The organism is Curvibacter delicatus NBRC 14919 (assembly GCF_001592265.1).
GTDB lineage: Bacteria > Pseudomonadota > Gammaproteobacteria > Burkholderiales > Burkholderiaceae_C > Hylemonella > Hylemonella delicata.
Genome location: NZ_BCWP01000010.1, coordinates 1 through 55,619, shown reverse-complemented (window position 1 = coordinate 55,619; position 55,619 = coordinate 1). Strand labels below are relative to the sequence as shown.

Genomic DNA, 55,619 nt, shown 5'->3' with positions numbered 1-55,619 from the left:
CGGTCACGTACATCTTGCCGGCTTCCACCTTGGTGGTCTTGGCGTTGCAGATCCACTTGATGTGGCGCTCGCGCATGACCGATTCCAGCAGCCCCTTGGAGTCGCCCACGCCACCCAGACCGAGGTGGCCCACATAGGGCTCGGCGGTGACGAAGGTCATCGGCACCCGGTCGCGGATCTTGCGGCGGCGCAGGTCGGTGTCCATGATCATGGCGAACTCGTAGGCCGGGCCGTAGCAGGAGGCGCCTTGCACCGCCCCCACCACCACCGGGCCAGGGTCCTTGACGAACTCCTGCCAGCGCTGCTCCGCCTCCACCGCATGCTCCACATGGCAGATCGACTGCGTGTGGCCTTTGGGCCCCAGGCCTTCCACCTCGTCGAAAGCCAGCTTCGGCCCGGTGGCGATGATGAGGAAGTCGTAGTCGATGCTGCGGCCGTCCTCGAGTTCGATCTGGTTCTTCTCCGGGTGCACGCGCTTCGCGCCGACACCGATGAAGTCGATCTTCTTTTTCGCCAGCGCGGGCGCGATGTCCAGCTCGATGTCGTCGCGCGTGCGCCAGTTCACCGCCACCCAGGGGTTGGACGGCACGAAATGGAATTTCGGGTTGTTGGAAATGACGGTGACCTTGTCACCGGCGCGCGCTTGTTCGCGCATTTCATAAGCCATCGGCATACCGCCGAGGCCTGCACCAAGAATCACGATGTGGGCCATGAAGTTGTCTCCTGTAATGTGTATGACGAACAACCTGCATCGGGTCGTTCACCTTGTAGGACTTCAGGCTGGTTTATATGCCCCCGGGGGTACGTTCGGATTGATATAAATCAAGTCATGGCGGGTCTCAGCGTCGCAAGGCGGCAAAGGCTTCGAACTCCCAACTGCGCATGGCCAGCAGCAAGGTATAGCCCTCGCGCTCCTTTTCTGCAAGTTTCTGGTCGGTGCGATCTGTCATCAAAGCCCTGTAGGGCCTCGGGCAGAATCGCAAGCAGCCTGAACCAAGAACAACAGAGGAGGAGTACGCCTTGCGCGACTTTGACGACACCTGGCCGCCCGAGCACCCTGCCGCGGCCTCTGACGCCCACCCCAACCAGTTTGCCCTGCTGCGCCAGCGCCGTTTCGCGCCGTTTTTCTGGACGCAGTTCTGCGGCGCCGCCAACGACAACCTGTTCAAGTTCGCTTTCACCGTCATGGTGACCTACCAGCTCAGCATCGGCTGGCTGCCGCCCGCCATGGCCGGGCTGGTGATTGGCGCACTGTTCATCCTGCCCTTCGTGCTGTTTTCCGCCACCAGTGGTCAGCTGACCGACAAGTTCGAGAAGACGGCCATGATCCGTTTCGTCAAGAACATGGAGATCGCCATCATGCTCGTGGCAGCTTGGGGCTTCATCATGGCCAACGTGCCGGCGCTGCTGCTGTGCACCTTCATGATGGGCCTGCACTCCACGCTGTTCGGCCCGGTGAAGTTCGCCTACCTGCCGCAGGTGCTGCACGAACGCGAGTTGACGGGGGGTAACGGCATGGTGGAGATGGGTACCTTCGTCGCCATCCTGCTCGGCAACGTGGTGGGTGGCCTCATCGTCGCCATGCCGGAAGTGGGCCACCAGAACGTGGCGCTGGCCTGCGTCGTTCTGGCGGTGCTCGGGCGTGTGGTGGCCGCGCGCATTCCGTTCGTGCCGGCCACCGACCCGGGTTTGAAAATCAACTGGAACCCCTTCAGCGAAACCTGGCGCAATCTCAAGCTGGCCCACGGCAACATCGTGGTGTTCCGCTCGCTCTTGGGCATCAGCTGGATGTGGTTCTTTGGCGCCGTCTTCCTGAGCCAGTTCCCCAGCTTCGCCAAGGAGGTGCTACACGGCGACGCGCACGTGGCCTCGGCCCTGCTGGTGGTGTTCTCCATCGGCATCGGCATCGGCTCGCTCATGTGCGAGCTGCTCAGTCGCCGCCATGTGGAAATTGGCCTGGTGCCGCTGGGCGCCATCGGCATGACGGTGTTCGCCGTCGACCTCTACTTTGCTTCCCGTGGCCTGCCCGCAAGCGAGGTGATGGGCCTGGCCGCCTTCCTGGCCCAGCCGGCGCACTGGCGCGTCATGGCCGATCTGCTGCTGCTCAGCCTGTTTGCCGGCCTCTACAGCGTGCCCATGTACGCGCTGATCCAGCTGCGCAGCCCGGCCACGCACCGCGCGCGCATCATTGCCGCCAACAACATCCTCAACGCGCTGTTCATGATCGCCAGCTCGCTCATCGCGGGCGCGCTCTTGGCCATGGACGTCACCATTCCACAGATCTTTTTCCTGGGGGGCCTGGCGAACGCGGTGGTGGCGCTCTACATCTTCCTGCTGGTGCCGGAGTACCTGCTGCGCTTCGTGGCCTGGGTGCTGAGCCACTTCGTCTACCGCTTCAAGGTGCGGGGTGACGAGCACATTCCTTCAGAAGGCCCGGCCATCCTGGCCTGCAACCACGTGAGTTTTGTCGACGCCGTGCTGCTGCAGGCTGCCAGCCCGCGCCCCATCCGCTTTCTCATGGACCACCGCATCTTCAAGGTACCGGTGCTGGGCTGGCTGTTCAAACTGGCCAAGGCCATCCCCATCGCCCCGCGCGCCGAAGACCCGGCCGCCTACGAGGCGGCCTTTGCCGCTGCCGTCAAGGTGCTGAAAGAGGGCGACCTGCTTGGCATCTTCCCCGAAGGCGGTATCACCCAAGACGGCACGTTGCAAGAGTTCAAGGGCGGCATCATGAAGATCCTGGAGCAGCAACCCGTGCCGGTGGTGCCTATGGCGCTGACCAACCTGTGGGGCTCCTACTTCAGCCGCATCGAGCTGGTAGGCGGCAAGCCGACGGCGATGGCCAAGCCGTTTCGACGGGGGATATTTAATGTGGTGGGGTTGAATGTGGGTGAAGCGATCACAGCGGATGAAATGCAGTTGGAGAGGTTGCAGAATCAGGTGGTTCAGTTGTCTTTCAACAGGTAGCCGACAATTCCTACTAAGACTATTTGGAGAAACGCATGGCCATTCCTGACTACCAGACATGCATGCTTCCTTTTCTGAAAGCGCTGACGGATGGAAAAGAACATACCTTGGGACAGTTAGAGGAAGATCTCGCCGCCCGCTTCCAGCTTTCGCCTACGGAGTTGGCCGAGTTACTTCCAAGTGGACAACAGCGTGTGTTTCGAAATCGAATTGGTTGGGCAAGAACGTACCTTAAGAAAGCGGCTTTGATTGAGGCACCCAAGCGAGGTGTTTTTAAGATAACCGAGCGTGGAATCAGTGTCCTAAAGACTAATCCGGAGAGGATCGACGGAAAGTATCTTGAACAGTTCCCTGAGTTCATTGAATTTCGGGAGTTGTCGCGTTCTGGAGTCGGTCGAGACGATTCGGCTACTTCAGTGCCGGGCGATACGACGCCTGAAGAGTCAATCGAGGTGGCATATCAAGGCTTAAGAGAGCAGTTGGCGCAAGAGTTATTGGCCAGAATTCTTGCGTGCTCTCCAGCGTTTTTTGAGCAACTCGTTGTCGAGCTTCTTGTAAAAATGGGATACGGCGGGTCTCGACGTGATGCTGGTGAGCGAATCGGTCAAAGTGGTGATGGTGGAATAGATGGAATCATCAAAGAAGACCGCCTGGGCCTCGACACTATCTATCTTCAAGCCAAGCGCTGGCAGGGCTCAGTCGGTAGGCCTGAAATACAAAAATTTGTTGGTGCACTTCAAGGTCAGCGTGCGAGAAAAGGTGTGTTTATTACAACCTCAACGTATACGGCTGACGCTGTTGATTACGCATCGAGGATTGACACCAAGGTGGTCTTGATTGATGGTGGCCGGCTTGCCAACTTAATGATCGATTTTGATGTTGGTGTGACGCCTTCTGCAACATACGTTGTGAAACGCGTAGATAGCGATTACTTTGAAGACAGCTGAGGCTGCCCTAGTATGGGATCAGGCCGCAATGGAAGCAGGTCTCGCATCCTACTGTTAGAGGAATGGCTTGACACTAAAGCGCAGACAGGCAACCTGGCAAGTGCAAATTTGGTCACATCGATGACGGGGGCACCCATGAAAAAACTCCCTCTTAACAAAGCCTTCACCTTGCTGGAGCCCGGCCCGGTGGTGCTCGTCACCACGCATGACGGCCTGCAGAGCAACATCATGACGATCTCCTGGACCATGGTGGTGGACTTCACGCCGGTGTTTGCCATCACCACCGGGCCGTGGAACCATTCCTTTGCTGCCATGCGCAAGACCAAGGAGTGTGTGATTGCCATCCCCACGGTGGACCTGCTGGACAAGGTGGTGGGCGTGGGCACCTGTTCGGGCACCGACACCGACAAGTTCGCCAAGTTCAAGCTCACGCCGCTGCCGGCCAGCCAGGTCAAGGCGCCGCTGATCAAGGAGTGCCTGGCCAACATCGAGTGCCGGGTGATCGACTACAACAAGAAGCACAGCATCGTCATTTTGCAAGGCGTGGCCGCCTGGGTGGACGCTGCGCGCAAGGAGCGGCGCATGCTGCACGCCGTGGGCGATGGCACCTTCATTGCCGACGGCCGCAAGCTGGACCGCCGCCAGGCGATGCGCGCCAAGCTGCCGGCGGGCGTGTAACTCCTCAGACGGTGGTCGGCGCACCGGTGACCGGTCGTAACGCGGCTGGCAAAGGCCGGGGCCGGCGGTAAGATGAATCTGAATCAAAACAACCAGGAGCCATCTCACCATGAGCACAGCCCCCCAACACTGGCGTTTCTTCCGTGCCGGCGGTTTCGACCAGGTGCGGCTCGATACCGCTGAAGAACTCCTTGCCATTGACCAGCTCGACCAGAAGCTCTGGGTGGCGCTGTCATGCCCGGTCAAGGGCATCGAGTTCGATGCCCGCACGCTGGCGCTGGTGGACAGCGATGGTGACGGCCAGATCCGCGCGCCGGAACTGCTCGCCGCCGTGCAGTGGGCCGGGGAGCGCCTGAAGAATGTGGAGGTGCTGGCGCAGCAACTGCCCGGCGTGCCGCTGGAAGCGATTCGTGACGATGACGCCGAAGGGCTGGCGATTGCGCAGGCAGCGCGCGAGCTGTTGGCCGACATCGGCGGCAACCACGGGCTGGTGACGGTGGAGGCCGCACGTGCCGCGCAGGCACGTTATGCCGAACGCGCAACCCAGGCCTGGGAGGCCGCCGGTGCGCAGGCCCGCCCGCTGGGCGACGCCACCGAGGCCGCGCATGCGGCGCTGCTGGCGGTGACCGAGAAAGTGGAAGACTGGTTTGTGCGTTGCCGGCTGGCGGCGTTCGACACACGCGCCGGTGCGGCGCTCAATGCTGCGGATGAAGCCCTGGTGTCTTTGGGCAGCAGCACGCTCACCGCCGATGCCCAGGACATTGCCGCCCTGCCGCTGGCACGGGTGGAAGCCGGCGCGCAACTCTCACTCACCAGCGGCCTGAACCCGGCCTGGGCCGAACGCATCAACACCTTGCGCGATGCAGCGGTGACGCCCTTGCTGGGCCAGCGCGACACGTTGAGCGAAGCCGATTGGCTGGCCCTGAAGGACAAGCTGGCGCCCTATGCAACTTGGCTGACCGCCAGGCCCGACCCGGCAGCCGAGGGTGACGGCGTGCGCCAGCTGGAAAAGCTGGCCCACTACGTGCGCGACCTGATGCCGCTGGCCAACAATTTCGTCGCCTTCCGCGACTTCTATACGCGGCAGGGCAAGGCCACCTTCCAGGTCGGCACGCTGTACCTGGACGGCCGTTCCGCCGAGCTGTGCGTGGCCGTCAACGATGCCGGCCGTCATGCGGCGCTGGCCACGCTGTCGCGCATCTGCCTGGTTTATGTGGACTGCGTGCGCGGCGGCGAGAAGCTGAGCATTGCGGCGGCCTTCACCGCCGGCGACTCGGACCAGCTGATGGCGGGGCGCAACGGCGTGTTCTACGACCGCCAGGGCCGCGACTGGGACGCCACCATCAGCAAGATCGTCGATCACCCGATCAGCCTGCGTCAGGCGTTCTGGGCGCCTTACAAGCGGCTGGCGCGTTTCGTGGCCGAGCAACTGCAGAAGATGGCGGCCAACAAGGCGCGTGCGTCTGAAGACAAGATGACAGCGGCCGTGGTCGATGGCGGCAAGAAGGCGGTAGCCGGTGCCACGCCGGCCGCGGCACCGCCGCCCTTCGACGTTGGCAAGTTCGCCGGCATCTTTGCCGCCATCGGGCTGGCGGTGGGCGCGTTGGGCACGGCGCTGGCCTCGGTGCTGGCCGGGTTGTTTGCCCTCAAGTGGTGGCAGCTTCCGTTCGCGCTGGCCGGGCTGTTGCTGATCGTGTCCGGCCCGGCGGTGCTGCTGGCCTGGTTCAAGCTGCGCAGCCGCAACTTGGGGCCCATTCTGGACGCCAACGGCTGGGCCATCAATGCGCGCGCGCGCATCAACATTCCTTTCGGTACCTCGCTGACGCAAGTGGCACAGCTGCCGCCCAACGCCGAACGTGCGCTGACCGACCCCTACGCCGAGAAGAAAGCGCCCTGGGGCTGGTACGGCGCCATCCTGGCGGTGCTGCTGCTGGCCGTGTTCGCCTGGTACCTGCGCGCGCAGCTGCAGTAAGAGCGGTGTGAACGGCCTGCCGCAAGGCGGGCCGGTTGCGGTGCCGGGCTGACGGCTAGGCCATCCAGTCCGCCATCGGCTTGGGCCGCTGCAGCAGGTAACCCTGCAGGCAATCGCACCGGTTGGCGATCAGAAAGTCGGCTTGTGCTCGGGTCTCGACGCCTTCGGCAACCACCCGCAGGTTCAGGTGTCTGGCCATCGACAGAATCGACTTCACGATGGCGGTGTCACTCGGGTCGTCGGGCGTATCCTGCACAAAGCTCTTGTCGATTTTCAGCTCGTACAGCGGCAGTTTCTTCAGGTAGGCCAGGCTGGAATAACCGGTGCCGAAATCGTCGATGGAAAAACGGATGCCCATGTCGACCAGCTCGATCATGCGTCGTTTGGTCTCCTCCCAGTTCTGGATGAACAGCCCTTCCGTGACTTCGAACACCAGCCGATCAACCGGGGCGCCGGTCTCGTGCAGGATGGCGCGCACGCGGTTGACGAAGTCCTCCTGATGGAACTGGCGTGGGCTGACGTTGACGGACAGCGTGCCCTTGCGCCCGGTGGTGTCCATGTGGACCAGCATGTGGCAGGCCTGCCGGACGACCCAGTCACCCAGGGGAATGATGAGGCCGGACTCCTCGGCAATGGCAATGAATTCGAACGGTGAAATGCTGCCGAGGCTGGGATGGTTCCAGCGCAAGAGAAGTTCGCCGCCGATCTCGGTGAAGTTGTTGTCGAACTGCGACTGGACGTGCAGTTCCATCTGTCCGGCGGCAAGTGCCTGCTTGAGGTCCTGCTCCATCGCCAGCCGTGCCTCGACCTCGCCTTGCATCGTGGCCTGGAAAAATGAGATCCGGTTGCGCCCGGCGGCCTTGGCGCGGTACATGGCGGTATCGGCTTCGCGCAGAAGGTCATCGATGCCTTCATTGCTCTTGGGGAAGATCGTGATGCCGATGCTGCCGGTGCAGGCATAACGCCTGCCGTCGATATCGTGAGGGGCTTCCAGTGCCGCATGCACCTTTCTGGCAATCGACATGACGGCCAGGGAACTGGTTTCCTCGTCCGGTCCGAGGTCATTGACCAGCATCACAAACTCGTCGCCGCCCAGCCGGGCGATGGTGTCGTCGGTGCGCATGATCTCGTTCAGGTGTGAGGCGATCCGGATCAGGAGCTGGTCGCCGACGGCATGGCCCCGTGCATCGTTGATCTGCTTGAAATTGTCCAGGTCGACAAACAGCAAGGCGCCCTTTTTGCCGGTGCGCTGGGCGGACGCCAGCGCCTGTTTCATGCGGTCATGCAGCATGAGCCGGTTCGGCAGGCCGGTCAGCGCGTCCAGATAGGCCAGCCGGTAGGTGTGCTCCTCATGCTGTTTGCGCTCGGTGATGTCGCGTTCCACCGCCACCCAATGGGTGTACCAGCCGTTATCGTTTGCAACGGGAACGATGTCGATCTCGAGCCAGTATTCCTCGCCCGACTTGGTGTAGTTGACCAGCTCTTCCCGAACGGGCTGCCAGTTTTTCAGGGCTGCACCGATTCGCTCGCAGGCGTCGCGCGCCGTGTTCGGGCCTTGCAGGAAGCGGGGGCTGCGGCCGATCGCCTCTTCCCGGCTGTAGCCGGTCCGGCGTGTGAAGGCATCGTTCACATAGACGATACGGGGGCCGGGTTCACGGGTCGGCTCGGCTTCGGTGACGATCACGACGTCATTGAGGCGCGACAGGCAGGCCTCGAGCAGTCGCAGTGTCTCGTCCCGTGCCTTCAGATCGATTTCTGCATGCTTGCGTTCGGTGATGTCGCGTGCGATGGCGATGAAGCGTTCGCCATCGGCCGGCCGGCTGTCTTTTCGGGCGATGGAAAGCTCAAACCATTTGTCGCCATCGGGGTGCGGCGCCAGGTACTGCTTTCCGATCGAGAAGCCCTGCGCCCCCGCTTCCTGCACCGCCTCCATCCAGATGGTTGCGGCCTCGGCCGGCAACATGTCGGACAGCTTGCGCCCGAGAAACGATGTTGGGCGTGCAGACAGAAGGTCGGCGCGTGAAGACCGGTAGTGGTGAATGCGCCCATCCCGTCCCAGTTCCACCAGCAGGTCGGGAATGGCGTTCAGCGTGCTTTCCAGATCATCGCGGATGCCGCGCAGCTCCCAGGTTTTCTCGCGTGCTAGCGCAATGGCACGGGCCTTGCCGGTCGTCAGCATCCAGGTGACCCAGCCAAACAGCAGGCTCAAGAGCACGCCCACCAAAGCCACTTGTGTGTGCGCGACGTTGTCGAACCGCCGCTCGAACCCGGGCAAGGTGGCCACCTCGATCTGCCAGCGGTGGCCGCCCACATCCAGGGCGTTTCGGCTTCTGAGCTGGGTGCTGGCCTCGCCGCCGTCCTGCTGACCGCTGCGAAAGAGGAGCGTCTCGGGAGTACCTGCCGCACTCTCGAAGATGCTCAGGCCGATATCGGTTCCCAGCTCAATGTTGAGCCCGGCGATCAGGTCGGGAATCCGGAAGGGGGCATCGACCCAGGCCAGCAGGGCTTTGCGGCGGTCCTCCGGCGTGTCGAGCCGTGCGCCATTGGCATAGATGGGCAAATACATCACGACGGCTGCCGGCGCGTCCGGTTTGCCGACATCCTGCCTGAGCTGGAGCTTGCGCGACAGCACCACCTTGCCGCTGTCCCGCGATGTGTGCAGCGCCTCCTGCGCCTGCGGAATCGTCAAGATATCAAAGCCCACGACATTGCGGTTGTCGTTCGACAGCGGTTCAATCAGGGCAATCGGGGCGTAGACGTCGCGTTCGCCATCAGGTCGCAGGCGATATTCGGGGAAGCCGCGTGCGCGCGTGTTGGCGATGTGCCGTTCCTTCTGCGTCCCGGGCACATGCAAGACGAGAGCGACACCCTGGAGTCCCGGCTCTGAAACGGACAGCTGCAAGGCTTGGGCATAGGTAAAGAACTCGTGCCGGTCGATCTGCGCCGAGCCGGCGAAGTAGCCTTTGATGCCGCGCAGCACCAGTTCATAGTTGGCCAGTCTGTCCTTGATGCCGCGGTTGATCCGCTCGACTTCCAGTTCAAAGCTGTGCTGGCGTTTTGCGCTGGTTTCGTTCTTCGCATCATGCCAATACCAGAAGGTGATGGTCAGCATGAGAAGCGACACGAGCAAAGACCAGCCCAAGCTGGTGCCTGCTGTGCTCATGTGGATGTCCCCGTTCCGGCGGTGATTGGGAGAGGTCTTCATGCGGTCATCCGGTTTGACGTGACACCTTAGGTTCTAACGTGCATAACCCAGTCTGTCGTGAATTCAGGATTGCGACAAGTCAGGTAAAGCCCGCTGTCTTTTGTCGGCGACACCGTGTTGGCTTAGGGGCCAATACCCATGATCGAATCGTGGGCACGCAGATCGATCACATCCAGCTGCGGATGCCCATGATGTTTCAAACGCGGTCATCAGGGATATGGCGTGCAGCAAGATCCCTGCCAGTTCTTGGCATCACGCAGCAGAGGGGGCGGTGTACGAAGCCTGCCGCGCCACGCGGCGCTTACACGCCGCGCGCCCGGTCCGCGTGGAACTGCTGCACGAAGGTGCCGAAAGTCCCGGCATCCAGCGCTGCGCGCACCTCGCGCATCAGGTTCAGGTAGTAGTGCAGGTTGTGCACCGTGGTCAGCATGGGGCCGAGCATTTCGCCGCAACGGTCGAGGTGGTGCAGGTAGGCGCGGCTGAAGCCCTCGCGCCCGCCCTGCGCATAGGGCACACCCGAGCGGCCGGCGCAGGCGTAGCAGGTGCAGGTCTCGTCCAGCGGGCGCGCGTCGCTCTTGTGGCGTGCGTTGCGGATCTTCAGGTCGCCGAAGCGCGTGAACAGGTGGCCGTTGCGCGCGTTGCGTGTGGGCATGACGCAGTCGAACATGTCGAAGCCCTGCTGCACGCCGTACACCAGGTCTTCCGGCGTGCCCACGCCCATCAGGTAGTGCGGCTTGTGCGCCGGCAGGCGCGGGCCGCAGTGGCGCATCAGGCGTTGCATGTCTTCTTTCGGCTCGCCCACGCTGACGCCGCCCACCGCAATGCCGGGGAAGTTGAGTTCTTCCAGCCCGGCCAGCGATTCGTCGCGCAGGTTTTCGTACATGCCACCCTGCACGATGCCGAACAGGGCGTTGGGGTTTTCCAGTCGCGCAAATTCGTCCTGGCAACGCTTGGCCCAGCGCAGCGAGAGCTCCATGGACACGCGCGCCTCGCGCTCGGTGGTGAGCTGGCCTTTGGTCTTGGGGTCGAGCGAGACATAAGGCGTGCACTCGTCGAACTGCATCACGATGTCGGAGTTCAGCACGGTCTGGATCTGCATCGACCCTTCGGGCGTGAGGAAGAGCTTGTCACCGTTGACGGGCGAGGAGAACTTCACGCCTTCCTCGCTGATCTTGCGCATCTCGCCGAGGCTCCAGACCTGGAAGCCGCCCGAGTCGGTGAGGATGGGTTTGTTCCAGTTTTCGAACTGGTGCAGGCCGCCGAAGGACTTCATCACGTCCAGACCCGGGCGCATCCAGAGGTGGAAGGTGTTGCCCAGGATGATCTGCGCGCCCATGTCCTCCAGGCTCTGCGGCATCACGCCCTTGACGGTGCCATAGGTGCCCACCGGCATGAAGACGGGTGTTTCCACCACGCCGTGGTTGAGCGTCAGGCGGCCGCGACGGGCATGGCCGTCGGTTTTGGAGATGTCGAATTTGAGCATGGGCTCGATTTTCGCAAACTCGCCGGGGGCTGGCGGGGTTATTGCGCCAGTCGACGATACCCGTGCGTCGTTTCGTCGAGAATGCAGCGGTCTGTTTTTTATCGTCAAGTCTAGGAGTCCCCCATGAAATCCCGCGCCGCCGTGGCCTTTGCAGCCGGTCAACCCCTGCAGATCGTCGAGATCGACGTCGCTCCGCCGAAGAAGGGCGAGGTCTTGGTGAAGATCACCCACACTGGCGTCTGCCACACCGACGCCTTCACGCTCAGCGGTGACGACCCTGAGGGTATCTTCCCCGCCGTGCTGGGCCACGAAGGCGCGGGTGTGGTGGTAGAAGTGGGTGAGGGCGTCACCAGCGTCAAACCCGGTGACCACGTCATTCCGCTCTACACCGCCGAATGCGGCGAGTGCCTGTTCTGCAAGAGCGGCAAGACCAACCTCTGCGTGGCCGTGCGCGCCACCCAGGGCAAGGGCCTGATGCCCGACGGCACCACCCGCTTCAGCTACAACGGCCAGCCGATCTACCACTACATGGGCTGTTCCACCTTCAGCGAATACACCGTGGTGGCCGAAGTCTCGCTGGCCAAGATCAACCCCGCGGCCAACCCTGAGCAGGTCTGCCTGCTGGGCTGCGGCGTCACCACCGGCCTGGGCGCCGTGAAAAACACTGCCAAGGTGCAGCCCGGCGACAGCGTGGCCGTGTTCGGTCTGGGTGGCATCGGCCTGGCCGTGATCCAGGGTGCCAAGCTGGCGCAGGCGGGCCGCATCATCGCCATTGACACCAACCCTTCCAAGTTCGACCTGGCGCGCACTTTTGGCGCCACCGACTGCATCAACCCCAAGGACTACGACAAGCCGATCCAGCAAGTCATCGTGGAGATGACCACCTGGGGCGTGGACCATTCCTTTGAGTGCATCGGCAATGTGAACGTCATGCGCGCCGCGCTGGAGTGCGCGCACCGCGGCTGGGGCCAGAGTGTCATCATTGGCGTGGCCGGTGCAGGGCAGGAGATCAGCACCCGGCCCTTCCAGCTCGTCACCGGCCGGCGCTGGCTGGGCACGGCGTTTGGTGGCGTCAAGGGCCGTTCGCAGCTGCCGGGTATGGTGGAAGACGCGATGAAAGGTGATATCCAGCTCGCGCCCTTCGTTACGCATACGCGTGGCCTGCAGGACATCAACGAAGCCTTCGACCTCATGCACGAAGGCAAGTCCATCCGCACTGTCGTCCATTACTGAGCCAGAGGAGATCACGCATGAACCGCGTTGAGCGCCACGCCAGCTTTGGCGGCCGGCAGGAAGTCTGGAAACACACGTCCGCCACCCTGGGCTGCGACATGAAGTTCGGCATCTACCTGCCACCGGCGGCGGTGGCGGGTGAGCGCTGCCCCGTGCTCTACTGGCTCTCGGGCCTGACCTGCAACGAACAGAACTTCATCACCAAAGCCGGCGCGCAGGAACACGCTGCGCGTCATGGCTTCATCCTCGTCGCACCCGACACCAGTCCGCGCGGCCCCGGTGTGCCCAATGACGAGGGGTATGACCTCGGCGAGGGCGCAGGCTTCTACCTCAACGCCACGCAGGCCCCCTGGGCGCAGCACTACCGCATGCAGGACTACGTGGCGCAGGAACTGCCCGCGCTGATCGAGCAGCACTTCCCTTCCACCGAGCAGCGCGGCATCTTCGGCCACAGCATGGGCGGCCACGGCGCGCTCGTCACCGCGCTGCGCCACCCGGGTCGTTACCGCAGCGTCTCGGCCTTCGCGCCCGTGGTGGCGCCCAGCCAGGTGCCCTGGGGCAGCAAGGCCTTCATGGCTTATCTGGGTGAGGATCGGGACGCGTGGAAAGCCTGGGATGCGGTGGAACTGATCGCCACCGCCCAAGAGCGCCTGCCCCTGCTGGTGGACCAGGGCGAAGCCGATGAATTCTTAGCCAAGCAGCTGCGGCCGGAGTTGCTGCAGCAGGCGTGTGATGCGGCGGGGCACCCGCTGACGCTGCGCCGCCACGCGGGCTACGACCACAGCTATTACTTCATCGCGAGTTTCATGGCGGACCACTTTACCCACCACGCGAAGGCGCTGGGCTAAAGCGCCCAGCCTCGTGCGCCTGTTGCGTCAGTCCGCCGACATGGCGGCGGCCTTGGCCACCTTGCCCAGCCGCTCGTACTCGCTGGCCGCCAGCCGGGCCAGCATGTCGGGCGTGGAGCCTTCGGGGGTGAAGCCGCTCTTGATGAGTTTGGCCTTCACCTCTGGGTCTTGCAGCGCTTCGTTAAAGGCCTGAGACAGGCGCTGCGTGACCTTCGCGTCCATGCTCGCGGGGGCGAACACGCCGAACCAGGGGTCGATACCGTAACCCTTGAGGCCGGCCTCGGCCAGCGTCGGCACATCGGGCAGGGCGGGCGAGCGCGCCTTGCCCGCCACCGCCAAGGCGCGCAGTTTGCCGGTCTGGATATGCGGCAGGCTGGCCGGCAGGTTGTCGAACATCACCGTCAAGTGGCCGCCCAGCATGTCATTGATGCCGGGGCCACTGCCCTTATAGGGCACATGCGTCAGCTCGGTTCCCGTCATCTGACCAAACATCGCGCCTGCCAGATGCATCGAGGTGCCCGCGCCTGCTGTGCCATAGGTCAGACCCGGATGCGCTTTGGCGTAGGCGATGAACTCCTGCACGTTCTGGCTAGGCACTTTCTGAGGTGCGACCGTCAACACGATGGTTGAGTAGCCGAGCATGCTCACAGCGGTGAAGTCCTTGCGCGGATCAAAGGCCATCTGCTTGTAGATGTGCGGATTGAGCGCATTGGTCGAGATGGCGCCAAAGCCGATGGTGTAGCCGTCCGGCGCGGCCTTGGCCACAGCATCCATGCCGATGTTGCCCCCCGCGCCCGGGCGGTTCTCGATTACCACGGGCTGCTTCAACTTCCTGCCCACGAACTCGCCGGTCGTTCTTGCCACCAGGTCGGTGGTGCCACCGGCCAGATAAGGCACGATGAACTTGATGGGTTTGGTCGGCCAATTGCCGTCCTGGGCCAGGGCCGTGAGCGGCAAGGCCAGCGTGAGCAGGGCCAGTGAAAGGCTATGTCGGCGGGCAGGTTGCAAGGTCATTTTTGTCTCCGGAATGTGCGTTGATGTTGTTGTAGGGGGCATTCTGTCAGACCCCGCTGAATCAAGACGACAACGACGAATTCTGGAGCGGGTTTATGGCGAGCGTTGCAACAGCATCGCATCCCCATAACTGAAGAAGCGATAGCTGTGTTCGATCGCATGCCGGTACAGCCCCATGACGTGCTTGTAGCCTGCAAAGGCACTCACCAGCATCATGAGAGTGGACTTCGGCAGATGAAAGTTGGTGACCAGCAGGTCGGCCACCTGGAACTGGAAACCCGGGGTGATGAAGATTTCGGTGTCGCCGCTGGCCTGGCCGGTCTTGGCCCAGGATTCGAGCGTGCGGATGGTGGTGGTGCCCACGGCCACGATGCGGCCGCCGCGGGCTTTCGTTTCTGCGATGGCCTGCTGCGTGGCGGCGGGCACCTCATACCACTCGCGGTGCATGCGGTGCTCGGCCAGGTTTTCGGTTTTCACGGGCGAGAAGGTGCCGGCGCCCACGTGCAGGGTGACGTTGGCGCGGCGGATGCCACGGGCTTCCAGCGCAGCCAGCAGACCTTCGTCGAAATGCAGGGCGGCGGTGGGTGCGGCGGCGGCGCCGGGTTTGGCGGCGAACACGGTCTGGTAACGCGCCACGTCCTCGGCACTGTCGCTGTGCTCAATGTACGGTGGCAGCGGTACATGACCGTGCTGCTCCATCAACGCGTGCGGTTCGTCGCTGAACTGCAGGCGGAACAGCTGCCCATCTTCATCCGGCCAGCGACCCAGCAGCGTGGCCGTGTAGCCGCCCACCATCTGCAGCACCATGCCCACCGGTGGCTTCTTGCTCACCTTCATGTGCGCCACTACCTCAAAGCCCGGCAACACGCGCTCGATCAGCAGCTCCAGCTTGCCACCGGTCGGTTTCTCTCCAAACAGGCGAGCCTTGACGACTTGGGTGTCGTTGAAGACCAGCAGGTCGCCCGGTTGCAGCAGCCCGGGCAACTCGCGGAAGATGCGGTCCACCGGCTGTGCGCTGCGGCCGTCCAGCAGGCGCGAGGCGCTGCGCTCAGCAGCCGGGTGCTGGGCGATCAGTTCGGGGGGGAGTTCGAAATCGAAATCGCTGAGGGTGAAGACGCGCGTGGCGTCAGGGGAAGCATGGTGCATGTGCTTGAGGGTTGGACGAACCCGTGCCAAGTAAAAGACAAGGCAGAATTGTCCCATGACCGTGCCGCCGCCCGCTCCCGCCCGAAAAAAAGCCGCCAAAGCTGCGGCCAAGGACGCCGTGGCGGGCGAGGCCAAGCGCGTAGACAAAAGCCCGGCCCAGAAGGCGCTGGAGAAACTTGGCCTCAAGCGCGACATCGACCTGGCCTTGCACCTGCCGCTGCGCTACGAGGACGAGACGCGCATCACGCGGTTGGTCGATGCGCGTGAGGGCGGCACGGTGCAGATCGAGGCCACGGTGACGGCCAGCGAGGTGACCTTCCGCCCGCGCCGTCAGTTGCTGGTGACGGTGGACGATGGCAGCGACACCTGTGTGCTGCGCTTTTTCAATTTCTACCCTTCGCAACAGAAGGCGCTGGCAGTAGGCGCGCGCATCCGCGCCCGCGGCGAGATCCGTGGTGGTTTCATGGGCTGGACCATGATGCACCCGCACACCCGGGCAGCCGGCGGCGAGTTGCCCACCGCGCTGACGCCGGTCTACCCGACAGTGGCCGGGCTGCCGCAGCCCTACCTGCGCAAGGCGGTGCTGGGTGGCTTGGCGCGGGCCGACCTGGTGGACACGCTGCCTGCCGATATTTCAAGCCAAATTGGCCTGAAACCCTTGTGGAATCTGCGCCAGGCGCTATCGTTTTTGCACCACCCGACGCCCGATGTGTCGCTGGCACAGCTGGAAGACCACAGCCACCCGGCCTGGCAGCGGCTCAAGGCGGAGGAGTTGCTGGCACAGCAGCTGTCGCAACTGCAGTCGCGCCGCGAGCGCGCCCACCTGCGCGCGCCGGTGCTGCGGGCTGACGGCGCCGGCTCGCTGCACGAACGGCTGCTGGCCAGCTTGCCGTTCCAGCTCACGGCAGCGCAGCGCCGCGTGGGTGAGGAGATTGCGCACGACCTGGCCGATGCCGTGCCCATGCATCGCCTGTTGCAAGGCGATGTCGGTTCCGGCAAGACGGTGGTGGCGGCGCTGGCCGCGACGCTGTGCATCGACGCCGGCTGGCAGTGCGCGCTGATGGCACCGACCGAGATCCTGGCCGACCAGCATTTCCGCAAGCTGGTGGGCTGGCTGGAGCCGCTGGGCGTGCGTGTGGCCTGGCTCACCGGCAGCCAGAAGAAAAAGGAACGGGCCGAGATGCTGGGCCTGATCGAGCGCGGCGAAGCCGGCCTGGTGGTGGGTACGCACGCCGTGATCCAGGAGCAGGTGCAGTTCAGGAACCTGGCGCTGGCCATCATCGACGAGCAGCACCGTTTCGGCGTTGCCCAGCGCCTGGCCTTGCGCAGCAAGACCAACGGCGATGAGGTGGAGCCGCATCTGCTGATGATGACGGCCACGCCGATCCCGCGCACGCTGGCCATGAGTTATTACGCCGACCTCGATGTCTCCACCATCGACGAACTGCCGCCCGGGCGCAGCCCGATCGTGACCAAGGTGGTGTCCGAGCAGCGGCGCGACGAGGTGATCGAGCGCATCCGCGGCCAGTTGGCGGCTGGCAGGCAGGTCTACTGGGTTTGCCCGTTGATCGAGGAGAGCGAGGCGCTTGACCTGACCAATGCCACGGCCACGCACTCGGAACTGAGCGAGGCCTTGCCGGGTGTCATGGTGGGCCTGCTGCACTCGCGCATGCCGACGGCCGAAAAGAAGGCGGTGATGGCGCTGTTCACCAGCGGCCAGATGGGGGTGCTGGTCAGTACCACGGTGATCGAGGTCGGTGTCGACGTGCCGAATGCCTCGCTGATGGTGATCGAGCATGCCGAGCGTTTCGGCCTGAGCCAGCTGCACCAGCTGCGCGGCCGCGTTGGTCGTGGTGCGGCCGCTTCGGCCTGCGTGCTGCTGTATTCCACCGGCGACGCGCCACGCCTGGGCGAGACGGCGCGTGCGCGCCTGAAGGCCATGGCCGAGACCAGCGACGGCTTCGAGATCGCGCGGCGCGACCTCGATATCCGCGGCCCGGGCGAGTTCCTTGGCGCACGCCAGTCCGGTGCGGCGCTGCTGCGTTTTGCCGACCTGGCCACCGACACCCACCTGCTGGCCTGGGCGCGTGAGGCGGCGCCGCTGATGCTGGACCGCTACCCGGAGCTGGCGGCCAAGCACGTGGCGCGCTGGCTGGGCGGCAAGACCGATTACCTCAAGGCCTGAGGCTGTTTCAGAGCCGGGGGTCAGTCGCAAATTTGTAGCATCCGATCCACACGGGGCATGGGATTTCGGCCAATGTGATTTAGACTCGCCCCATTCCACTCCGGGCAGATCTACCTGCCGCGCACTACCTTTTTCAAGCAACGATGGCCACCGAACCCGCGAACCCGCTCGCCGCCGGCGACACCGCCGAGCTCTATCGCGCTGCCATCGGTCCGCGCGGCCAGGACTACTACCTGCGCCAATTCACCCGTTTCGACGCTGCCGGCAAGACCGGTGCTAGCTGGCACTGGCCGGCCTACTGGAACACGCTCAACTGGCTGGCCTACCGCAAGATGTGGGGCCAGGCGCTGGCCTACCTGGCCGCGGTGCTGGGCATGGCGCTGCTGGTGTTCGGCGTCGGCAAGCTGCTGTTCAGTTATTCCGACACCACCGGGCTGCTGCTGTTCCTGGCGTTCCTGACGGCGGCCTTTGTGGTGCCGGGGCTGTACGCCAACGCCTGGTATTACAACTTCTGCAATGAGAAGATTTCTGCCGCCCTGCGCGCCACGCAGGAGGTAAAGGATGCCTGCGAGGTGCTGGCCGCGCAGGCCAGCAGCAACAAACGTCTGCTGGGGCTGGCCGTTGCCAATGTGGCGCTGATGGCGCTGCTGGCCGGCGCGGTGGTGTTGCTGTTCAACCCGGCGCAGGATTTCATGCAGTTTGCGCAAGGCGGTCCGGCCAAACCGTCGACACCCGTCATGCCTGAGATGGCAGCCGGTACCCAACCGATGCTGGCACCGACCAGCGTGGCCCCGTCGGAGCCGGCGTCAGCGCCGGTGCCGCCAGTGGTGACGGCGGAAGCCCCCAAGGCGGAGCCACCCAAACCCGAAGCGCCCGCAGCCGCTGTGCCGGCGGAGGTGGCCGGCCTGACCTCGGACACCCAGATCGAACATTACCTGGCCCGCATGGCGGAAAAGGCCGCTGTGCCGAGTGACGAACAAACTGCAGCGAAAACGGCCGAGAAAGCCGCCGACAAGACGGATACCAAGGGCGCGCGCACGCCGGAGGTCAAGGTGGCGCAGAAGACTGAAGCGAGTCCGGCAGCGACTGCCAAAGCGGCCCGTGCCTCTGAGCCGGTGCGCCCGGCCGCTGCGAAGGCGGTGCAGGTTGCCGCCGCCAGCCCGGACAAACCGGTGGCGCCGAAAGCGGCGCCAGCCAAGGCAGCTAAAGCCGATGCCCCCAAGACAGATGCTGCTGCACCAGCACCGAAGGCCGGCGCAGACAGCGCCGCCCCGGCCAGTGCCGACAAGCCGAAGGCCAGCACCAAAGCCAGCAAGACGAAAAAGTCCTGGTACGTGCAGGCGGGCGCCTTCGCGCAAGAGGGCAATGCGCAGAACGTGCGCTTGCGGATCGAGGCCGCGGGTCTGGAGACCAGTACCGCGCCCTACGAGACCCAGGCCGGCCGCCTGATTCGCGTGCGGGTGGGGCCCTTTACCGCCAAGGCCGATGCCGAGAAAGCCGCGCTGCAGGTTCAGGCGCTCGACCTGCCAGCGGTGCTGTTCAAGGAATAAACCCGCCTGGCCCGGTGAGAGCCCGCCGGCCAGCTCAACTCCGCTCGCGAAACAACTGGTGGATTGCGCTGCGCAACCAGGCGTGTGCGGGGTCTTTCTGGAAGCGGCGATGCCAGAACAGATGCACGTCGATCACGGGCGATTTCATCGGCGTCTCCACATAACGCACCTGGCCATGCTGGACGCAGAAATCAGCTAAGTCTTTCGGCACGGTGGCCACCACATCTGAACTTTCCACGATCGGCAGCAGGCTCATGAAGTGCGAGAGCTCGACCAGCACGCGCCGCTGGATGCCCTTTTTCTGCAGGAACTGCTCGAATACGTGTTCACGCCCATCCGGCTTGACCACGGCATGCGATGCTGCCAGGAATTGCGACAAGGTCATTTTCGACTTGATCGTCGGATGGTCCTTGCGCACCAGGCAGACATGCGAGTTCCTGATCAGCCGCTGCTGGAAGAAGCCGGCCTTCTGCAGGTCCGGGAAGTAGCCCAGTGCCAGTTCGGCGGCGCCTGACTCCAGGCTTTCCGCGGCCGCATGACGCGGCATGGCCAGGGTCCGCAGGTTGGTGTTGGGGGCCTGGCGGGCTAGGCAGGCCAGGATGCGCGGCAGGAAATTGACTTCGGCGATGTCGGGCGTCACCAGCGTGAACGTGCGCTGGCTGACGGCGGGGTCGAAGACCGAGCGCTGAAGAATTTCCGCCTTGATGGTGCGCACGACCTGGCGGATCGGTGCGCCCAGTTCCGTGGCGCGCGGCGTCGGCCGCATCTCGGCGCCGGTACGCACGAACAGCGGGTCGTCGAACAGGGTCCGCAGCCGGGCCACGGCCGCACTCATCGCCGGCTGACTCAGGTTGAGGGCTTCGCCGGCGCGGGTCACGCTGCGGTGCTCAATCATGGCATCAAACACCACCAGCAGGTTGAGATCGACCGATCGAATATCCATGCGATGGATTCTATCTATCCAGAAAATCGGCTAGATCAATGGTGTGACTCTGCCTAGACTTCGCTCCACTTTGCATTTGACGCAGATCAAATTTCAAATAACAGGAGACAGGATCCGTGCAAGAACTCACGCTGGCGCAGGCCAACCAGATCATTGCCGCTGCCTTGGCGCGCGCTAGGCAGGAACGTTACAAGCCGATGGGCATCGCCGTGCTCGACGAGGCCGGCCATCTGAAGGCCTTTGCACGCGAAGACGGCGCCAGCATGTTCCGTTTCGAAATTGCCCAGGCCAAGGCTTGGGGGGCGGTCGGCATGGGCGTGTCCAGCCGGGTGCTGGGTCAACGTGCCAAGGACAACCCCAATTTCCTGGTGTCGCTGGCGGCGACGGCACAGGGCAAGCTGCTGCCGCAGACCGGTGCGGTGCTGATCCAGGACGCCAGTGGTTCGGTACTGGGTGCGGTCGGGGCCAGTGGCGGCACCGGCGATGAGGACGAGGCCATCTGCATCGCCGGTATCGAAGCCGCCGGCTTGCACGCAGGTTGAACGCATGAACGGGGCGAAGATGAGCTGCCGCTGCGGCGTGGATGTGCATGCGCACGTCATCCCGGGCGAGTTTCCAACGTACCTGGGCGGGGTAACCCCGGCCGGCTGGCCGGCCATGGCACCGGCCGACGCCTGCCATCGCCACGTGATGATCGACGGCAAGAACTACCGCACGGTGTCCGACAAATGCTGGACGACATCGCGCCGCCTGGCCGACTTCGAGGCCATGGGGCTGGTGTTGCAGGCGGTGTCGCCGATGCCGGAGCTGCTGTCCTACTGGCTGGCGCCGGCCACCGGCGCGCAACTGGTGCGCTTCCTGAATGAGCAGATCGCCGGTATGGTGGCAGAGTCCGGCGGGCAACTGGTCGGCTTGGGCGCCGTGCCGCTGCAGGACATGGCGCTGGCGATCCGCGAGCTGCACTACCTCAAGGATTCTCTCGGTTTTTCCGGTGTGGAGATTGGCAGCAATATCAACGGCATCGTGGTGGGTGACCCGCGGCTCGATCCCTTCTTCGAGGCCTGCGAGGCGCTCGACATGGCAGTGTTTGTCCACGCCTTGCGCCCGACCGGTATGAACCGGCTGGTCGGTCCGCCGCCGCTGCAGCAGGTGCTGGCCTATCCCACCGATGTCGGGCTGGCCGCCGCTTCGGTGCTGACCGGCAACCTCATGACGCGGCGGCCGAAGCTGCGCCTGGCGTTCAGCCACGGCGGCGGCACGCTGGCCATGCTGCTGCCGCGGCTGGAGCAGGCGATGTCGGTGTTTCCGGCGCTGCGTGACAGCGTGAACCGTTCGCCTACAGAGCAGGCGCGCGAGCTGTTCTATGACACGCTGGTGTTCGACGCGCCGACCTTGCAGCATCTGGTGCGGACCTTCGGCGCTTCGCAACTGATGCTGGGTACCGACTACCCCTTCAATTTCCACGAGCCCCAGCCGGTGGCGCGTATCGAGCAGGCCGGCTTCGATGGCAACGTGGCTGAGCAGTTGCTGCAAGCCAATGCCCGGCGCTTTCTGGGTCTCGGCGTTTCAATTCCGGAGAACACCCCATGACGCATGCTTCGTCCCGCGTGAGCGCCCTGCGCAGCGTGGCATTGACCGTACCCGACTTGGCGCTGGCCGAGCAGTTCTATACCCAGACCTGGCACCTCGACGTGGCCGCGCGCACGGACAAGGCGATCTACCTGCGCGCCACCGGCGCCGACCACCATGTGCTGGCCTTGCACGAGGCGCCCGGGCCGGCGCGCATCCGCAACGTGACGCTGCGTGCGCGCAGCGCTGCTGCACTACAGGAGGTCGCACAGGCTGCGGTGGCGGCCGGCGGGCGGGTGCTGCAGCCGGCCGGTCCGCTGGGTGAGCCGGGGGGCGGCACGGCCGTCACGGTGGCCGATGCCGACGGCCGCATCTTCCGTCTGGTGCACGGCGACGTGTTGCATGCCGATGCGCATGAAGAAAAAGACCGACCCGTGCGGCTGGCCCATGCCGTGCTCAACAGCCACGACGTGGAAGCCACCCGGCGCTTCATGGAGCAGGTGTTCGATTTTTCGCTCTCGGACCGGACCCGCATCATGGCCTTCATGCGCTGCAACAGCGATCACCACAGCATCGCGCTGGGCGATACCGACAACGACGCGCTCAATCACATTGCCTTTCTCATGCCCGACCTGGAGTCGGTCATGCGTGGCGGCGGGCGCATGCGGGACGCCGGGTTCGGCATCGAGTGGGGGCCCGGCCGCCACGGCCCGGGCGACAACGCCTTCAATTATTTCGTCGGTCCCTTCGACGTCGTCATCGAATACACCGCCGAGGTCGAGCAGGTCGACGACAGCTACCAGGCCGGCCAGCCGTCCGACTGGACCTGGCCGCCGGGCCGGGTCGACCAATGGGGTATTTCCCAGCCACCCAGCGCGCGCCTGAAACAGGCGCAGCGGGCCATCGTTTTCGTTTCCTGAAACCGTACCAAGGAGTTCTCATGCGTTTCATCACCTTCATCCAGGGCGGTCAACATCGACTGGGCCTGGTTGTCGACAACCAGGTCATCGATCTGAACCAGGCGCAGCCGCAGATCAGCGCCGACTTGCGCACTGCCCTGCGTGCGGGCCAGGACCTGGCCGCTGCCGCCAGGGCTGCCATGGCTTCGAATGCGCCGCGCGTTCCCCTGGCCGGCGTGCAGCTGGCGCCCGTGCTGCCCGAGCCCGGCAAGATCGTCTGCCTGGGCCTGAACTATTACGACCATGCCAAGGAGGGCGGGCGCGAGAAGCCGGTCTACCCATGGTTTTTTCTGCGCTCGGCCTCGTCCTTGCTGGCGGCTGGCGCCAAGGCCCTGCGACCCAAGGTGTCGGAGCGACTGGATTACGAAGCTGAGCTGGCGGTGGTGATCGGCAAGACCGTCAAGCACGCCACGCTGGACAACGCGCTCGACGCCGTGTTCGGCTATTCCTGCTTCAATGACATCTCGGTGCGCGACTACCAGAAGAAGACGCCGCAGTGGACCATCGGCAAGAACTTCGACCGCACCGGTCCCTTCGGTCCGGTGCTGGTGACCGCTGATGAATTGCCGCCGGGCGCCACCGAGCTGCGCATCCAGGCGCGCCTGAACGGCCAGGTCATGCAGGACGCCAACACGCGCGACATGATCTGGGGTGTGGCCGAAACGATCCAGTTGCTGAGCGAGTGCATGACACTGGAGCCGGGTGACCTCATCATCATGGGCACGCCGGCCGGTGTGGGCCAGGCGCGCACCCCGCCGGTATGGATGAAGCATGGCGACGTGGTCGAGATCGAGATCGAGAAGATCGGCGTGCTGCGCAACACCATCGAAGACGAGGTGGCCTGAGCATGACGGCAGAGAGCAAGCAGACACCTTTTGATGTCGCCATCGTCGGCTTCGGCCCCTCGGGCGCGGTGGCCGCCGGCCTGCTGGGCGCGCAGGGCATCCGCACCTTCGTGTGCGACAAGCTGCGCGACGTGTACGACAAACCGCGCGCGATCGCGCTGGATCACGAGATCATCCGGCTGTTCCAGCAGATGGGCGTGGCCAAATTGATCAAGCCCTATACCGAGCCCTTCACCGATTCAGTGTACTACGGCGTCGATGGCCAGATCATCAAACGCATGTCGACGGTCGAGCCGCCGTTCCCGCTGGGCCATACGCCGTCCATCGTGTTCACCCAGCCGCCGGCCGAGCGCATCCTGCGCGAGCATGCCCAGTCCTTTCCCGCGGTCACCGTGGCATTGGGCCAGACGCTCACGCAGGTCACGCAGGACAAAACGCTGGTAACGCTGGCGCTCTCCGGCGACGACGGCACGTCTTCCACCGTGCAGGCGCGCTACCTGATCGCCTGCGATGGCGCCTCCAGCACAGTGCGTGGCCAGGTCGGCATGGCGCTGGAAGACCTCGGTTTCGACGAGCCCTGGCTGGTGGTCGACGTGCTGGTCAACGAGCAGGGCCTGGCCAAGCTGCCCACTACCAGCGTGCAGTACTGCAATCCCGAACGTCCCTGCACCTACCTGATCTGCCCGGGCAACCATCGTCGCTGGGAAATTTCTATTAACCCCGGCGAGGACCCGAAAGAGGTGGCCACGCCCGAAGGCACCTGGAAGCTGCTGGCGCCCTGGCTCACGCCGCAGGATGCCACGCTCTGGCGCCAGGCCAGCTACCGCTTTCATGCGCTGGTGGCTGGCGAATGGCGCCGCGGCCGCGTCTTCGTGGCCGGTGACGCGGCGCACCAGCAGCCGCCCTTCTTGGGGCAGGGCATGTGCCAGGGCGTGCGCGATGTGGCCAACCTGTGCTGGAAGCTAGGCGCGGTGTTGCGTGGCGAGGCTGGCGATGCATTGCTCGACACCTATGGCACCGAGCGCAAGGGCCACGTGACCGAACTGACGACGCGCATCAAGGGCATCGGCCGGATCATCTGCGAGCGCGACCCGGTGCGTGCCCGGGCCCGCGACGCGCAACTGCTGCAGGACTGCGGCGGCGTGGTCAAACCCACACCGCGCCAGGACGTGCAGCCCGCGCTGCAAAACGGCCTGCTGGCGCAGTCTGCGCACCCCGCGCGCGGCACCATCTTCCCCCAGCCCTGGCTGATGGTCGGCGGCGAGAAGAAACGCATGGACGATGTGCTCGGCTCGGGCTGGCGCTTGATCCTGGCGGCGAACGCCGGCATTGACGCAGTTCAAGCGGCCCGCCTCAGTGCGCTGCCGAACCTCACGGTCGCCAAGCTCGGCACGCCGGAGTTGAGCGAGGTCGAAGGCGTGTTGGCACGTTGGTTCGAGCGTTACGGCGTGCTGGCCGCGATCGTGCGACCGGACCACTACGTCTACGGCGTCGCAGCTTCCGAACAGGTATTGACCCAGCAGCTGACAGCGTTGAGGCTGCACTGACGACCCGGTATTTCAAGCAGAACATCAACGAGGAGACAAACATGCAACGCAGAAACTTTGTACAGGCGACACTGCTGGCGGCGACGGTCCATTCCGCCTGGGCTCAGGGCGGGGCCTGGCCCGACAAGCCGGTCAAGATGATCCTGTCGCAGCCGCCGGGCTCCGGCCCGGACAACGTGGCCCGCCTGTTGGGCGACCGCATTGGCAAGACCCTGGGGCAGTCGATCGTGATCGAGAACAAACCGGGGGGCCAGAACGTGATCGGCGCCCAGGCCGCCGCCCGTGCGCCGGCCGACGGCAACACCTTCTATTTCGCCACCACGGCCGCGCTGGTCACGAACAAGCACTTGTTCAAGACCTTGCCCTACGACCCGCAAAAGGATTTCGTGCCGGTGGCGTTCGTGGCCAAGAGCCCCTTCGCCGTGCTGGTCAGGGCCGAGTCGCCCATCAGCTCGATGCAGGATCTGGTGGCGCGTTCCAAGGCGGCGCCGGGCAAGCTGTCATTGGCCAACGAAGGTCCGCGCACTTTTGGCGGCATCATCGCGCGCCTGATCAACGCCCGCACCAAGATGGACGCCAATCTGGTGTCTTATGCCTCGGTGGGCGTTTCCGTGCAGGACGTCATTGGCGGCCATGCCAATGCGGTGGTGGCCGATCTGGCGTCCACGGCTCAGCTGGTGCGCCAGGGGCGCCTGCGTATTCTGGCCGTCACCGCGGCCAAGCGGGTGGCCGGTTGGGAATCGGTGCCGGCCCTGGCCGAGATGCTGCCCAACTTCGAAATGATCGGCTGGTTCGCCGTGATGGCGCCTGCCGGCACGCCGGCCGCTGTGGTGGCGCGCCTGAACAAGGAGATCAACACCTTGTTGGCGGATGCCGATACGGCACAGCGCATGTTGACGATCGGCCCGATCGCAGAGCCCATGGGTTCGCCCGATCAGCTCGGCGCTTTCCTGAGTCGGGAGCACGAGCGCTGGAACGAGGTGGCCAAGGAAATCGGCCTGCTGCCGGAGTAGGCAGCAGCGCGGTGCTCGGGCTGGTTTAGCGCTGACCGATTTTCACGTTGCCGAAAATGCTCTGCGCCTCGCGCGGCAGGCAGCGCCAATATTGGGCGCTGGCCTGCACCTGGCCGCCCAGTTCGGCGGCCGCTTCCCAGGGCCAGCGTGGCTTGTAGAGCAGGACGCGGGCGATGGCGATCAGGTCGGCATCACCGGCTTGCAGAATGTCTTCCGCCTGATTCGCCTGCGTGATCAGGCCGACGGCCGTGGTGGGCAGGCCGCAGGCCTGGCGGATTTCGCGCGCAAACGGCACCTGGTAACCCGGGCCCAGGGTGATCTTCTGCAGCGGTGACACGCCGGCAGTGGAGACGTGGATGAAGTCGCAGCCCAGGGCTTTGAGCTGGCGCGAGAACTCTGCCGTCTGCGCCACGTCCAGCCCACCCTCCACCCAGTCGATGGCCGAGAGGCGCACCCCGACCGGGCCGTCGAACACCTGGCGAACAGCGGCAAACACTTCGAGTGGGAAGCGCATGCGATTGGCCAGGCTGCCGCCGTAGGCGTCATCGCGCTGGTTGGCGAGCGGCGAGAGGAACTGGTGCAGCAGGTAACCGTGCGCCGCATGCAGCTCGATGGCGTCGATGCCGATGCGTTGCGCGCGCTGGGCGGCGGCGACAAAGGCGTCGCGGATCTCCGCCATCTCGGTCTGCGTCAGCGCCGTGGGCGGCGCCTCGGCGGGCAGTTGCGGCAGGGCCGAAGGGCCGACGGGTTGCCAGCCGCCCTGTGCGGGCGTCAACAGCTGCCCGCCTTGCCAGGGCGCTGCGCTGGAGGCCTTGCGCCCGGCATGCGACAGCTGGATGCACACCGGCATGGGCGGCGCCAGCTGGCGGGCGCGCTGCAGCGTGTTGCCCAAGGTGTGTTCGGTGCGTTCGTCCCACAGGCCCAGACAGTCGGGGGTGATGCGGCCCTCGGGTGTGACCGCCGTGGCTTCCAGCGTCAGCAGCCCGGCGCCGCTGTTGAGCAGGCTGGTCCAGTGCGCCAGGTGCCAGTCACCGGCTTCGCCGTTGACGGCAGAGTACTGGCACATGGGGGCGATGACGATGCGGTTGGCAAGCGGCAGCCCGCCGCGCGGCGAGGGCAGGGTGTAGGGGGAGAACAGCAGACTCACGGAAAATCCTCACGGCATGAAGGGGGTGTGTGAAATTGTGTCACGCTGCACGTGACAGTGATTTGGCACAATGGCTTGACCCATGGAACAATCAACTTCGCTATGAAACCCTACGCCCTTGCTGCTTTGGTGCTATTTGTTGCCCAGCCCGCTCTGGCGCAGTTGCCGGCGCGCGATCTGAATGTGGAGTTGCGGCAGATCGAAGAAGGCAGTACGGGGGGCTACACCATCGGTACCCGGCCGCAGACGCCGTTGCTGACGCCGCAGCAGATGCTGGTGCGCAATGGCAGCAAGGCCTCGTTCAGCCTGGGGCAGACGATCCCGCTGCAGTGGGTGCAGTCGGTGTCTTCCACAACCTCAACCCTGTCGGTCACTGGGGCGGATGCCAGCAGCCGCGGCGGTTCCGTGTCGCAGGCGCTGGTCTGGATGGATGCCGGCCAGAGTCTGGCGGTCAAGCCGCGCTGGTCGGGCGGCAGGCAGCCGGTGACGGTCGAGGTCGAAATGCAGTCGGCCAGCATGGAGCCGCGTCCGGGCGCCGAATTGCCGAGCCAGGCGCGCAGCCAGCTGGTCACCACGGTGGGAGCACCATTGGGGCAGTGGGTCACGATTGCCACCACCGGCAGCAGCCAGCCCCGGGGAACTTACGGCAGCGAGAGTGCGGGCGAGGGCCGGCGCCTGCTGCAGTTGCGGGTGTCGCTGCCCTGAGTCTGCCGGGTTGAATGTCACAATCACGCCATGACACTGACCGAACTCAAATACATCGTTGCCGTCGCGCGCGAGAAGCATTTCGGCAAGGCGGCCGAGGCCTGTTTCGTGTCGCAGCCGACGCTGTCGGTGGCTGTGAAGAAAATCGAGGAAGAGCTCGACGTCAAGCTGTTCGAGCGTAGCGCCAACGAGGTGACGGTCACTCCGCTGGGCGAGGAAATCGTGCGCCAGGCCCAGGCGGTGCTGGAGCAGGCGGCCAGCATCAAGGAAATCGCCAAGCGCGGCAAGGACCCGCTGTCCGGCCCGCTGCGCCTGGGGGTGATCTACACCATCGGCCCCTACCTGCTGCCTGATCTGGTGCGCCAGATGATCACGCACACGCCGCAGATGCCGCTGATGCTGCAGGAGAACTTCACCGTCAAGCTGCTGGAGATGCTGCGCACCGGCGAGATCGATTGCGCCATCCTGGCCGAGCCTTTTCCAGACACCGGGCTGGCGGTGGCGCCGCTGTACGACGAACCGTTTTACGCGGCCGTGCCGACCAGCCATGCGCTGGCGCAGCGCGACAGCGTCAGCAGCGAAGAGCTCAAGACCGAGACCATGCTGCTGCTGGGCACCGGCCACTGTTTCCGCGACCATGTGCTGGAGGTGTGTCCGGAGTTCGCGCGCTTTTCCAGCAATGCGGAAGGCATCCGCAAGAGTTTCGAGGGCTCTTCGCTGGAGACCATCAAGCACATGGTGGCCGCCGGCATGGGCGTGACGCTGGTGCCGCGCCTGAGCATCCCGAAGGCCGATCTGCTGCCCAAGGCCAAGTCCAAGAGCGCGGGCCAGGAACTGAGTTTCATCAAGTACCTGCCGTTCAGCGGTGAGCCGCCCACGCGCCGCGTGGTGCTGGTGTGGCGGCGCAGTTTCACGCGCTATGAAGCCATTGCCGCCTTGCGCAACGCCGTCTATGCCTGCGAGCTGCCGGGGGTCAAGCGGCTCTCGTAGCCTGTGCCGTTTTCTGAATTTTTCGAAGGAGTGACCATGGCCAAGAATTCCGCCAAATCATCGGCGCCCGCCATCAACATCGGCATCAGCGACAAGGACCGTGCCGCCATTGCCAAAGGCCTGAGCCATCTGCTGGCCGATACCTACACCCTCTACCTGACCACGCACAACTTCCACTGGAACGTGACGGGGCCGATGTTCAACACCCTGCACACCATGTTCATGACGCAGTACACCGAACTGTGGAATGCGGTGGACCCGATCGCCGAGCGCATCCGTTCGCTGGGTCATGCGGCGCCGGGTTCCTACGCCCAGTTCGGCAAGCTGGCTTCGGTGCCCGATGCGCCGGCAACGCCGCCCAAGGCCTTGGAGATGGTGCGTATCTTGGTGCAGGGCCACGAGGCCGTGGCGCGTACCGCGCGCAGCCTGTTTCCGCTGGCCGACAAGGCCGGTGACGAACCAACCGCCGACCTGCTGACCCAGCGCCTCACGGTGCATGAGCAGACCGCCTGGATGCTGCGTTCCCTTCTGGAAGACTGATCAACCTACTGCGCGACCCGATCTTGCGCCTGCGCGTCTTGCCGTACCCGCAGTACGGCTGCGATGCTCGGCGCAACCTCGGGCCGCTCGCTACGGTTTCTCACCCTTCCAGTTCCTGATATGCCGATCTTTGCTGCATCCCCGCGCCTGACCCTTTACCTTGACCTGATCCGCTGGGACCGCCCGGCGGGCTGGTTGCTGCTGCTCTGGCCATCCTTGAGTGCGCTCTGGGTGGCGGCCGATGGCTTCCCGGGGTGGCACCTGCTGGCCGTGTTCGTGCTGGGCACCATCCTGATGCGCAGCGCCGGTTGCTGCCTCAATGATGTGGCGGACCGCGACTTCGATCGCCACGTCAAGCGTACCGCCCAGCGGCCGGTGACCGCCGGCAAGGTCTCGGTGCGTGAGGCGCTGTGGCTGGGCGTGGTGCTGGCGCTGCTGGCTTTCGGGTTGGTGCTGACCACCAACCCGGTGGCGGTGCTGTGGTCGTTTGCCGCGCTGGCGGTGGCCATGGTCTACCCGTATGCCAAGCGCTTTTTTGCCATGCCGCAGGCGGTGCTGGGTGTGGCCTTCAGCTTCGGTATCCCGATGGCCTTCGCTGCCGTGCAAGGCCAGGTGCCGGTGCTGGCCTGGGTGCTGCTGCTGGGCAATCTGTTCTGGGTGCTGGCCTACGACACCGAATACGCCATGGTGGACCGCGACGACGATCTGCGCATCGGCATGAAGACGTCGGCCATCACGCTCGGACGCTTCGATGTGGCGGTGGTGACGGCCAGCTACCTGGTTTACCTGTTGATTTGGGTTGTGGCCCTCGTCAATCATGCGCGAGGCGCTATCTTTTATATAGCACTTGGCGTGGCGCTGGTTCAGGTGGCTTGGCACTACACGCTGATCCGTGGCCGCACACGCGAGGGCTGCTTCAAGGCCTTCCGCATCAACCACTGGCTGGGCTTCACGGTCTTTGCCGGCATCGTGGCCGGTTATTCGCTGACATGAAAAAGCCGCCCCGTGGGGCGGCTTGATGGGAAGCGGTGCTGCGTTACGAGAGCGCAGACGCTGCGGCCATTATTTCTGCTTCTTCGCTTTCTTGGACTTCTTGGCTTTGGCCTTTTTCTTGCTGGCCTTGGCTTTGGGCTGGGCTTCAGCCGGCTGCGGCTGGGCCGCGGGTTGCACGGCAGGCTGTGCCGGCGTAGCCGGTTGCGCCTGGGCGGATGCCTGTGTGGAAACCGCAAGCGGCAGGGCCAGCACGGCCGCACTGATCAGGGTGGAAAGCAGTTTGTTCATGGGGCAAATCCTATCGTCGTTATGTTTGGAATGCGCGGTATCAGCCCAAGGCCGTGCGCAAACTGCACTTTAACGCTATCCGGCGCCTGTTTTTCAATCCCGACCGAATTCTTCGCCAAGTTCCCGGGCGCGCTGCTGGGCGGCCTGCAGGGCTTGCACGAACAGCGGTTTGACCTGGTGTGCTTCCAGGCTGCTGATGGCCGCATGGGTGGTACCGCCTTTGGAGGTGACGCGCTGGCGCAGAATGTCCGGCGGCTCGCTGGACGCATGCGCCAGGGCGCTGGCGCCGCGGAAGGTTTGCACTGCCAGCTTGTAGGCCTGTTCGCGCGTCAGTCCCATGCTGGCGCCGGCATCGGTCATGGCTTCCAGGAAATAGAACACATAGGCCGGACCCGAGCCGGAGAGGGCGGTGACGGTGTCGATCTGCTCTTCACGCTCAAGCCAGACGAATTCGCCGGTGGTGGCAACCACCTCCTCGATGCGGTGTCGGTCTTGCGGTGTCACGCCGGGGCGGGGGAACAGGCCGGTGATGCCCTGGCCAATGAGGGCCGGCGTGTTGGGCATGCTGCGCACCACGCGGTCGGTGCCGAGCCAGCGCGCGATGCTGGCGCTCGGGATGCCGGCCGCCACACTCAGGTGCAGGGCAGACTGCGTGTGCGCCTGCACCGGCGCCGCGGCTTCCTTGAAGGTCTGGGGTTTGACCGCCCACACCACCATGCCCACGCCGCGCAGGAATTCGCCCGCCTGCGCATGGGCCGTGATGCCGAACTTGGTCTGCAGGGCTTGCTGTGCCTCGGGGAAAGGTTCAACCACTTCGATCTGGCTGGCAGGCAGGCCGCGCTGGATCAGGCCGCCGATGATGGCGCTGGCCATGTTGCCGCCGCCAATGAATGCAATGCGCAGGGTTGGATCGCTCATCTTCTTGTTCCTTCAATTCGCAGGTCACGAACGGTGTCACCTGAACAGGGTTGTGATTGTCGCCGCTCAGAGGACCGACCCCGGACCGGGGCCTGGCCCATGGGCCACGGCCGGCGTTGCCGCCTACAGGGTGCCAGCAGCTGGTTTCGTCGCGAACTGGCCAGCGGACGTTCAGTGCGTGGTGGTCTGGCGCACAGCGCGTTCCCACTGGGCCATGCGTTCATGGGCCTGGTCGCGTCCCAGCGTCGGCAAGAAGGTGCGCTCGGCACGCCACAGGCGACTCAGCTCGTCGGTGCCGGCGTACAAGCCGGTGCTCAGCCCCGCCAGGTAGGCGGCGCCCAGCGCAGTGGTTTCGATGACGTCCGGCCGCACCACGGGAATGCCGAGCAGGTCGGCCTGGATCTGCATCAGCAGGTCATTGGCACATGCGCCGCCGTCCACGCGCAGCTCGCTCACCGGGCTGCCGCCTGCCGCCACGGCATCGCGGCTCATGGCCTCCAGGAGGGCGGTGCTCTGGAAGGCGATGCTCTCCAGCGCCGCCCGTGCGATGTGCGCCATGGTGGTGCCTCGTGTGAGGCCGGTGATGATGCCCCGCGCATCGGCTTGCCAGTATGGTGCGCCCAGACCGGTGAAGGCCGGCACCATGATCACGCCCCCGGCATCGGGAACGCTTTGCGCCAACGTCTGCACCTCTCCACTGGCCCGGATGGCGTTCAAGCCATCGCGCAGCCACTGGACCACGGCACCGCCGACGAACACGCTGCCTTCGATGGCGAATTCCGGTTGCTGGGTGGGCTGGGCCGCGCTGGTGGTCAGCAGGCCGTTGCGTGAGGCCTGGAATCTGTGCCCGGTGTGCATGAGCATGAAGCAGCCGGTGCCATAGGTGTTCTTGGCCATTCCCTCCCGGAAGCAGGCCTGTCCGAACAACGCGCTCTGCTGGTCGCCCGCCACGCCGCCAATGCGGATCGCATGGCCGAGCAGTTCGGCTTTGACCGCGCCATAGTCAGCGCTGGAGGGGCGGACTTCGGGCATGAGCTGCGGCGGGATGTCGAGCATGGCGAGCAGTTCGGCGTCCCACTGGTTGCGGTGCACGTTGAACAGCATCGTGCGCGAAGCGTTGCTGACGTCGGTGGCGTGCACGGCGCCACCGGTCAGCTGCCACATCAGCCAGCTGTCGACGGTGCCGAAGGCCAACTCGCCTGCCTGTGCCTGCTGCCGTGCGCCCGGCACGTTGTTCAGGATCCATTGCAGCTTCATGCCGGAGAAGTAGGCGTCGACCAGCAAGCCCGTGCGTTCGTGAATCAGCGGGGCGTGGCCTTGCTCCCGCAATTGCGCGCAGGCCGGCTCGGCGCGGCGGTCCTGCCAGACGATGGCGTGGTGGATAGGCTGGCCGGTTGTGCGGTTCCAGACCACCGTGGTCTCGCGCTGGTTGGTGATGCCGATCGCATGGATGGCCGCGGCGCCGATGCCGGCCTTGCGCAGCACCTCACGGGCTGTGGCCAGCTGGGTCTGCCAGATCTGCTGCGGATCGTGTTCCACCCAGCCGGGCTGGGGGTAGATCTGGGGCAGTTCCTGCTGGGCCAGCGCGACGATCCGGCCTTGCTCGTCAAAGATGATGCTGCGTGAGCTGGAGGTGCCCTGGTCGAGGGCCAGCAGATAAGTCATGGGGTGATTCGGCAGTGGTAGGTCATTCGAGGCACACGTCCAGACGCACGCCGGCGTCGTCGAGCAGGGCGTGGAATGGCGCGGGCGGCTCGGCATCCGTGAACAGGCGGTCGATCTGTGACAGGGTGGCGACTTCCACCATGGCGGGCCGGTTGAACTTGCTCGCGTCCGCCGCCAGCCAGACTTCGCGCGCGTGTTCGATGATCGTCTGGGCGACCTTGACTTCGCGGTAGTCATAGTCGCGCAGCGAACCGTCCGACTCGATGCCCGAGATCCCGATCAGTGCGATGTCGACCTTGAACTGGCGGATGAAGTCGACCGCGGCCTCGCCCACGATGCCGCGGTCACGCGGCCGCACGACGCCGCCGGCCACGATGATTTCAAAACTCGGGTTGCTGCACAGGATCGTGGCGACGTTGAGATTGTTGGTGATCACGCGCAAACCCGAGTGATGCAGCAGCGCGGCCGCGATCGCCTCGGTCGTGGTGCCGATGTTCAGGATCAGGGAGCAGTCGTTGGGTACCTGCTGCGCGATGGCGCGTGCAATGCGTGCCTTGCCTTGTGAATTGAGCCGCTGGCGCTGCTGGTGGGCAATGTTTTCGGTTGTCGAACTGGGCACCCGCACGCCGCCGTGAAAACGCGTCAAGGTCCCCGTCTCCGCCAGTCGCTGGATGTCGCGTCGCACCGTTTGCAGGGTGACGGCGAGTTCCTCCGCCAGTTGTTCCACCGTGGCCGAGCCCCGCGCGCGCACGACGTCGATCAGTTTGAGTTGCCGGGGATTGAAATTCACGATGCGTGCCGGGGGTAATTCATCAGCGGATGACTATAAACCGAATCAAAAAGAACGAATTTAAGGGAATACCAGTAGCTAAAACGAAAGAAAAAGAATCACAATCGAAAAATTACGAACATAAAGACCGGCCTTCCGAATTCGCATATGCGTTCGGTGGGGTGCTGGCCGAATTCTTGGAAAGGTGGCTCGATGCAGCTGGTATTGGATGGCATCGGTAAGAAAGTGGGCGCCGAGACCTGGCTGCATCCCATGAGCCTGGACTTGCGCAGCGGTGCCGTGACGGTTCTCCTGGGGGCGACACAGGCCGGCAAAACCAGCCTGATGCGGCTCATGGCCGGGCTGGATGCCCCCACGGCCGGCCGCGTGCTGGTGGACGGCCGGGACGTGACCGGCGTGCCGGTGCGCCACCGGGACGTGTCCATGGTGTACCAGCAATTCATCAACTACCCGTCCATGACGGTGGCGCGCAACATCGCCTCCCCCATGCGGTTGCGCCGGCAGATCGATGTGGATGCCCGGGTGCGTGAGCTGGCTGCGAAGCTGCATATCGAACCTTTCCTGGACCGGTTGCCGGCCGAACTGTCCGGTGGCCAGCAGCAGCGTGTTGCCCTGGCCCGCGCGCTGGCCAAGCAGGCGCCCTTGATGCTGCTGGACGAGCCCCTGGTCAACCTGGACTACAAGTTGCGCGAAGAACTGCGCGAAGAGCTGACCCAACTCTTTGCCACCGAAGGATCGACGGTGGTGTACGCGACGACGGAACCGGCGGAAGCGCTGCTGCTGGGCGGCTACACGGCGGTGCTGGACCAGGGTGAACTGCTCCAGTACGGTCCCACGGTCGACGTCTTCCATCGGCCCCGCTCGCTGCGGGTGGCGCGCGCCTTCAGTGATCCACCGATGAACCTGATGGCGGCGGAGGTCGCGGCCGACGGCCTGCGCCTGCGCGGCGGCCCGGTCTTGCCGTTGGCGCCGTCCGGCGCGCTGCCGGGCGGCGCCGTCACGGTGGGGCTGCGGGCCAGTGCCTTGCGTGTCGTGCCGCGCGCGCACGATGTGGCCTTGTCCGGTCGCGTCGAACTGGCCGAGATCTCGGGATCGGACACCTTCGTGCACGTGGGAACCGCTGCCGGAGAGCTGGTGATGCAGCTCACGGGGGTGCACTATTTCGAGCTGGGGGCTGCGCTGACGGTGTGGTTCAGCCCCGCGCAAGCCTATCTCTTCGATGCCGCCGGCGATCTGAGCATCGCGCCGCAACGAGACCGGGAGCAGTGACATGGCGCGCATAGAACTCGATTTGGCGCATGCTTACCGGCCGAACCCTCGAGAGGACGGCGACTATGCCCTGCTGCCGCTGAAGATGACGTTTGAGGATGGCGGGGCCTACGCCTTGCTCGGCCCTTCCGGCTGCGGCAAGACCACCATGCTCAACATCATGTCCGGGCTGCTGCTGCCTTCCCACGGCAAGGTCCTGTTCGACGGGCGCGATGTCACCCGCCTCAGCCCGCAGGAGCGCAACATTGCGCAGGTATTCCAGTTCCCGGTCATCTACGACACGATGACCGTGGCCGAGAACCTGGCCTTTCCGCTGCGCAACCGCCATGTGCCGGACGCGCAGATCCGCCAACGCGTTGGCGAGATCGCCGAGATGCTCGACCTGAGCGGCCAGCTCAACCGGCGCGCCGCCGGACTTGCCGCTGATGCCAAACAGAAGATCTCGCTCGGGCGCGGCCTGGTGCGTTCCGATGTTTCGGCGGTTTTGTTCGACGAGCCGCTGACGGTGATCGACCCGCACCTCAAGTGGCAACTCCGCCGCAAGCTCAAGCAGATTCACCACGAACTCAAGCTGACGCTGATCTATGTGACCCATGACCAGGTCGAGGCCTTGACCTTTGCCGACCAGGTGGTGGTGATGACACGCGGCAAGGCGGTCCAGGTGGGGCCGGCGGATGCGCTGTTCGAGCGACCCCAGCACACCTTTGTCGGTCATTTCATCGGCTCGCCGGGCATGAATTTCCTGTCGGCCGAAGTGCGCGACACAAGCCTGCTTCTGGCGGGCCGGACGCTGCCGCTGCCGCACCGGGCGGCGTTGCCGGTCGGGCCGGTCAAGCTGGGCATTCGCCCCGAATACGTGGCGGTTGTGGCGCCCGATGCGGCCGGAGCGGTGCCCGCCCGTGTGCAACAGGTGCAGGACGTGGGTACCCATCTGATGCTGACGGCGGAGGTCCTGGGCGAGCGGGTCAAGGCCAGACTGAGTGTCGAGTCGCCGGCGCTTGTGCCGGGTGACACGGTCTGGCTGCAGCTGGTGGGGGGGCACACCTGCTTTTATGTGAATGAGGAACTGGTGTCATGAGCGCTGCGAACAAACCCGTGAACCAGAAGGCCTGGTTCCTGATTCTTCCGGTGATCCTGTGCGTGGCGTTTTCGGCGATCCTGCCGCTCATGACGGTGGTGAACTACTCGGTGCAGGACATCATCTCGCCCGAGCGTCGCGTCTTTGTGGGGACCGAGTGGTTTGCCGCCGTGATGCGTGATCCGGAGTTGCATGAGGCCTTGCTGCGCCAGCTGGGGTTTTCGCTGGCAGTGCTGGCGGTCGAGCTGCCGCTGGGCATCCTGCTGGCGCTGGCCATGCCGGCACAAGGCTGGAAATCATCGGCCGTGCTGGTGATGATGGCCCTGTCGCTGCTGATCCCCTGGAACGTCGTCGGCACCATCTGGCAGATCTATGCCAGGGCCGATATAGGGCTGCTGGGGGCGGCGCTGGACTACATCGGGCTCGACTACAGCTACACCGGCAATTCCTCCCATGCGTGGATCACGGTGCTGGTGATGGATGTGTGGCACTGGACGCCGCTGGTCGCCTTGCTGTGTTTTGCCGGCTTGCGTTCGATTCCTGACGCCTATTACCAGGCAGCCCGCATCGACGGGGCCAGCAAGTTCGCCGTGTTCCGTTATATCCAGCTGCCCAAGATGCGCGGCGTGCTCATGATCGCCGTGCTGCTGCGCTTCATGGACAGTTTCATGATCTACACCGAGCCGTTCGTGCTCACGGGCGGCGGGCCGGGCAATGCGACCACTTTCCTGTCGCAATACCTGACACAGAAGGCGGTCGGCCAGTTCGATCTGGGCCCGGCAGCGGCGTTTTCCCTGATCTATTTCCTCATCATCCTGTTGCTGTGCTTCATCCTCTACAACTGGATGCAGCGTGTGGGCACGGCGGACAAGCAGGGAGCCGGCCATGAATGAAAAACGCTTCCAGAAACGCACGCTTTTCCTGATCGCCTATCTGGTGTTCGCCATATTGCCCATCTACTGGATGGTCAACATGAGCTTCAAGACGAACGAGGATATCCTGTCGAGCTTCTCGTTCTTTCCGCAGCATTTCACCCTGGCGAACTACGCGACTATCTTCACCGATCCTTCCTGGTATTCGGGCTACATCAACAGCCTGATCTATGTCGCCATCAACACCGTGATCTCCGTGACCGTGGCGCTGCCCGCGGCCTACGCCTTCTCGCGCTACCAGTTCCTGGGCGACAAGCATGTGTTCTTCTGGCTGCTGACCAACCGCATGACGCCGCCGGCCGTTTTCCTGCTGCCGTTCTTCCAGCTCTATACGACGGTGGGCCTCATGGATACGCATATCGCGGTGGCGCTGGCGCACCTGCTGTTCAACGTGCCCCTGGCGGTCTGGATTCTGGAGGGCTTCATGAGCGGCATCCCACGCGAGATCGACGAGACCGCCTACATCGACGGCTACAGCTTCCCGCGCTTTTTCCTGACCATTTTCCTGCCTCTCATCAAGGCAGGTGTGGGTGTCGCCGCGTTTTTCTGCTTCATGTTCAGCTGGGTGGAGTTGCTGCTGGCGCGTACGCTGACCAGCGTCAATGCCAAACCCATCGTGGCGACGATGACGCGCACGGTGTCTGCGGCGGGCATGGACTGGGCCACGCTGGCGGCCGCCGGCGTGCTGACCATCGTGCCGGGCGCCATCGTGATCTGGTTCGTGCGGCACTACATCGCCAAGGGCTTCGCCATGGGCCGGGTCTGAGCAGAAGAGGAACAAGACATGAATCCCATATCGCAGCGACGATCCAGGACGCAAAACCCAGGGCGCCCGTGGAACCGGCTTTGCCGGGCCACAGGGTGCGTTCCCCTCAGGGGGAGAAGCGCCGCAGGCGCTACAGGGGGGCGCCATGTTTGACTGGATGGCCTGGACCACGCCCGTGGTGGTTTTCTTTGTGTGCATCGTCCTGCTGCTGTTGGGCATGACGGTGTGGGAGATCAAGTCGCCAACCGCGCGTCGCCGCGGGTGGCTGCCGCTGGAGACCACACGTGGTGATCGCCTGTTCATCGGGCTGCTGCTGGCGGCGTACGTGAATCTGATTTTCGTGGGGGCCAGCGGCGCCTTGGCGCAATGGCTGGGGATGTCCTCGGAACCTTCCGTCTGGTTCAGTTTCGTGTTTTCCATGGCGCTCTTGCTGCTGGTGATGCGCAAGGGCTGATCCTTTCCCTTCGTCAGGCTCTCTCCTTCCCCTGAGCCGGACGATCTCTTGAATCCCAGGGGGAGCGACTATGAGGAGACAGACATCATGAAGACGCGGTATACAGCGGTGGCCTTGGCGATAGCCGTCTTGACTGGGCCGGCTGCCATGGCGGGTGAGGCCGAGGCGAAGAAATGGGTTGACAGCGAGTTTCAGCCGTCGACCCTGAGCAAGGAGCAGCAGCTCTCCGAGATGAAGTGGTTCATCGATGCAGCCAAGAAGCTGCAGGCCAAGGGGGTCAAGGAAATCTCGGTGGTGTCGGAGACCATCACCACACACGAATACGAGTCGAAGACGCTGGCCAAGGCGTTCGAGGAAATCACGGGCATCAAGGTCAAGCACGACTTGATCCAGGAAGGCGATGTGGTCGAGAAGCTGCAGACGTCCATGCAGTCGGGCAAGTCCATCTACGACGGCTGGATCAGCGACTCGGACCTGATCGGCACACACTACCGCTACGGCAAGGTCATGAACCTCACCGACTACATGGCCGGGACAGGCAAGGAGTACACCAACCCGGGGCTGGACCTGAAGGATTTCATCGGCACCAAGTTCACGACGGCGCCCGACGGCAAGCTGTACCAGCTGCCCGACCAGCAGTTCGCCAACCTGTACTGGTTCCGCGCTGATCTCTTTGCCCGGAAGGATTTGCAGGACAAGTTCAAGGCCAAGTACGGTTACGACCTGGGTGTGCCGCTGAACTGGAGTGCGTATGAGGACATCGCCGAGTTCTTCACCAATGATGTGAAGACCATTGATGGCAAGCCGATCTACGGGCACATGGACTATGGCAAGAAAGACCCCAGCCTGGGCTGGCGTTTCACCGATGCATGGCTGTCCATGGCCGGCACGGCCGACATCGGCACACCCAACGGCTTGCCGATCGACGAGTGGGGCATTCGCGTGGCGGCGGACAAGTGCACGCCGGTGGGTGCCTCGGTCGCCCGTGGCGGTGCGACCAACTCACCTGCAGCTGTCTATGCGCTGACCAAGTATGTGGACTGGATGAAGAAGTACGCGCCCAAGGAAGCCACTGGCATGACCTTCGGCGAAGCCGGCCCCGTGCCGGCGCAGGGCCAGATTGCACAGCAGATCTTCTGGTACACCGCCTTCACGGCCGACATGACCAAGCCGGGCCTGCCGGTGGTGAATGCCGATGGCACGCCGAAGTGGCGCATGGCGCCGGGCCCCAATGGCCCGTACTGGAAGCAGGGGATGCAGAATGGCTACCAGGACGTGGGTTCGTGGACCTTCTTCAAGGGACATGACGCCAACAGGACGGCCGCGGCCTGGCTGTACGCCCAGTTTGTGACGGCCAAAACCGTTTCGCTCAAGAAAACCATGGTCGGCCTGACGCCGATCCGCGAGAGCGACATCCAATCCAAGGCCATGACCACGATGGCGCCCAAGCTTGGCGGGCTGGTCGAGTTCTATCGCAGCCCGGCACGCGTGGCCTGGTCACCGACTGGCACCAATGTGCCCGACTACCCCAAACTGGCCCAGCTCTGGTGGAAGAACGTGGCGCAGGCGGTGACCGGCGAGAAGACCCCCCAGGCGGCCATGGACAACCTGGCGGATGAGATGGACCAGGTCATGGCCCGGCTGGAGCGCGCCGGCATGGCCCAGTGCCCGCCCAAGTTGAATCCGAAGGGCGATCCTGCCAAGTGGCTGAGCAACAAGACCGCACCGTGGGCCAAACTGGCCAACGAAAAGCCCAAGGGGGAAACCATCAACTACGACAAACTGCTTCAGGCATGGAAGGACGGCAAGGTTCGCTGACCGGCCGATCGGGTCGACGCGCCCGCGCGTGGCGGCGTCGGCCCGTGGTGGAATCAATGGTTGTTTGGCGTACTCCCCTATGCAGCTCTCGATGAAAGGGTGGCTCCGCCTGTGCGGCTGCCACAGAGCACAAAAGTCATGAGTGAACCTCAATTTCCACAACCCAGCTTGCGTTCGCAGCTCGTGCAGCGCTTGGCAGAGCCGCGTGTGTGGGATGTGGCCATCATTGGTGGCGGCGCAACCGGCCTCGGTGTCGCGCTGGATGCGGTTGCGCGCGGGCTCTCCGTCGTGCTGGTCGAGTCACATGATTTTGCCAAGGGCACTTCATCGCGGTCTACCAAGCTGGTGCATGGTGGTGTCCGCTATCTGGCGCAGGGCAATATCGCGTTGGTGCGGGAAGCGCTGCATGAACGTGCCACCCTGCTGCACAATGCGCCGCATCTTGCGCAGCCACTGCCTTTCGTGATGCCTTCCTACCATTGGTGGGAAGCGCCCTTCTATGGCATCGGCCTGAAGGCCTATGACGCACTGGCCGGCAAGGCAGGTCTGGGGGCCACCGAGTTCCTGAGCCGCGGGCAGGTGCTGGCGTGCCTGCCTACTGCACAGGCGCCAGGCCTGAAAGGGGGTGTCAAATACTGGGATGGCCAGTTCGACGATGCGCGGCTGGCCTTGGCGATTGGTCGCACGGCGGCGGCCCGTGGTGCGTTGCTCCTCAATTACTGTGCAGCCACGGACCTGGTTCACGATCAGGGCAGGGTTGCCGGCTTGATGTGCGAGGACCGCGAGACTGGACGTGCCTACCGGATCCAGGCGCGCTGCGTGGTCAATGCGGCAGGTGTCTGGGTCGATGAATTCCGGCAAAAGGATGGCGACGCACTGAGCCGGCCGGTCAAGCCGATGGTTGCGCCGAGCCAAGGTGTGCATTTGGTGGTAGATCGCGAGTACCTGCCGACCGACCATGCCCTGCTTGTCCCCAAAACAGCCGATGGGCGGGTGCTGTTCGCGGTACCTTGGCTGGGCAAAACCATTCTAGGGACAACGGATACACCGCGAAACGATCTGGCGCGTGAGCCGGCTCCGTTTCGTGAAGAGATTGACTTCATCCTCACGGAGGCCGGTCGCTACCTGGCCAAGGCGCCCACACGTGCTGATGTGCGCAGCGTCTGGGTCGGCCTGCGCCCCTTGGTCAAGCCGCCTGACGAGGAGGGGGGGAGTACCAAGGCATTAAGCCGTGAGCACACGGTGTTGGTTAGCCGCAGTGGGTTGGTCACGGTGACGGGGGGAAAATGGACGACTTACCGGGCCATGGCGGAGGATGTCCTCGATCATTGCTTCCGGAATGGGATCTTGGATGGTCCTCGTGCGAAAGTAACTGCTAACTTGAAACTTGTCGGGGCACCTCCGGACGGTGTCTCGTTGGCCGTCAGCGCGCCGCCGGGGTCTCATTTGTACGGCACTGAGCGGGCCTTGCTGGCGTTCCTGCCGGGTGCGGCCGACGAGTTGGGTGGCGGTCTGACGGAGGCGATGGTGCGCTTCGCTGCCCGCTACGAATACGCGCGCACGGTTGAAGATGTGCTGGCGCGGCGGTCCCGGTTGTTGTTTCTGGACGCAGTCCTGTCCCGCCGTCTTGCGCCCCGAGTGGCCCAGATACTCCTTTCTGAGACCGATGTTGACCCGCAGATGGCTGCCTTTGAGGCATTGGCTGAGCAGTATCTTCCGGCTCTGGCGCACGACGCTTGACGGTCAAGAATTAATTTGGCATAATTGCAGACTTCGCGTTAAAAGACGCGGAGTTTCTGCCCAGCGGAGACGGTGTGAGTGGTTCATGCCGAGGACGACGGGCCCAAGACTGACCGGGTGTTGCCGCTGTGCGGAAGCCGCCTGGTGCAAGTTGGGAATATTGAAATGATCCAGACAGAATCTCGGTTAGAAGTCGCCGACAACACCGGCGCGAAGTCCGTTTTGTGCATCAAGGTGCTCGGCGGTTCCAAGCGTCGCTACGCCAGTGTGGGTGACGTCATCAAGGTGAGCATCAAGGAAGCTGCTCCGCGCGGCCGCGTCAAAAAGGGCGAGGTCTACAGCGCTGTGGTGGTTCGTACGGCCAAGGGCATCCGCCGTGGCGATGGCTCGCTGGTTAAATTCGATGGCAATGCTGCTGTGTTGCTTAATGCCAAACTGGAGCCGATCGGCACCCGTATCTTTGGACCGGTCACGCGCGAGCTGCGTACCGAGAAGTTCATGAAGATCGTGTCCCTGGCTCCTGAAGTTCTCTAAGGACCCGCCATGAACAAGATTCGCAAAGGCGACGACGTCATCGTGCTCACCGGGCGCGACAAGGGTAAGCGCGGCAAGGTTGCTCTGCGCAAGGATGATTCCCATCTGGTGATCGAGGGTGTCAACTTGGTGAAGAAGCACACCAAGCCCAATCCGATGAAGGGCACGACCGGCGGCATCGTGGAGAAGGCTATGCCGATCCACCAGTCCAACGTGGCCATTTTCAATGCGGCTTCCGGCAAGGCTGACCGCGTGGGTATCAAGTTGCTGGCGGATGGTAAGCGCGTGCGCGTTTACAAGTCCAGCGGCGAAGAAATCAAGGTGGCATAAGCATGGCACGTCTGCAACAACACTATCGTGAGAAGGTGGTCCCTGAGTTGACCGCCAAGTTCGGCTACAAGTCGCCCATGCAGGTGCCGCGTATCACCAAGATCACCCTGAACATGGGTGTGAGTGAAGCTGTCGCCGACAAGAAGGTCATGGAAAACGCCGTTGGCGACCTGACCAAGATCGCCGGCCAGAAGCCGGTGGTGACCAAGGCCAAGAAGGCTATCGCCGGTTTCAAGATCCGTGAAGGCCAGGCTATTGGCTGCATGGTGACCCTGCGTGGCGTCCAGATGTTCGAGTTCCTGGATCGTTTCGTGACCGTGGCTCTGCCGCGTGTTCGTGACTTCCGTGGTATCTCCGGTCGTGCCTTTGATGGCCGCGGCAACTACAACATCGGCGTCAAAGAGCAGATCATTTTCCCTGAGATCGAGTACGACAAGGTGGATGCCTTGCGCGGTCTCAATATCAGCATCACCACAACGGCCCAGACCGACGAAGAGTGCAAGGCGCTGCTCGCTGGTTTCCGTTTCCCGTTCAAGAACTGAGGTGACCCGTGGCTAAAGTAGCTTTGATCGAGCGCGAGCTCAAGCGAGACAAACTGGTCGCCAAGTACGCGAAAAAACACGCGGAACTGAAGGCTATCGCAAACGACGCCAAGCGTAGCGACGAAGAGCGTGCGGCTGCCCGTCTGGGCCTGCAGAAGCTCCCGCGTAACGCCAATCCGACGCGTCAACGCAACCGTTGCGCCATCACGGGTCGTCCGCGCGGTACCTTCCGCCAGTTCGGCCTGGGTCGCGCCAAGATTCGTGAAATGGCTTTCGCCGGCGACATCCCCGGTGTCACCAAGGCCAGCTGGTAAGCGGTAGGAGAGATTAAACATGAGCATGAGTGATCCCATCGCCGACCTGTTGACACGCATTCGCAATGCGCAGATGGTGGCCAAAACCACCGTGTCTGTGCCGTCTTCCAAAGTGAAGATTGCCATTGCGCAGGTGTTGAAGGATGAAGGCTATATCGACGGCTTCCAGGTGAAAACCGAAGCTGGCAAGTCTGAACTTGAAATTGCCCTGAAGTACTATGCCGGCCGTCCGGTGATCGAGCGCATTGAGCGCGTCAGCCGCCCTGGTCTGCGCGTGTACAAAGGCCGCGATGCCATTCCCCAGGTCCAAAACGGCATGGGTGTGGCCATTGTGACGACCCCCAAGGGTGTCATGACCGACCGCAAGGCGCGCGCTACCGGTGTCGGTGGCGAAGTGCTTTGCTACGTGGCTTAACGCGGCATTGAGGAGAAACTGAAATGTCACGTGTAGGAAAAATGCCTGTTGCCATCCCCGCTGGGGTGGATGTGTCCATCAAGGCTGACCAGATCAGCGTCAAGGGTGCCGGTGGCGCTCTGTCGCTGGCCCAGTCTGCCTTGGTGAATGTGAATAACGAAGGCGGCAAGCTGAGCTTTGTTCCCGCCAATGAGTCCCGTGAAGCCAATGCCATGAGCGGCACCATGCGTCAGCTGGTGAACAACATGGTGGTGGGTGTCAGCAAGGGTTTCGAGAAGAAACTGACCTTGATCGGTGTGGGTTACAAGGCCCAGGCCCAAGGCGCCAAGCTGAACCTGGCTGTGGGTTACTCCCATCCTGTGAATGTGGACATGCCTGCCGGCATCACGGTGGCGACGCCTGCCCCCACGGAAATCGTGATCAAGGGTGCAGACCGCCAGCGCGTGGGCCAGGTGGCTGCCGAAATTCGTGCGATCCGTCCTCCCGAGCCCTACAAGGGCAAGGGCATCCGTTATTCGGATGAAAAGGTCACGATCAAAGAGACCAAGAAGAAATAAGGAGCTGCAGCATGTTGACCAAGAAAGAGCAGCGTCTTCGCCGGGCACGTCAGACCCGTATCCGCATCGCCCAACAAGGTGTTGCCCGTCTGAGCGTGACCCGTACCAATTTGCATATTTACGCCAGCGTGATTTCCGGCGACGGTGCCAAGGTGCTTGCCAGTGCCTCGACCGCCGAAGCCGATGTGCGCAAGTCGTTGGGTGGTTCGGGCAAGGGTGGCAATGCCGCCGCGGCCCAACTCATCGGCAAGCGTATCGCCGAGAAGGCGAAGGCCGCTGGTGTCGAGAAGGTGGCATTTGATCGTGCAGGTTTTGCGTACCACGGCCGCGTCAAGGCGCTGGCCGATGCGGCACGTGAAGCTGGCTTGCAGTTCTAAGCAGATCGGAATTTAAGATGGCTAAAGTTCAAGCAAAAATGCAAGGTAAAGGGGCCGAGGGTCCTGAGGACGGCCTGCGCGAGAAGATGATTGCGGTCAACCGCGTGACCAAGGTGGTCAAGGGTGGTCGTATTCTGGGTTTCGCCGCACTGACCGTGGTGGGTGATGGCGACGGCCGCGTCGGCATGGGCAAGGGCAAGTCCAAGGAAGTGCCGGCAGCCGTGCAGAAGGCGATGGAAGAAGCCCGTCGCAACATGACCAAGGTGTCGCTCAAGAATGGTTCGCTCCACCACCAGGTGGTGGGTCGCCATGGTGCCGCTTCCGTGATGATGGCGCCGGCCCCCAAGGGTACCGGCATCATCGCTGGCGGCCCGATGCGCGCCGTCTTTGAAGTCATGGGCATCACCGACATCGTGGCCAAGAGCCATGGTTCAAGCAACCCCTACAACATGGTTCGTGCCACGCTCGATGCGCTGAAGAACAGCACCACTCCCTCGGAAGTGGCTGCCAAGCGTGGCAAGTCCGTTGAAGAGATCTTCGCTTAATCGGAGACTTCAAAAATGACAACGCAACAAACAGTCAAGATCCAGCTGGTTCGCAGCCCCATCGGTTGCAAGGAATCGCACCGCGCCACGGTTCGTGGCCTCGGTCTGCGCAAGCTGGGAAGCACGAGCGAACTGCAGGACACCCCGGCAGTGCGCGGCATGATCAACAAGATCAGCTATCTGGTCAAGGTTCTCTGAGAGGCAGATGATGGAACTCAATAGCATCAAGCCCGCGGACGGTGCAAAACACGCCAAGCGTCGCGTTGGCCGTGGCATTGGTTCGGGCCTGGGTAAGACCGCTGGTCGTGGCCACAAAGGTCAGAAATCCCGTTCGGGCGGCTACCACAAGGTGGGCTTCGAAGGTGGTCAGATGCCCATGCATCGCCGTCTGCCCAAGCGCGGTTTCAAATCGCATCTGCTGAAGTTCAATGCCGAAGTCACGCTGACCGCGCTGGACCAGCTGGGCGCTGACAGCGTCGATGTTCTGACGCTCAAGCAAGCTGGCCTGATCGGTGAGCTGGCCAAAGTCGTCAAGGTCATCAAGTCCGGCGAAATCAAGAAGGCTGTCAAGCTGAGCGGCATCGGTGCCACGGCTGGCGCCAAGGCTGCGATCGAAGCTGCCGGCGGCAGCGTCGCCTGAGCTGGCATTTGAGGGTAGAACCACGTGGCAACTAACGCGGCTCAGATTGCAAAAACCGGCAAGTTCGGCGACCTGCGTCGCCGGCTGGTCTTTTTGCTGCTCGCGCTGGTGGTGTACCGTGTCGGTGCGCACATCCCTGTTCCGGGCATCAATCCGGACCAGCTGCAGCAACTGTTCAATGGGCAGCAAGGCGGTATCCTGAGCCTTTTCAACATGTTCTCGGGTGGTGCACTGTCCCGTTTCACGGTGTTTGCGCTGGGGATCATGCCGTACATTTCGGCATCGATCATCATGCAGCTGCTGACCTATGTGCTGCCTGCTTTCGAGCAGTTGAAAAAAGAAGGTGAAGCTGGTCGTCGCAAGATCACGCAGTACACCCGTTATGGCACGCTGGGCCTGGCTATTTTCCAGTCGCTGGGCATCGCCATGGCGCTGGAAAGTTCGGCTGGTCTGGTCATCTCGCCTGGCTTCGGTTTCCGTGTCACTGCGGTGTGCACGCTGACGGCTGGCACGATGTTCCTGATGTGGTTGGGTGAGCAGATCACTGAGCGTGGCTTGGGCAACGGCATTTCCATCCTGATTTTTGGTGGTATTGCTGCTGGCTTGCCGGGCGCCATCGGTGGCCTGCTGGAGCTGGTCCGTACAGGTGCCATGAACATCCTGGTGGCCTTGTTCATCGTGGCGCTGGTGGTTCTGGTGACTTACTTCGTCGTGTTTGTCGAACGCGGTCAGCGGAAGATTCTGGTGAACTATGCGCGTCGCCAGGTCGGCAACAAGGTTTATGGAGGCCAGTCTTCCCATCTGCCCTTGAAGCTGAACATGGCCGGCGTGATTCCGCCGATCTTTGCATCGTCGATCATCCTGCTGCCTGCCACGGTGGTGAGCTGGTTCAGCAGCGGTGAGTCCATGACGTGGCTCAAGGACATTGCCGGAAGCCTGACACCGGGTCAGCCGATCTACGTGATGTTGTATGCCTCGGCCATCGTGTTTTTCTGCTTCTTCTATACGGCCTTGGTGTTCAACAGCCGTGAAACGGCAGATAACCTGAAAAAGAGCGGCGCCTTCATTCCCGGGATTCGTCCTGGCGATCAGACGGCTCGCTACATTGACAAGATTTTGCTGAGATTGACGCTGGCAGGTGCGGTGTACATCACGTTCGTCTGCTTGCTGCCTGAGTTTCTGGTTCTGAAGTACAACGTGCCGTTCTATTTTGGTGGCACCTCGCTTTTGATCATTGTGGTGGTGACTATGGATTTCATGGCTCAGGTGCAGAACTACCTGATGTCGCAGCAATATGAATCGCTGCTGAAAAAGGCTAATTTCAAGACTTCACTGGGCGGTTGAGCGGCATGTCGAAAGACGACGTTATTCAAATGCAGGGTGAGGTCGTGGAAAACCTGCCTAACGCGACATTTCGCGTGAAGCTGGAAAATGGCCACGTAGTTCTGGGGCATATCTCTGGGAAAATGCGCATGCATTACATCCGGATTCTGCCCGGTGACAAGGTGACAGTTGAGTTGACACCGTACGACTTGACGCGAGCGAGAATCGTATTCAGGGCCAAATAAATGGCGTGGGTTCCGGAAAGGCTTCGGAACAAGGCTTAAAGTTTTAGGAGAGTGAAATGAGAGTTTCGGCTTCGGTCAAAAAAATTTGCCGCAACTGCAAAATCATCCGCCGCAAGGGCGTTGTACGCGTGATCTGCACGGATCCCCGTCACAAGCAGCGCCAAGGCTGATTGCAAGAGTTATAGAGGACGAAAATGGCACGTATCGCTGGCATCAACATTCCGCCGCATAAGCATGCTGAAATTGGCTTGACCGCCATTTACGGCATCGGTCGCACGAGCGCTCGCAAAATCTGCGAAGCCTGTGGCATTGCATATTCCAAGAAGGTCAAGGATCTGACCGACGGTGACCTGGAAAAAATCCGTGACCAGATCGCTGCGCTCACGATCGAGGGTGACCTGCGTCGTGAGACGACGATGAACATCAAGCGTTTGATGGACATCGGCTGCTATCGCGGCTTCCGTCATCGTCGTGGCCTGCCCATGCGCGGCCAGCGTACGCGTACCAATGCTCGCACCCGCAAGGGCCCGCGCAAGGCAGCCCAGTCGTTGAAGAAATAAACAGGCATTGAAAGATCACTATGGCCAAATCACCCGCCAATAATGCCGCGCAGCGTGTGCGCAAGAAGGTTCGCAAGAACGTTGCCGATGGTATCGCGCACGTTCACGCCTCTTTCAACAACACGATCATCACAATCACTGATCGTCAGGGCAATGCCCTGTCCTGGGCTTCTTCCGGTGGCCAAGGCTTCAAGGGTTCGCGTAAGTCCACGCCGTTTGCTGCCCAGGTGGCGTCGGAAGTGGCCGGTCGTGCTGCTCTGGAGCAAGGCATCAAGAACCTCGACGTCGAAATCAAGGGCCCCGGTCCTGGTCGCGAGTCGTCGGTGCGTGCACTGGCTGCCCTGGGCATCCGTATCAACATGATCTCTGATGTGACGCCGGTGCCGCATAATGGCTGCCGTCCGCAGAAGCGTCGTCGTATCTGAGCGCCACACGCTCGGTTCACAGAAGTTTTTCAACCAAGCCCACCGCCGCCGGCCTGTCGCTGGCGGCTCCCGCAGGCAACTGCGGTAGATGACATAAAAGGAAGTTCAAGTGGCACGTTACCTCGGCCCCAAGGCCAAACTCTCCCGCCGCGAAGGCACGGACCTGTTCCTCAAGAGCGCTCGTCGCTCGATCGGCGACAAGGCCAAATTCGATTCCAAACCCGGTCAGCACGGCCGCACCTCGGGTGCCCGCACTTCTGATTTCGGTCTGCAACTGCGTGAAAAGCAGAAAGTCAAGCGCATGTACGGCGTGCTCGAGCGCCAGTTCCGCCGCTACTTCGAGCAAGCCGATAGCCGCAAAGGCAACACCGGCGCCAACCTGTTGTTCCTGCTCGAGTCCCGTCTGGACAATGTGGTCTACCGCATGGGTTTTGGTTCGACCCGCGCCGAAGCACGCCAATTGGTGTCGCACAAGGCGATCACGGTGAACGGCAACGCTGTCAATATCCCGTCTTACATGGTGAAGGCTGGTGATGTGGTGGCTGTGCGCGAAAAGTCCAAGAAGCAGAACCGTGTGGTAGAAGCTTTGCAGCTGGCCCAGCAAGTGGGTATGCCGGCCTGGGTCGAGGTGAACCTCGACAAGGCTGAAGGTACTTTCAAGAAAGTGCCGGATCGCGACGAATTTGGCTCTGACATCAACGAATCGCTGATCGTCGAGTTGTACTCTCGCTAATCAGGCATATTTCGAATCCGTTCCCGGAGCGCGGGCCCGCGCTGCCGGGTGCTTCACCAGCCTTACCGGTGTAACGAGCCGGGGGTATTGACAGGAAGTCTGCATGCAAACCAGTCTGCTTAAACCCAAAGCAATCAACGTCGAACAACTCGGCCATAACCGCGCCAAAGTGGTGCTTGAGCCGTTTGAGCGTGGCTACGGCCATACGCTGGGCAATGCGCTGCGCCGTGTCCTGTTGTCGTCGATGCCGGGTTATGCTGCAACGGAAGTGACGATCGCAGGTGTCTTGCACGAGTACTCGTCGATTGACGGCGTGCAAGAAGACGTGGTCAACATTCTCCTCAACCTCAAAGGTGTTGTGTTCAAACTGCACAACCGCGATGAGGTGACACTGAGCCTGCGCAAGGATGGCGAAGGCTTGGTCACGGCAGGCGACATCCAGACCCCGCATGATGTCGAAATCATCAACCCCGACCACGTGATCGCCACGCTGTCGGCGGGTGGCAAGCTCGACATGCAGATCAAGGTCGAAAAAGGCCGCGGTTATGTGCCGGGTACGATGCGTCGTCTGGGCGACGAGGCGACCAAGTCAATTGGCCGTATCGTCCTCGACGCGTCGTTCTCTCCGGTCAAGCGCGTCAGCTACACGGTTGAAAGCGCCCGCGTTGAGCAGCGTACCGATCTGGACAAGTTGGTTGTTGAAATCGAAACCAACGGCGCCATCACGGCCGAAGATGCCGTGCGTGCTTCGGCTAAAATCCTGGTCGAGCAGCTGGCCGTGTTTGCCCAGCTTGAAGGCAGCGAACTCGCCGCTTTCGAAGCACCTGCAACGCGGGGCGGCACCCAGTTCGATCCGATCCTGCTGCGTCCTGTGGACGAGCTGGAACTCACGGTCCGTTCGGCCAACTGCCTGAAGGCCGAGAACATCTACTACATCGGTGACCTGATCCAGCGCACCGAGAATGAGTTGCTCAAGACCCCGAATCTGGGTCGCAAGTCGCTCAACGAAATCAAGGAAGTCTTGGCTTCGCGTGGTCTGACTCTCGGCATGAAGCTTGAGAGCTGGCCGCCGGCTGCGCTCGAAAAGCGTTGATTTTCACGAGCCTGAAATAGCGGCTCAGTGCTGCGGGCAGTACCTGATACGGCTGCCTGTTTTATAAAGAAAGGAAAGCACCATGCGTCACGGACACGGACTCCGTAAACTCAACCGAACCAGCTCGCACCGTCTTGCGATGCTGCGTAACATGATGAATTCGCTCATCGAGCATGAAGTCATCAAGACCACCGTCCCGAAGGCTAAGGAACTGCGCCGCGTTGTCGAGCCGATGATCACGCTCGCCAAAGAGCCGACGCTTGCCAATCGCCGTCTCGCGTTCGACCGCCTGCGTGACCGCGACAGCGTCACCAAGCTGTTTGATGTCCTGGGCCCGCGCTTCAAGGCTCGTCCGGGCGGTTACACCCGTATTCTGAAAATGGGCTTCCGCGTTGGCGACAATGCACCGATGGCGCTGGTCGAACTGGTGGAGCGTTCTGAAGTAGTTGAGGCATCTGCCGAGACTGCCAAGGCAGAATAAGGTATAATAATTTTTTACCGCGCGATGGAGCAGCCTGGTAGCTCGTTGGGCTCATAACCCAAAGGTCGGAGGTTCAAATCCTCCTCGCGCAACCAACAAATTAGCGGTATCCCGCTGCAGTAAACGCCCACCTCTGGTGGGCGTTTTTGTTTTTGGCCCAAATTTGGCCCACTTTTAGCCCATCGAAATTGGGCCAAAATTTTCAGGACCATTGGGTCGATGCCCATTATGGTCACGTTCTGCCAACTGAACACCTGAACTGGCTGTCTCGAATGCAGCGATTCCTGTCTCCCGTGGCAAGAAGCGGAGTGCGCGGTTAGTTGCGCGAAGCGGCCATACGCTCATCGTCGCCACGTCAACTGCGCTGACCGCTGTCAAGGGGCAAAGCAGTCGTTCAAGCCGTACGGGCGGAATGGTGCTTCTAATTCCTGGCCGGAAGTAGACCTGGGCCGAGCTACCAGCGCTATGGGCGTGCCGTAGGCAGCTCGATGAGCTCCCTGCCGAAAGTACGCAGGATTATGACCCGGGCAAAGCGTGTCATGAAGGTCGCAGCCTTGACTTGGTCCGAGCTGTTGAACCAGGTCGACATGGTCCGGCTGTCGGTGACGATCACCAGCCAAGCCTCGTCGCACTGACGTAGGTACTCGTCGATCTTGCCGTCCTTGGTGTCGATGACCGCGCGCACGGTGTCCGGCGTTAGCGGCTCCGCCCAAGTCGAGCCTGCGGTGCCGAAGAAGCTCGCCGTCAGGCCGTCGAAGCGCGCCACCCGGATATAGTCGACCTCCTCGGGGAAGTACTCGCGGTTAACCCAGTCGTACTGCTCGCGTTTGGCGAGCGTGCCTTCGGGCGGGATGTTCCGCTTGGCCAATGCGGCGATCTTGGCAGCCAGAGGATCGATTTCCGTGCGGCGATAGGAAAGGTCCTTCAGGTGGACGCAGCAGTCGATGAGCGGTAAGCTTTCGCCGTCATACAGCGCCTTCGCGCGCTGGACGATCTGGTCGCGAATGGCCTCCCGGCCTTGCATGGGAACGGGCTGGCCGTCATTGGCACGGTGCAGTTCGGTGATCTCGATCCCGATGACGCGGTCGGAGGTTCTGACCAGGAAATCCGGTTGTTCGTACTCGCGGACGTCGCCTAGCGGAAAGTCTGCAAGCAGATCACGGACCGCGTCGAGGTATTGGCGTTCGAAGTGTTTCTTGGCTTTCCGGGTCATGCTGAGATGGCGAGTGGGGAATCCAACAGTATCTCTCTGGTGCCGGTAATTCCACAGCTGCATGCTGCAAAATTGCTCGACGCACCACGTTGAGTGCAAGGGAGGAAATGTGATCAAGAAGATTCGCGTTCGGGGTTATCGGATTCATCGGGATCTGACCATCGTTCCTAACACCAAGCTCAACATCATCGTCGGCGCCAACGAATCTGGTAAGTCCACCCTCATTGAAGCCATCGTGCTGGCGCTAACCGGCCGAATCAATGGCCGCAGTGCCGCTGAAGAGTTGAACCCCCACTGGTTCAATACCGGTGTAGTTGCGGACTTCATCGCTGAGAAGGCGAAAGGCAAGCTGCCGCGGCTGCCTGAGATAGACATCGAAGTCTTCCTGGCTGATGTGCCCGACCTTCAGGAGCTATGCGGTGCTCACAACTCCAGCGTTCCCACCGAGGCCACCCCGGGCGTCCGGCTTCGTTGCGTCCCCAACAAAGACTACTTGTTAGAGCTACAGGCCTGGGCGGCAAAGCCGACACACCTTCTGCCCGTCGAGTACTACTGCGTTGAGTGGACATCGTTCGCTGACCAGAAACTGAACATGCGGCCACGGGCGTTGACCACCGCGGTGATCGATGCACGAACGGTTCGAAGCTCCGGCGGGATCGACTTCCACCTGCGCCAGATCCTGGGAAGCCAGCTAGAGCCTCACGAACGCGCCAGCATTTCCCTTCAATACCGCGAAGCAAAGGCGGCCCTTTCAGATTCCGCCTTCAAGGCGGTCAATGACCGCATTAGCCAGATCCACGCGTCACTTCACGCGCAGCCCATAGCGCTTGCGATGGATCAGACAGCCAGGACATCCTGGGAGGAGTCTGTGTCACCGCACGTCGCTGGCGTCCCATTCACCATGGCCGGCCAGGGGCAACAATCAGCCATCAAGATTGCGCTGGCCATGAACCGTCACGCTGGCCGATCCAAGTACGTCACTATCGAAGAGCCGGAAAACCATCTGAGCCATACGAGTCTGGCGACGCTGCTACACCGAATGTCGGCGCTGGCCAGCGCCGATCAACAGCTCTTCATCACCACGCACAGCTCAAGCGTCCTGAATCGGCTGGGCGTGGAGGCGCTTCAGTTCCTCGGTCCCGCCGCACCCGTCAAGCTCAACGAGCTGAGTCCTGAGACCGTGGAGTACTTCAAAAAGCTGCCTGGTTTCGACACCTTACGCCTTGTCCTAGCCGACAAGATCGTCCTGGTAGAGGGCCCCTCCGACGAGATCATCTTCGAGCGGGTATTCAAGGATCTGTACGGCAAACGCCCGATCGAATGCGGCATCGATGTCGTGAGCATGCGCGGACTGTCGCTGGCTCGCGGGCTTGAGCTGTGTCACAGGCTGGGTAAGCGTGTGGCGGCCATGCGCGACAACGACGGCGTTGAACCAGCCGAGCTGCGAAGGCCACTCGCTCAATGGCTAGCCGCAGGGCAGCGCGAGGTCTTCATCGGCGACGTGCTGCATGGAAAAACGTTGGAGCCTCAGTTGATCCACCACTGCGGTGAGGCCCGTCTGCGCACCATGCTTGGCATCACCCCCAATGCGGATGTCTCGACCTGGATGACGCGCGAGAAAACTGAGGCTGCGCTGCGCATAGCCACGTCGGTACATGCGCTGACGCCGCCGGCATACATGCTTCAGGCGGCCAAATTCATCAATGGCTAAGCGTGTCACTCTGGCGGTAGCCGGGTCGCGCAAGACTCAGAGCATCGTCGAGCATTGTTGGACGCTGCCGACGGATCGACGCGTCGTCGTATTGACTTACACCCAGAAGAATCAGCAGGAGCTAGAGGCGCGCCTCGCTCGCTACGCGGGCGACCATATGAACGTCGAGGTACTGGGTTGGTTCACCTTCCTGCTGAGGCATTTTGCTAAGCCTTTTCTTCCGTTCAAGTTCTGTGGCGAGCGCGTGCTCGGCTTCAACTTCGATGGCCGGCCTTACCAGATGGCCAAAGGTAAGGCTCGCTTCCTCGACAAGGGAGGAGCCGTCTATCGGTCCGAGCTCGGACGCCTGGCATTCGAGTTGGTCGGCGACAGCCGCGGCGCTCTCATGCGCAGGCTCGAAGGGATCTACGACGAGATCTTGATTGACGAGGTGCAAGACCTGAGCGCCTACGACTGGGACATTGTCGATGCGCTCTTGGCGTCCAAGATCGACATCTGGATGGTCGGAGACATTCGTCAATCTGTGCTCGCCACCAACGCCAGGAGCACGAAGAACAAGCAGTACGCCTATGCCGACGCCATCAACTGGTTTCGTAGCCGCGAGAAGTGCGGCCTGGTTACCATCGACGAAAGTTCGGTAACCTGGCGGTGCCATCCGCTGATAGCCGCCTTTTCGGACCTGATTTTCGATACTTCATGGGGCTTCCCCAGCACGACATCGAAGAACGAGACGAGCACCGGGCATGATGGCGTGTTCCTTCTTCGCCCAGAGCACGTTGACGCCTACATGGCCACATTCAAGCCGCAGAGCCTGCGTCACTCAGTCTCATCGGCGAAGGACCTGCAGCTGGATTTTATGAATTTCAGGATAGCCAAGGGGGCGACGTTTCAACGTGTGCTGATCGCACCCACTTCGAACATTTCCGACTTCATTCGTTGTGGAGCCTACATGGAGCCGCTCGCCGCATCCAGCTTCTATGTCGCTGTCACGCGCGCCGAGCAAAGTGTCGCAATCGTCTTGAGCGACCCAGGCGCCTCAACACTGCCCTACTGGACTCCGCCCACTCCGTAGAGGCGTGAAGACCCGTCAGACAGCTCTACGAGGGTACTAGTCAAGCCATACAACCTGCTGCCATGCCCTACGACTACCCGACCAAATCGCTCGACATCCAAACCCGGCTTCAGACGTTGGGCCTCTCGCCGCAGCACCTTGGCCTGATCGGTGCGTTCGTCGTCGCATACGGCCTGTTCGAGACCACGTTGGAACGAGCACTGTGGACGCTGAAGGAGGAGAGCGTTGCCGGCGTTCGGCCGTTCACGGAGAAGATGAACTCGGAGAGCCAGTTCAAGCTCCTGGACGCTGGTAATGCTAAGGATTTGCTGA

Annotated in this window: 57 protein-coding genes, 1 tRNA gene and 2 pseudogenes (1 of these 60 running past the window's edge); 47 read left to right on the top strand and 13 right to left on the bottom strand. The window is 62.8% G+C overall.

Going from position 1 to position 55,619, the window contains the following annotated elements:
* Together CDE01S_RS06775 and CDE01S_RS18445 are read right to left on the bottom strand one after the other, a co-directional pair.
* Positions 1–712, bottom strand: the 5' portion of a protein-coding gene (locus CDE01S_RS06775; protein WP_066705256.1) for an NAD(P)/FAD-dependent oxidoreductase. The gene continues 563 nt to the left of window position 1, outside the view; only the first 712 of its 1,275 coding nucleotides appear in the window; its start codon is at positions 710–712; the stop codon falls past the left edge of the window.
* Positions 713–839: 127 nt separating this feature from the next.
* Positions 840–935 (bottom strand): annotated as a pseudogene (locus tag CDE01S_RS18445) (helix-turn-helix domain-containing protein); the annotation flags it as partial.
* Positions 936–1,020: 85 nt separating this feature from the next.
* Between CDE01S_RS18445 and CDE01S_RS06770 the strand changes: the two are divergent.
* The 4 genes from CDE01S_RS06770 to CDE01S_RS06755 all read left to right on the top strand — a co-directional run bounded on the left by CDE01S_RS06770 (position 1,021) and on the right by CDE01S_RS06755 (position 6,564).
* Positions 1,021–2,967 (top strand): MFS transporter, encoded by a 1,947-nt coding sequence (locus CDE01S_RS06770; RefSeq protein WP_066705254.1) that lies wholly within the window; start codon positions 1,021–1,023, stop codon positions 2,965–2,967.
* A gap of 35 nt (positions 2,968–3,002) precedes the next feature.
* A complete protein-coding gene (locus tag CDE01S_RS06765; RefSeq protein WP_066705252.1) occupies positions 3,003–3,914 on the top strand; it encodes a restriction endonuclease in 912 nt (303 codons plus the stop codon).
* Positions 3,915–4,049: 135 nt separating this feature from the next.
* Positions 4,050–4,592 carry a flavin reductase family protein gene (locus CDE01S_RS06760; protein WP_066705250.1) on the top strand — a complete coding sequence of 181 codons (543 nt, stop codon included), beginning with the start codon at positions 4,050–4,052 and terminating at the stop codon, positions 4,590–4,592.
* Positions 4,593–4,701: 109 nt separating this feature from the next.
* Positions 4,702–6,564, top strand: coding sequence for a hypothetical protein (locus CDE01S_RS06755; protein WP_066705248.1), 1,863 nt, complete (start codon positions 4,702–4,704; stop codon positions 6,562–6,564).
* Positions 6,565–6,619: 55 nt separating this feature from the next.
* On the opposite strand, the gene CDE01S_RS06750 is transcribed toward CDE01S_RS06755, so the two are convergent.
* Entirely contained in the window at positions 6,620–9,727 is a 3,108-nt protein-coding gene (locus CDE01S_RS06750) for a bifunctional diguanylate cyclase/phosphodiesterase (protein ID WP_066705246.1), read from the bottom strand.
* Between the two features lie 343 nt (positions 9,728–10,070).
* Positions 10,071–11,252: a tRNA guanosine(34) transglycosylase Tgt gene (gene tgt, locus CDE01S_RS06745; RefSeq protein WP_066705244.1), complete on the bottom strand. Its 1,182-nt coding sequence runs from the start codon at positions 11,250–11,252 to the stop codon at positions 10,071–10,073.
* 123 nt (positions 11,253–11,375) lie between these two features.
* Between tgt and CDE01S_RS06740 the strand changes: the two genes are divergently transcribed.
* A complete protein-coding gene (locus CDE01S_RS06740) occupies positions 11,376–12,485 on the top strand; it encodes an S-(hydroxymethyl)glutathione dehydrogenase/class III alcohol dehydrogenase (RefSeq protein ID WP_066705242.1) in 1,110 nt (369 codons plus the stop codon).
* Between the two features lie 17 nt (positions 12,486–12,502).
* The gene (gene fghA / locus CDE01S_RS06735; protein WP_066705240.1) at positions 12,503–13,333 is read left to right on the top strand and encodes an S-formylglutathione hydrolase; all 831 of its coding nucleotides are present in this window, start codon (positions 12,503–12,505) and stop codon (positions 13,331–13,333) included.
* A gap of 27 nt (positions 13,334–13,360) precedes the next feature.
* Here fghA and CDE01S_RS06730 read toward each other — a convergent pair whose 3' ends face one another.
* Complete coding sequence (locus CDE01S_RS06730) at positions 13,361–14,347, bottom strand: Bug family tripartite tricarboxylate transporter substrate binding protein (RefSeq protein WP_066705239.1); 987 nt, start codon at positions 14,345–14,347, stop codon at positions 13,361–13,363.
* A gap of 93 nt (positions 14,348–14,440) precedes the next feature.
* On the bottom strand, positions 14,441–15,493 hold the full coding sequence (queA, locus tag CDE01S_RS06725; protein WP_066705236.1) for a tRNA preQ1(34) S-adenosylmethionine ribosyltransferase-isomerase QueA: 1,053 nt from the start codon (positions 15,491–15,493) through the stop codon (positions 14,441–14,443).
* Positions 15,494–15,548: 55 nt separating this feature from the next.
* Here queA and recG point away from each other — a divergent pair, with 55 nt between their 5' ends.
* Both recG and CDE01S_RS06715 read left to right on the top strand, forming a co-directional pair.
* Positions 15,549–17,678, top strand: a complete 2,130-nt coding sequence (gene recG, locus CDE01S_RS06720; RefSeq protein WP_066705234.1) for an ATP-dependent DNA helicase RecG — start codon at positions 15,549–15,551, stop codon at positions 17,676–17,678.
* 143 nt (positions 17,679–17,821) lie between these two features.
* Complete coding sequence (locus tag CDE01S_RS06715; RefSeq protein ID WP_066705232.1) at positions 17,822–19,228, top strand: SPOR domain-containing protein; 1,407 nt, start codon at positions 17,822–17,824, stop codon at positions 19,226–19,228.
* 34 nt (positions 19,229–19,262) lie between these two features.
* Here CDE01S_RS06715 and CDE01S_RS06710 read toward each other — a convergent pair whose 3' ends face one another.
* On the bottom strand, positions 19,263–20,171 hold the full coding sequence (locus tag CDE01S_RS06710) for a LysR family transcriptional regulator (protein WP_066705231.1): 909 nt from the start codon (positions 20,169–20,171) through the stop codon (positions 19,263–19,265).
* A gap of 116 nt (positions 20,172–20,287) precedes the next feature.
* On the opposite strand from CDE01S_RS06710, the gene CDE01S_RS06705 reads away from it, so the two are divergent.
* From CDE01S_RS06705 to CDE01S_RS06680, 6 genes are read left to right on the top strand one after another with little or no spacing between them, the layout of a single operon-like run.
* Positions 20,288–20,713, top strand: a complete 426-nt coding sequence (locus CDE01S_RS06705; RefSeq protein WP_066705230.1) for a GlcG/HbpS family heme-binding protein — start codon at positions 20,288–20,290, stop codon at positions 20,711–20,713.
* A gap of 4 nt (positions 20,714–20,717) precedes the next feature.
* Complete coding sequence (locus CDE01S_RS06700; protein ID WP_066705229.1) at positions 20,718–21,761, top strand: amidohydrolase family protein; 1,044 nt, start codon at positions 20,718–20,720, stop codon at positions 21,759–21,761.
* A complete protein-coding gene (locus tag CDE01S_RS06695) occupies positions 21,758–22,660 on the top strand; it encodes a VOC family protein (RefSeq protein ID WP_066705223.1) in 903 nt (300 codons plus the stop codon). The genes CDE01S_RS06700 and CDE01S_RS06695 overlap by 4 nt, the downstream gene beginning before the upstream one ends.
* Before the next feature lie 20 nt (positions 22,661–22,680).
* A complete protein-coding gene (locus tag CDE01S_RS06690; protein ID WP_066705221.1) occupies positions 22,681–23,544 on the top strand; it encodes a fumarylacetoacetate hydrolase family protein in 864 nt (287 codons plus the stop codon).
* A 2-nt stretch (positions 23,545–23,546) separates the two neighbouring features.
* Complete coding sequence (gene mhpA, locus CDE01S_RS06685; protein ID WP_066705219.1) at positions 23,547–25,091, top strand: bifunctional 3-(3-hydroxy-phenyl)propionate/3-hydroxycinnamic acid hydroxylase MhpA; 1,545 nt, start codon at positions 23,547–23,549, stop codon at positions 25,089–25,091.
* Between the two features lie 41 nt (positions 25,092–25,132).
* Positions 25,133–26,104 carry a Bug family tripartite tricarboxylate transporter substrate binding protein gene (locus tag CDE01S_RS06680; RefSeq protein ID WP_066705217.1) on the top strand — a complete coding sequence of 324 codons (972 nt, stop codon included), beginning with the start codon at positions 25,133–25,135 and terminating at the stop codon, positions 26,102–26,104.
* Positions 26,105–26,129: 25 nt separating this feature from the next.
* On the opposite strand, the gene CDE01S_RS06675 is transcribed toward CDE01S_RS06680, so the two are convergent.
* The gene (locus CDE01S_RS06675) at positions 26,130–27,251 is read right to left on the bottom strand and encodes an NADH:flavin oxidoreductase/NADH oxidase (protein WP_066705215.1); all 1,122 of its coding nucleotides are present in this window, start codon (positions 27,249–27,251) and stop codon (positions 26,130–26,132) included.
* 102 nt (positions 27,252–27,353) lie between these two features.
* Between CDE01S_RS06675 and CDE01S_RS06670 the strand changes: the two genes are divergently transcribed.
* The 4 genes from CDE01S_RS06670 (at position 27,354) to ubiA (ending at position 30,479) form a co-directional block, all read left to right on the top strand.
* Positions 27,354–27,956, top strand: coding sequence for a secretin GspD/PilQ domain-containing protein (locus tag CDE01S_RS06670; RefSeq protein WP_066705213.1), 603 nt, complete (start codon positions 27,354–27,356; stop codon positions 27,954–27,956).
* 30 nt (positions 27,957–27,986) lie between these two features.
* Positions 27,987–28,946 (top strand): LysR substrate-binding domain-containing protein, encoded by a 960-nt coding sequence (locus tag CDE01S_RS06665; protein ID WP_066705211.1) that lies wholly within the window; start codon positions 27,987–27,989, stop codon positions 28,944–28,946.
* A gap of 36 nt (positions 28,947–28,982) precedes the next feature.
* On the top strand, positions 28,983–29,486 hold the full coding sequence (locus CDE01S_RS06660) for a Dps family protein (protein WP_066705210.1): 504 nt from the start codon (positions 28,983–28,985) through the stop codon (positions 29,484–29,486).
* 120 nt (positions 29,487–29,606) lie between these two features.
* Positions 29,607–30,479, top strand: coding sequence for a 4-hydroxybenzoate octaprenyltransferase (gene ubiA / locus CDE01S_RS06655; RefSeq protein WP_066705209.1), 873 nt, complete (start codon positions 29,607–29,609; stop codon positions 30,477–30,479).
* A 69-nt stretch (positions 30,480–30,548) separates the two neighbouring features.
* Here ubiA and CDE01S_RS06650 read toward each other — a convergent pair whose 3' ends face one another.
* From CDE01S_RS06650 to CDE01S_RS06635, 4 genes are all read right to left on the bottom strand, one after another.
* Positions 30,549–30,767: a hypothetical protein gene (locus CDE01S_RS06650; protein ID WP_066705208.1), complete on the bottom strand. Its 219-nt coding sequence runs from the start codon at positions 30,765–30,767 to the stop codon at positions 30,549–30,551.
* 93 nt (positions 30,768–30,860) lie between these two features.
* On the bottom strand, positions 30,861–31,685 hold the full coding sequence (proC, locus tag CDE01S_RS06645) for a pyrroline-5-carboxylate reductase (protein WP_066705207.1): 825 nt from the start codon (positions 31,683–31,685) through the stop codon (positions 30,861–30,863).
* Between the two features lie 171 nt (positions 31,686–31,856).
* Positions 31,857–33,350, bottom strand: a complete 1,494-nt coding sequence (gene glpK / locus CDE01S_RS06640) for a glycerol kinase GlpK (RefSeq protein WP_066705206.1) — start codon at positions 33,348–33,350, stop codon at positions 31,857–31,859.
* A gap of 22 nt (positions 33,351–33,372) precedes the next feature.
* A complete protein-coding gene (locus tag CDE01S_RS06635) occupies positions 33,373–34,140 on the bottom strand; it encodes a DeoR/GlpR family DNA-binding transcription regulator (RefSeq protein ID WP_066705205.1) in 768 nt (255 codons plus the stop codon).
* Positions 34,141–34,332: 192 nt separating this feature from the next.
* Between CDE01S_RS06635 and CDE01S_RS06630 the strand changes: the two genes are divergently transcribed.
* From CDE01S_RS06630 to CDE01S_RS06510, 26 genes are all read left to right on the top strand, one after another.
* Positions 34,333–35,409, top strand: coding sequence for an ABC transporter ATP-binding protein (locus tag CDE01S_RS06630; RefSeq protein ID WP_066705203.1), 1,077 nt, complete (start codon positions 34,333–34,335; stop codon positions 35,407–35,409).
* Position 35,410: 1 nt separating this feature from the next.
* Positions 35,411–36,487: an ABC transporter ATP-binding protein gene (locus CDE01S_RS06625; RefSeq protein ID WP_066705201.1), complete on the top strand. Its 1,077-nt coding sequence runs from the start codon at positions 35,411–35,413 to the stop codon at positions 36,485–36,487.
* A complete protein-coding gene (locus CDE01S_RS06620) occupies positions 36,484–37,380 on the top strand; it encodes a carbohydrate ABC transporter permease (protein ID WP_066705199.1) in 897 nt (298 codons plus the stop codon). The genes CDE01S_RS06625 and CDE01S_RS06620 overlap by 4 nt, the downstream gene beginning before the upstream one ends.
* Positions 37,373–38,185, top strand: coding sequence for a carbohydrate ABC transporter permease (locus CDE01S_RS06615; protein WP_066705197.1), 813 nt, complete (start codon positions 37,373–37,375; stop codon positions 38,183–38,185). The genes CDE01S_RS06620 and CDE01S_RS06615 overlap by 8 nt, the downstream gene beginning before the upstream one ends.
* Positions 38,186–38,330: 145 nt before the next feature.
* Entirely contained in the window at positions 38,331–38,639 is a 309-nt protein-coding gene (locus tag CDE01S_RS06610; RefSeq protein WP_066705195.1) for a DUF2160 domain-containing protein, read from the top strand.
* An 87-nt stretch (positions 38,640–38,726) separates the two neighbouring features.
* Positions 38,727–40,457, top strand: coding sequence for an ABC transporter substrate-binding protein (locus CDE01S_RS06605; RefSeq protein ID WP_066705193.1), 1,731 nt, complete (start codon positions 38,727–38,729; stop codon positions 40,455–40,457).
* Between the two features lie 138 nt (positions 40,458–40,595).
* Entirely contained in the window at positions 40,596–42,197 is a 1,602-nt protein-coding gene (locus CDE01S_RS06600) for a glycerol-3-phosphate dehydrogenase/oxidase (RefSeq protein ID WP_066705191.1), read from the top strand.
* Positions 42,198–42,362: 165 nt separating this feature from the next.
* Positions 42,363–42,731 (top strand): 50S ribosomal protein L14, encoded by a 369-nt coding sequence (rplN, locus tag CDE01S_RS06595; RefSeq protein ID WP_066705189.1) that lies wholly within the window; start codon positions 42,363–42,365, stop codon positions 42,729–42,731.
* A 9-nt stretch (positions 42,732–42,740) separates the two neighbouring features.
* The gene (gene rplX, locus CDE01S_RS06590) at positions 42,741–43,061 is read left to right on the top strand and encodes a 50S ribosomal protein L24 (RefSeq protein WP_066705187.1); all 321 of its coding nucleotides are present in this window, start codon (positions 42,741–42,743) and stop codon (positions 43,059–43,061) included.
* Positions 43,062–43,063: 2 nt separating this feature from the next.
* Entirely contained in the window at positions 43,064–43,603 is a 540-nt protein-coding gene (rplE, locus tag CDE01S_RS06585; RefSeq protein WP_066705185.1) for a 50S ribosomal protein L5, read from the top strand.
* An 8-nt stretch (positions 43,604–43,611) separates the two neighbouring features.
* Entirely contained in the window at positions 43,612–43,917 is a 306-nt protein-coding gene (rpsN, locus tag CDE01S_RS06580; RefSeq protein WP_066705183.1) for a 30S ribosomal protein S14, read from the top strand.
* A 19-nt stretch (positions 43,918–43,936) separates the two neighbouring features.
* On the top strand, positions 43,937–44,332 hold the full coding sequence (rpsH, locus tag CDE01S_RS06575) for a 30S ribosomal protein S8 (protein ID WP_066705181.1): 396 nt from the start codon (positions 43,937–43,939) through the stop codon (positions 44,330–44,332).
* A gap of 23 nt (positions 44,333–44,355) precedes the next feature.
* Positions 44,356–44,889: a 50S ribosomal protein L6 gene (rplF, locus tag CDE01S_RS06570; RefSeq protein ID WP_066705180.1), complete on the top strand. Its 534-nt coding sequence runs from the start codon at positions 44,356–44,358 to the stop codon at positions 44,887–44,889.
* 11 nt (positions 44,890–44,900) lie between these two features.
* Positions 44,901–45,266, top strand: coding sequence for a 50S ribosomal protein L18 (rplR, locus tag CDE01S_RS06565; protein ID WP_066705179.1), 366 nt, complete (start codon positions 44,901–44,903; stop codon positions 45,264–45,266).
* Between the two features lie 17 nt (positions 45,267–45,283).
* Entirely contained in the window at positions 45,284–45,811 is a 528-nt protein-coding gene (rpsE, locus tag CDE01S_RS06560; RefSeq protein WP_066705177.1) for a 30S ribosomal protein S5, read from the top strand.
* A 15-nt stretch (positions 45,812–45,826) separates the two neighbouring features.
* Entirely contained in the window at positions 45,827–46,009 is a 183-nt protein-coding gene (gene rpmD / locus CDE01S_RS06555; protein ID WP_066705175.1) for a 50S ribosomal protein L30, read from the top strand.
* A 10-nt stretch (positions 46,010–46,019) separates the two neighbouring features.
* Complete coding sequence (gene rplO / locus CDE01S_RS06550; RefSeq protein WP_066705323.1) at positions 46,020–46,451, top strand: 50S ribosomal protein L15; 432 nt, start codon at positions 46,020–46,022, stop codon at positions 46,449–46,451.
* Positions 46,452–46,475: 24 nt separating this feature from the next.
* Positions 46,476–47,795 (top strand): preprotein translocase subunit SecY, encoded by a 1,320-nt coding sequence (gene secY, locus CDE01S_RS06545; RefSeq protein WP_066705173.1) that lies wholly within the window; start codon positions 46,476–46,478, stop codon positions 47,793–47,795.
* 5 nt (positions 47,796–47,800) lie between these two features.
* A complete protein-coding gene (gene infA / locus CDE01S_RS06540; protein WP_066705322.1) occupies positions 47,801–48,019 on the top strand; it encodes a translation initiation factor IF-1 in 219 nt (72 codons plus the stop codon).
* A 56-nt stretch (positions 48,020–48,075) separates the two neighbouring features.
* The gene (gene rpmJ, locus CDE01S_RS18120) at positions 48,076–48,189 is read left to right on the top strand and encodes a 50S ribosomal protein L36 (protein WP_011481465.1); all 114 of its coding nucleotides are present in this window, start codon (positions 48,076–48,078) and stop codon (positions 48,187–48,189) included.
* A 24-nt stretch (positions 48,190–48,213) separates the two neighbouring features.
* Complete coding sequence (gene rpsM, locus CDE01S_RS06535) at positions 48,214–48,579, top strand: 30S ribosomal protein S13 (RefSeq protein ID WP_066705171.1); 366 nt, start codon at positions 48,214–48,216, stop codon at positions 48,577–48,579.
* Positions 48,580–48,599: 20 nt separating this feature from the next.
* Positions 48,600–49,004 carry a 30S ribosomal protein S11 gene (gene rpsK, locus CDE01S_RS06530; protein WP_066705167.1) on the top strand — a complete coding sequence of 135 codons (405 nt, stop codon included), beginning with the start codon at positions 48,600–48,602 and terminating at the stop codon, positions 49,002–49,004.
* A gap of 109 nt (positions 49,005–49,113) precedes the next feature.
* On the top strand, positions 49,114–49,737 hold the full coding sequence (gene rpsD / locus CDE01S_RS06525) for a 30S ribosomal protein S4 (RefSeq protein ID WP_066705166.1): 624 nt from the start codon (positions 49,114–49,116) through the stop codon (positions 49,735–49,737).
* 103 nt (positions 49,738–49,840) lie between these two features.
* Positions 49,841–50,830 carry a DNA-directed RNA polymerase subunit alpha gene (locus tag CDE01S_RS06520; protein WP_066705164.1) on the top strand — a complete coding sequence of 330 codons (990 nt, stop codon included), beginning with the start codon at positions 49,841–49,843 and terminating at the stop codon, positions 50,828–50,830.
* 82 nt (positions 50,831–50,912) lie between these two features.
* Positions 50,913–51,311 carry a 50S ribosomal protein L17 gene (gene rplQ, locus CDE01S_RS06515; protein ID WP_066705162.1) on the top strand — a complete coding sequence of 133 codons (399 nt, stop codon included), beginning with the start codon at positions 50,913–50,915 and terminating at the stop codon, positions 51,309–51,311.
* Positions 51,312–51,329: 18 nt separating this feature from the next.
* Positions 51,330–51,406 (top strand) — tRNA-Met (locus CDE01S_RS06510).
* 368 nt (positions 51,407–51,774) lie between these two features.
* Here CDE01S_RS06510 and CDE01S_RS06505 read toward each other — a convergent pair.
* Positions 51,775–52,524 carry a hypothetical protein gene (locus tag CDE01S_RS06505; protein WP_157077058.1) on the bottom strand — a complete coding sequence of 250 codons (750 nt, stop codon included), beginning with the start codon at positions 52,522–52,524 and terminating at the stop codon, positions 51,775–51,777.
* 109 nt (positions 52,525–52,633) lie between these two features.
* On the opposite strand from CDE01S_RS06505, the gene CDE01S_RS06500 reads away from it, so the two are divergent.
* From CDE01S_RS06500 to CDE01S_RS06490, 3 genes and pseudogenes are all read left to right on the top strand, one after another.
* Positions 52,634–54,235 carry an ATP-dependent nuclease gene (locus tag CDE01S_RS06500; protein WP_066705158.1) on the top strand — a complete coding sequence of 534 codons (1,602 nt, stop codon included), beginning with the start codon at positions 52,634–52,636 and terminating at the stop codon, positions 54,233–54,235.
* Entirely contained in the window at positions 54,228–55,307 is a 1,080-nt protein-coding gene (locus CDE01S_RS06495; RefSeq protein ID WP_066705156.1) for a UvrD-helicase domain-containing protein, read from the top strand. Before CDE01S_RS06500 ends, CDE01S_RS06495 begins: the two co-directional genes overlap by 8 nt.
* Positions 55,308–55,369: 62 nt before the next feature.
* Positions 55,370–55,619: pseudogene (locus tag CDE01S_RS06490) on the top strand (hypothetical protein); the annotation flags it as partial.

Bases quoted from the DNA above. Each gene is read 5' to 3' on its own strand.
- CDE01S_RS06765 (WP_066705252.1), top strand. From the start codon at position 3,003: ATGGCCATTCCTGACTACCAGACATGCATGCTTCCTTTTCTGAAAGCG.
- CDE01S_RS06760 (WP_066705250.1), top strand. From the start codon at position 4,050: ATGAAAAAACTCCCTCTTAACAAAGCCTTCACCTTGCTGGAGCCCGGC.
- CDE01S_RS06755 (WP_066705248.1), top strand. From the start codon at position 4,702: ATGAGCACAGCCCCCCAACACTGGCGTTTCTTCCGTGCCGGCGGTTTC.
- CDE01S_RS06750 (WP_066705246.1), bottom strand. From the start codon at position 9,727: ATGAGCACAGCAGGCACCAGCTTGGGCTGGTCTTTGCTCGTGTCGCTT.
- tgt (WP_066705244.1), bottom strand. From the start codon at position 11,252: ATGCTCAAATTCGACATCTCCAAAACCGACGGCCATGCCCGTCGCGGC.
- CDE01S_RS06740 (WP_066705242.1), top strand. From the start codon at position 11,376: ATGAAATCCCGCGCCGCCGTGGCCTTTGCAGCCGGTCAACCCCTGCAG.
- fghA (WP_066705240.1), top strand. From the start codon at position 12,503: ATGAACCGCGTTGAGCGCCACGCCAGCTTTGGCGGCCGGCAGGAAGTC.
- CDE01S_RS06730 (WP_066705239.1), bottom strand. From the start codon at position 14,347: ATGACCTTGCAACCTGCCCGCCGACATAGCCTTTCACTGGCCCTGCTC.
- queA (WP_066705236.1), bottom strand. From the start codon at position 15,493: ATGCACCATGCTTCCCCTGACGCCACGCGCGTCTTCACCCTCAGCGAT.
- recG (WP_066705234.1), top strand. From the start codon at position 15,549: ATGACCGTGCCGCCGCCCGCTCCCGCCCGAAAAAAAGCCGCCAAAGCT.
- CDE01S_RS06715 (WP_066705232.1), top strand. From the start codon at position 17,822: ATGGCCACCGAACCCGCGAACCCGCTCGCCGCCGGCGACACCGCCGAG.
- CDE01S_RS06710 (WP_066705231.1), bottom strand. From the start codon at position 20,171: ATGGATATTCGATCGGTCGATCTCAACCTGCTGGTGGTGTTTGATGCC.
- CDE01S_RS06700 (WP_066705229.1), top strand. From the start codon at position 20,718: ATGAACGGGGCGAAGATGAGCTGCCGCTGCGGCGTGGATGTGCATGCG.
- CDE01S_RS06695 (WP_066705223.1), top strand. From the start codon at position 21,758: ATGACGCATGCTTCGTCCCGCGTGAGCGCCCTGCGCAGCGTGGCATTG.
- CDE01S_RS06690 (WP_066705221.1), top strand. From the start codon at position 22,681: ATGCGTTTCATCACCTTCATCCAGGGCGGTCAACATCGACTGGGCCTG.
- mhpA (WP_066705219.1), top strand. From the start codon at position 23,547: ATGACGGCAGAGAGCAAGCAGACACCTTTTGATGTCGCCATCGTCGGC.
- CDE01S_RS06680 (WP_066705217.1), top strand. From the start codon at position 25,133: ATGCAACGCAGAAACTTTGTACAGGCGACACTGCTGGCGGCGACGGTC.
- CDE01S_RS06670 (WP_066705213.1), top strand. From the start codon at position 27,354: ATGAAACCCTACGCCCTTGCTGCTTTGGTGCTATTTGTTGCCCAGCCC.
- CDE01S_RS06665 (WP_066705211.1), top strand. From the start codon at position 27,987: ATGACACTGACCGAACTCAAATACATCGTTGCCGTCGCGCGCGAGAAG.
- CDE01S_RS06660 (WP_066705210.1), top strand. From the start codon at position 28,983: ATGGCCAAGAATTCCGCCAAATCATCGGCGCCCGCCATCAACATCGGC.
- ubiA (WP_066705209.1), top strand. From the start codon at position 29,607: ATGCCGATCTTTGCTGCATCCCCGCGCCTGACCCTTTACCTTGACCTG.
- CDE01S_RS06650 (WP_066705208.1), bottom strand. From the start codon at position 30,767: ATGAACAAACTGCTTTCCACCCTGATCAGTGCGGCCGTGCTGGCCCTG.
- proC (WP_066705207.1), bottom strand. From the start codon at position 31,685: ATGAGCGATCCAACCCTGCGCATTGCATTCATTGGCGGCGGCAACATG.
- glpK (WP_066705206.1), bottom strand. From the start codon at position 33,350: ATGACTTATCTGCTGGCCCTCGACCAGGGCACCTCCAGCTCACGCAGC.
- CDE01S_RS06630 (WP_066705203.1), top strand. From the start codon at position 34,333: ATGCAGCTGGTATTGGATGGCATCGGTAAGAAAGTGGGCGCCGAGACC.
- CDE01S_RS06625 (WP_066705201.1), top strand. From the start codon at position 35,411: ATGGCGCGCATAGAACTCGATTTGGCGCATGCTTACCGGCCGAACCCT.
- CDE01S_RS06620 (WP_066705199.1), top strand. From the start codon at position 36,484: ATGAGCGCTGCGAACAAACCCGTGAACCAGAAGGCCTGGTTCCTGATT.
- CDE01S_RS06615 (WP_066705197.1), top strand. From the start codon at position 37,373: ATGAATGAAAAACGCTTCCAGAAACGCACGCTTTTCCTGATCGCCTAT.
- CDE01S_RS06610 (WP_066705195.1), top strand. From the start codon at position 38,331: ATGTTTGACTGGATGGCCTGGACCACGCCCGTGGTGGTTTTCTTTGTG.
- CDE01S_RS06605 (WP_066705193.1), top strand. From the start codon at position 38,727: ATGAAGACGCGGTATACAGCGGTGGCCTTGGCGATAGCCGTCTTGACT.
- CDE01S_RS06600 (WP_066705191.1), top strand. From the start codon at position 40,596: ATGAGTGAACCTCAATTTCCACAACCCAGCTTGCGTTCGCAGCTCGTG.
- rplN (WP_066705189.1), top strand. From the start codon at position 42,363: ATGATCCAGACAGAATCTCGGTTAGAAGTCGCCGACAACACCGGCGCG.
- rplX (WP_066705187.1), top strand. From the start codon at position 42,741: ATGAACAAGATTCGCAAAGGCGACGACGTCATCGTGCTCACCGGGCGC.
- rplE (WP_066705185.1), top strand. From the start codon at position 43,064: ATGGCACGTCTGCAACAACACTATCGTGAGAAGGTGGTCCCTGAGTTG.
- rpsH (WP_066705181.1), top strand. From the start codon at position 43,937: ATGAGCATGAGTGATCCCATCGCCGACCTGTTGACACGCATTCGCAAT.
- rplF (WP_066705180.1), top strand. From the start codon at position 44,356: ATGTCACGTGTAGGAAAAATGCCTGTTGCCATCCCCGCTGGGGTGGAT.
- rplR (WP_066705179.1), top strand. From the start codon at position 44,901: ATGTTGACCAAGAAAGAGCAGCGTCTTCGCCGGGCACGTCAGACCCGT.
- rpsE (WP_066705177.1), top strand. From the start codon at position 45,284: ATGGCTAAAGTTCAAGCAAAAATGCAAGGTAAAGGGGCCGAGGGTCCT.
- rpmD (WP_066705175.1), top strand. From the start codon at position 45,827: ATGACAACGCAACAAACAGTCAAGATCCAGCTGGTTCGCAGCCCCATC.
- rplO (WP_066705323.1), top strand. From the start codon at position 46,020: ATGGAACTCAATAGCATCAAGCCCGCGGACGGTGCAAAACACGCCAAG.
- infA (WP_066705322.1), top strand. From the start codon at position 47,801: ATGTCGAAAGACGACGTTATTCAAATGCAGGGTGAGGTCGTGGAAAAC.
- rpmJ (WP_011481465.1), top strand. From the start codon at position 48,076: ATGAGAGTTTCGGCTTCGGTCAAAAAAATTTGCCGCAACTGCAAAATC.
- rpsM (WP_066705171.1), top strand. From the start codon at position 48,214: ATGGCACGTATCGCTGGCATCAACATTCCGCCGCATAAGCATGCTGAA.
- rpsK (WP_066705167.1), top strand. From the start codon at position 48,600: ATGGCCAAATCACCCGCCAATAATGCCGCGCAGCGTGTGCGCAAGAAG.
- CDE01S_RS06520 (WP_066705164.1), top strand. From the start codon at position 49,841: ATGCAAACCAGTCTGCTTAAACCCAAAGCAATCAACGTCGAACAACTC.
- rplQ (WP_066705162.1), top strand. From the start codon at position 50,913: ATGCGTCACGGACACGGACTCCGTAAACTCAACCGAACCAGCTCGCAC.
- CDE01S_RS06505 (WP_157077058.1), bottom strand. From the start codon at position 52,524: ATGACCCGGAAAGCCAAGAAACACTTCGAACGCCAATACCTCGACGCG.
- CDE01S_RS06495 (WP_066705156.1), top strand. From the start codon at position 54,228: ATGGCTAAGCGTGTCACTCTGGCGGTAGCCGGGTCGCGCAAGACTCAG.